General features: G+C 64.1%; 53 protein-coding genes and 1 tRNA gene (1 of these 54 only partly in view). 26 read left to right on the plus strand and 28 right to left on the minus strand.

Annotated features, from left to right (window positions below):
* Positions 1-323 precede the first annotated feature (323 nt).
* Positions 324-992 (plus strand): hypothetical protein, encoded by a 669-nt coding sequence (locus XI03_RS07585; protein WP_271591748.1) that lies wholly within the window; start codon positions 324-326, stop codon positions 990-992.
* A 61-nt stretch (positions 993-1053) separates the two neighbouring features.
* On the opposite strand, the gene XI03_RS07590 is transcribed toward XI03_RS07585, so the two are convergent.
* The 3 genes from XI03_RS07590 to XI03_RS07600 form a co-directional block, all read right to left on the minus strand.
* On the minus strand, positions 1054-1296 hold the full coding sequence (locus tag XI03_RS07590) for a hypothetical protein (protein ID WP_028144537.1): 243 nt from the start codon (positions 1294-1296) through the stop codon (positions 1054-1056).
* Between the two features lie 465 nt (positions 1297-1761).
* Positions 1762-1932, minus strand: coding sequence for a hypothetical protein (locus XI03_RS07595; RefSeq protein WP_271591749.1), 171 nt, complete (start codon positions 1930-1932; stop codon positions 1762-1764).
* A 155-nt stretch (positions 1933-2087) separates the two neighbouring features.
* Entirely contained in the window at positions 2088-2282 is a 195-nt protein-coding gene (locus XI03_RS07600) for a hypothetical protein (protein WP_271591750.1), read from the minus strand.
* A gap of 370 nt (positions 2283-2652) precedes the next feature.
* On the opposite strand from XI03_RS07600, the gene XI03_RS07605 reads away from it, so the two are divergent.
* Positions 2653-2892 (plus strand): hypothetical protein, encoded by a 240-nt coding sequence (locus tag XI03_RS07605; protein ID WP_271591751.1) that lies wholly within the window; start codon positions 2653-2655, stop codon positions 2890-2892.
* 1486 nt (positions 2893-4378) lie between these two features.
* Here the strand turns inward: XI03_RS07605 and XI03_RS07610 are convergent.
* From XI03_RS07610 to XI03_RS07625, 4 genes are all read right to left on the minus strand, one after another.
* Entirely contained in the window at positions 4379-4651 is a 273-nt protein-coding gene (locus XI03_RS07610; RefSeq protein WP_271591785.1) for a hypothetical protein, read from the minus strand.
* A gap of 82 nt (positions 4652-4733) precedes the next feature.
* A tRNA-Lys gene (locus XI03_RS07615) sits at positions 4734-4809 on the minus strand.
* Positions 4810-5267: 458 nt separating this feature from the next.
* On the minus strand, positions 5268-7928 hold the full coding sequence (locus XI03_RS07620; protein WP_271591752.1) for a glycosyltransferase: 2661 nt from the start codon (positions 7926-7928) through the stop codon (positions 5268-5270).
* A 217-nt stretch (positions 7929-8145) separates the two neighbouring features.
* Positions 8146-8736 (minus strand): hypothetical protein, encoded by a 591-nt coding sequence (locus tag XI03_RS07625; RefSeq protein WP_028144541.1) that lies wholly within the window; start codon positions 8734-8736, stop codon positions 8146-8148.
* Between the two features lie 368 nt (positions 8737-9104).
* Between XI03_RS07625 and XI03_RS07630 the strand changes: the two genes are divergently transcribed.
* Complete coding sequence (locus tag XI03_RS07630) at positions 9105-10664, plus strand: glycoside hydrolase family 17 protein (protein ID WP_038949110.1); 1560 nt, start codon at positions 9105-9107, stop codon at positions 10662-10664.
* On the opposite strand, the gene XI03_RS07635 is transcribed toward XI03_RS07630, so the two are convergent.
* The 5 genes from XI03_RS07635 to XI03_RS07655 all read right to left on the minus strand — a co-directional run bounded on the left by XI03_RS07635 (position 10624) and on the right by XI03_RS07655 (position 13809).
* Positions 10624-11004: a hypothetical protein gene (locus tag XI03_RS07635; RefSeq protein WP_028144543.1), complete on the minus strand. Its 381-nt coding sequence runs from the start codon at positions 11002-11004 to the stop codon at positions 10624-10626. The two genes, XI03_RS07630 and XI03_RS07635, sit on opposite strands and share 41 nt — an antisense overlap.
* Positions 11005-11095: 91 nt before the next feature.
* Positions 11096-11251, minus strand: coding sequence for a hypothetical protein (locus XI03_RS07640; protein WP_161966444.1), 156 nt, complete (start codon positions 11249-11251; stop codon positions 11096-11098).
* Between the two features lie 76 nt (positions 11252-11327).
* Positions 11328-11768 (minus strand): MgtC/SapB family protein, encoded by a 441-nt coding sequence (locus XI03_RS07645; protein ID WP_018317958.1) that lies wholly within the window; start codon positions 11766-11768, stop codon positions 11328-11330.
* A 232-nt stretch (positions 11769-12000) separates the two neighbouring features.
* Complete coding sequence (locus XI03_RS07650; RefSeq protein WP_028144544.1) at positions 12001-12258, minus strand: hypothetical protein; 258 nt, start codon at positions 12256-12258, stop codon at positions 12001-12003.
* Positions 12259-12435: 177 nt separating this feature from the next.
* Positions 12436-13809, minus strand: a complete 1374-nt coding sequence (locus tag XI03_RS07655) for a hypothetical protein (protein ID WP_271591753.1) — start codon at positions 13807-13809, stop codon at positions 12436-12438.
* 174 nt (positions 13810-13983) lie between these two features.
* Here XI03_RS07655 and glmU point away from each other — a divergent pair, with 174 nt between their 5' ends.
* Complete coding sequence (gene glmU / locus XI03_RS07660; RefSeq protein WP_271591754.1) at positions 13984-15339, plus strand: bifunctional UDP-N-acetylglucosamine diphosphorylase/glucosamine-1-phosphate N-acetyltransferase GlmU; 1356 nt, start codon at positions 13984-13986, stop codon at positions 15337-15339.
* Between the two features lie 154 nt (positions 15340-15493).
* Here glmU and XI03_RS07665 read toward each other — a convergent pair whose 3' ends face one another.
* Entirely contained in the window at positions 15494-15712 is a 219-nt protein-coding gene (locus XI03_RS07665) for a hypothetical protein (protein WP_028144547.1), read from the minus strand.
* A 221-nt stretch (positions 15713-15933) separates the two neighbouring features.
* Between XI03_RS07665 and glmS the strand changes: the two genes are divergently transcribed.
* The 3 genes from glmS (at position 15934) to XI03_RS07680 (ending at position 19577) form a co-directional block, all read left to right on the plus strand.
* Positions 15934-17760, plus strand: a complete 1827-nt coding sequence (gene glmS, locus XI03_RS07670; RefSeq protein ID WP_028144548.1) for a glutamine--fructose-6-phosphate transaminase (isomerizing) — start codon at positions 15934-15936, stop codon at positions 17758-17760.
* Between the two features lie 84 nt (positions 17761-17844).
* Positions 17845-18615: a DUF502 domain-containing protein gene (locus tag XI03_RS07675; protein WP_028144549.1), complete on the plus strand. Its 771-nt coding sequence runs from the start codon at positions 17845-17847 to the stop codon at positions 18613-18615.
* A 104-nt stretch (positions 18616-18719) separates the two neighbouring features.
* Positions 18720-19577 (plus strand): NAD(P)-dependent oxidoreductase, encoded by an 858-nt coding sequence (locus XI03_RS07680; protein ID WP_271591755.1) that lies wholly within the window; start codon positions 18720-18722, stop codon positions 19575-19577.
* A 97-nt stretch (positions 19578-19674) separates the two neighbouring features.
* Here XI03_RS07680 and recG read toward each other — a convergent pair whose 3' ends face one another.
* Positions 19675-21783, minus strand: coding sequence for an ATP-dependent DNA helicase RecG (recG, locus tag XI03_RS07685; protein WP_152102923.1), 2109 nt, complete (start codon positions 21781-21783; stop codon positions 19675-19677).
* A gap of 184 nt (positions 21784-21967) precedes the next feature.
* Here recG and XI03_RS07690 point away from each other — a divergent pair, with 184 nt between their 5' ends.
* From XI03_RS07690 to XI03_RS07705, 4 genes are all read left to right on the plus strand, one after another.
* On the plus strand, positions 21968-22258 hold the full coding sequence (locus tag XI03_RS07690) for an FAD assembly factor SdhE (protein ID WP_028144552.1): 291 nt from the start codon (positions 21968-21970) through the stop codon (positions 22256-22258).
* Complete coding sequence (gene mfd / locus XI03_RS07695) at positions 22255-25773, plus strand: transcription-repair coupling factor (protein ID WP_271591756.1); 3519 nt, start codon at positions 22255-22257, stop codon at positions 25771-25773. The genes XI03_RS07690 and mfd overlap by 4 nt, the downstream gene beginning before the upstream one ends.
* Before the next feature lie 250 nt (positions 25774-26023).
* The gene (locus tag XI03_RS07700; RefSeq protein ID WP_028144554.1) at positions 26024-26233 is read left to right on the plus strand and encodes a cold-shock protein; all 210 of its coding nucleotides are present in this window, start codon (positions 26024-26026) and stop codon (positions 26231-26233) included.
* A 374-nt stretch (positions 26234-26607) separates the two neighbouring features.
* Positions 26608-26844, plus strand: coding sequence for a hypothetical protein (locus XI03_RS07705; protein WP_271591757.1), 237 nt, complete (start codon positions 26608-26610; stop codon positions 26842-26844).
* 24 nt (positions 26845-26868) lie between these two features.
* On the opposite strand, the gene XI03_RS07710 is transcribed toward XI03_RS07705, so the two are convergent.
* The 3 genes from XI03_RS07710 to XI03_RS07720 form a co-directional block, all read right to left on the minus strand.
* Positions 26869-28092 carry a GGDEF domain-containing protein gene (locus XI03_RS07710; RefSeq protein ID WP_271591758.1) on the minus strand — a complete coding sequence of 408 codons (1224 nt, stop codon included), beginning with the start codon at positions 28090-28092 and terminating at the stop codon, positions 26869-26871.
* 86 nt (positions 28093-28178) lie between these two features.
* Complete coding sequence (locus XI03_RS07715) at positions 28179-29681, minus strand: class I adenylate-forming enzyme family protein (protein WP_271591759.1); 1503 nt, start codon at positions 29679-29681, stop codon at positions 28179-28181.
* A gap of 4 nt (positions 29682-29685) precedes the next feature.
* Positions 29686-31530, minus strand: coding sequence for an extracellular solute-binding protein (locus XI03_RS07720; RefSeq protein WP_271591783.1), 1845 nt, complete (start codon positions 31528-31530; stop codon positions 29686-29688).
* A gap of 261 nt (positions 31531-31791) precedes the next feature.
* Here XI03_RS07720 and XI03_RS07725 point away from each other — a divergent pair, with 261 nt between their 5' ends.
* On the plus strand, positions 31792-32616 hold the full coding sequence (locus tag XI03_RS07725) for an invasion associated locus B family protein (RefSeq protein ID WP_271591760.1): 825 nt from the start codon (positions 31792-31794) through the stop codon (positions 32614-32616).
* An 80-nt stretch (positions 32617-32696) separates the two neighbouring features.
* On the opposite strand, the gene hspQ is transcribed toward XI03_RS07725, so the two are convergent.
* Positions 32697-33029 carry a heat shock protein HspQ gene (hspQ, locus tag XI03_RS07730; protein WP_008564941.1) on the minus strand — a complete coding sequence of 111 codons (333 nt, stop codon included), beginning with the start codon at positions 33027-33029 and terminating at the stop codon, positions 32697-32699.
* Positions 33030-33135: 106 nt separating this feature from the next.
* Between hspQ and XI03_RS07735 the strand changes: the two genes are divergently transcribed.
* On the plus strand, positions 33136-34089 hold the full coding sequence (locus XI03_RS07735) for an AEC family transporter (protein WP_028144560.1): 954 nt from the start codon (positions 33136-33138) through the stop codon (positions 34087-34089).
* A 6-nt stretch (positions 34090-34095) separates the two neighbouring features.
* Here XI03_RS07735 and XI03_RS07740 read toward each other — a convergent pair whose 3' ends face one another.
* Positions 34096-35280: a UbiH/UbiF family hydroxylase gene (locus tag XI03_RS07740; protein ID WP_271591761.1), complete on the minus strand. Its 1185-nt coding sequence runs from the start codon at positions 35278-35280 to the stop codon at positions 34096-34098.
* Between the two features lie 86 nt (positions 35281-35366).
* Here XI03_RS07740 and pcsA point away from each other — a divergent pair, with 86 nt between their 5' ends.
* From pcsA to XI03_RS07755, 3 genes are all read left to right on the plus strand, one after another.
* On the plus strand, positions 35367-36134 hold the full coding sequence (gene pcsA, locus XI03_RS07745) for a phosphatidylcholine synthase (protein WP_028144562.1): 768 nt from the start codon (positions 35367-35369) through the stop codon (positions 36132-36134).
* Positions 36131-36865, plus strand: a complete 735-nt coding sequence (locus tag XI03_RS07750; protein ID WP_271591762.1) for a TerC family protein — start codon at positions 36131-36133, stop codon at positions 36863-36865. Before pcsA ends, XI03_RS07750 begins: the two co-directional genes overlap by 4 nt.
* A gap of 74 nt (positions 36866-36939) precedes the next feature.
* The gene (locus XI03_RS07755; protein ID WP_028144564.1) at positions 36940-37914 is read left to right on the plus strand and encodes a quinone oxidoreductase family protein; all 975 of its coding nucleotides are present in this window, start codon (positions 36940-36942) and stop codon (positions 37912-37914) included.
* Between the two features lie 149 nt (positions 37915-38063).
* Here XI03_RS07755 and XI03_RS07760 read toward each other — a convergent pair whose 3' ends face one another.
* Together XI03_RS07760 and XI03_RS07765 are read right to left on the minus strand one after the other, a co-directional pair.
* Positions 38064-39254: an acetylornithine transaminase gene (locus XI03_RS07760; RefSeq protein WP_271591763.1), complete on the minus strand. Its 1191-nt coding sequence runs from the start codon at positions 39252-39254 to the stop codon at positions 38064-38066.
* A 298-nt stretch (positions 39255-39552) separates the two neighbouring features.
* On the minus strand, positions 39553-40710 hold the full coding sequence (locus tag XI03_RS07765; protein ID WP_271591764.1) for a tetratricopeptide repeat protein: 1158 nt from the start codon (positions 40708-40710) through the stop codon (positions 39553-39555).
* Between the two features lie 125 nt (positions 40711-40835).
* Between XI03_RS07765 and XI03_RS07770 the strand changes: the two genes are divergently transcribed.
* The 3 genes from XI03_RS07770 to XI03_RS07780 all read left to right on the plus strand — a co-directional run bounded on the left by XI03_RS07770 (position 40836) and on the right by XI03_RS07780 (position 42740).
* A complete protein-coding gene (locus tag XI03_RS07770) occupies positions 40836-41783 on the plus strand; it encodes a hypothetical protein (protein WP_271591765.1) in 948 nt (315 codons plus the stop codon).
* A gap of 173 nt (positions 41784-41956) precedes the next feature.
* Positions 41957-42388, plus strand: a complete 432-nt coding sequence (locus tag XI03_RS07775) for a MerR family transcriptional regulator (protein WP_271591766.1) — start codon at positions 41957-41959, stop codon at positions 42386-42388.
* Positions 42321-42740, plus strand: coding sequence for a carboxymuconolactone decarboxylase family protein (locus XI03_RS07780; protein ID WP_271591784.1), 420 nt, complete (start codon positions 42321-42323; stop codon positions 42738-42740). The genes XI03_RS07775 and XI03_RS07780 overlap by 68 nt, the downstream gene beginning before the upstream one ends.
* 138 nt (positions 42741-42878) lie before the next feature.
* Here the strand turns inward: XI03_RS07780 and rimO are convergent, their stop codons facing one another.
* Positions 42879-44204 (minus strand): 30S ribosomal protein S12 methylthiotransferase RimO, encoded by a 1326-nt coding sequence (gene rimO, locus XI03_RS07785; RefSeq protein ID WP_271591767.1) that lies wholly within the window; start codon positions 44202-44204, stop codon positions 42879-42881.
* A gap of 111 nt (positions 44205-44315) precedes the next feature.
* Here rimO and XI03_RS07790 point away from each other — a divergent pair, with 111 nt between their 5' ends.
* From XI03_RS07790 to XI03_RS07805, 4 genes are all read left to right on the plus strand, one after another.
* On the plus strand, positions 44316-44906 hold the full coding sequence (locus XI03_RS07790) for an ANTAR domain-containing response regulator (protein ID WP_027542860.1): 591 nt from the start codon (positions 44316-44318) through the stop codon (positions 44904-44906).
* Positions 44903-46066: a CmpA/NrtA family ABC transporter substrate-binding protein gene (locus XI03_RS07795; RefSeq protein WP_271591768.1), complete on the plus strand. Its 1164-nt coding sequence runs from the start codon at positions 44903-44905 to the stop codon at positions 46064-46066. The genes XI03_RS07790 and XI03_RS07795 overlap by 4 nt, the downstream gene beginning before the upstream one ends.
* A gap of 165 nt (positions 46067-46231) precedes the next feature.
* A complete protein-coding gene (locus tag XI03_RS07800) occupies positions 46232-47380 on the plus strand; it encodes a nucleoside triphosphate pyrophosphohydrolase family protein (RefSeq protein WP_271591769.1) in 1149 nt (382 codons plus the stop codon).
* The gene (locus tag XI03_RS07805) at positions 47377-48084 is read left to right on the plus strand and encodes a uracil-DNA glycosylase (protein ID WP_271591770.1); all 708 of its coding nucleotides are present in this window, start codon (positions 47377-47379) and stop codon (positions 48082-48084) included. Before XI03_RS07800 ends, XI03_RS07805 begins: the two co-directional genes overlap by 4 nt.
* Here the strand turns inward: XI03_RS07805 and XI03_RS07810 are convergent.
* From XI03_RS07810 to XI03_RS07830, 5 genes are read right to left on the minus strand one after another with little or no spacing between them, the layout of a single operon-like run.
* A complete protein-coding gene (locus XI03_RS07810) occupies positions 47997-48827 on the minus strand; it encodes a hypothetical protein (RefSeq protein ID WP_271591771.1) in 831 nt (276 codons plus the stop codon). The genes XI03_RS07805 and XI03_RS07810 overlap by 88 nt on opposite strands.
* A complete protein-coding gene (locus XI03_RS07815; protein ID WP_271591772.1) occupies positions 48799-49485 on the minus strand; it encodes a C1 family peptidase in 687 nt (228 codons plus the stop codon). Before XI03_RS07815 ends, XI03_RS07810 begins: the two co-directional genes overlap by 29 nt.
* A complete protein-coding gene (locus tag XI03_RS07820) occupies positions 49482-50492 on the minus strand; it encodes an ImmA/IrrE family metallo-endopeptidase (protein WP_271591773.1) in 1011 nt (336 codons plus the stop codon). Before XI03_RS07820 ends, XI03_RS07815 begins: the two co-directional genes overlap by 4 nt.
* Positions 50493-50495: 3 nt before the next feature.
* Positions 50496-50870, minus strand: coding sequence for a helix-turn-helix domain-containing protein (locus tag XI03_RS07825; protein ID WP_271591774.1), 375 nt, complete (start codon positions 50868-50870; stop codon positions 50496-50498).
* Positions 50867-51202 (minus strand): hypothetical protein, encoded by a 336-nt coding sequence (locus XI03_RS07830; RefSeq protein ID WP_271591775.1) that lies wholly within the window; start codon positions 51200-51202, stop codon positions 50867-50869. Before XI03_RS07830 ends, XI03_RS07825 begins: the two co-directional genes overlap by 4 nt.
* Positions 51203-51620: 418 nt before the next feature.
* Between XI03_RS07830 and XI03_RS07835 the strand changes: the two genes are divergently transcribed.
* The 3 genes from XI03_RS07835 (at position 51621) to XI03_RS07845 (ending at position 55388) form a co-directional block, all read left to right on the plus strand.
* The gene (locus XI03_RS07835; RefSeq protein ID WP_271591776.1) at positions 51621-53408 is read left to right on the plus strand and encodes a NirA family protein; all 1788 of its coding nucleotides are present in this window, start codon (positions 51621-51623) and stop codon (positions 53406-53408) included.
* Complete coding sequence (locus XI03_RS07840) at positions 53405-55030, plus strand: sulfite reductase subunit alpha (RefSeq protein ID WP_271591777.1); 1626 nt, start codon at positions 53405-53407, stop codon at positions 55028-55030. Before XI03_RS07835 ends, XI03_RS07840 begins: the two co-directional genes overlap by 4 nt.
* A gap of 205 nt (positions 55031-55235) precedes the next feature.
* Positions 55236-55388, plus strand: a complete 153-nt coding sequence (locus XI03_RS07845) for a hypothetical protein (RefSeq protein WP_173015837.1) — start codon at positions 55236-55238, stop codon at positions 55386-55388.
* A gap of 111 nt (positions 55389-55499) precedes the next feature.
* Here the strand turns inward: XI03_RS07845 and XI03_RS07850 are convergent, their stop codons facing one another.
* Positions 55500-55848 carry the 3' portion of a LamB/YcsF family protein gene (locus tag XI03_RS07850; RefSeq protein WP_271591778.1) on the minus strand. Its footprint extends 419 nt past the window's final position, so only the last 349 of its 768 coding nucleotides appear in the window; its start codon lies beyond the right edge, outside the window; the stop codon is at positions 55500-55502.

Below are 55848 nucleotides of genomic sequence, written 5' to 3' on the forward strand. Positions count from 1 at the left end.
CCTCACGGAACCAGGCCATTCTAATCCGGCGCGCTAATACAAGGGTGGGCAAAGGCGCAAAGCGCCGTGCCCACCATGCATCCAAGCCCGGCGATCGAAGCAGTGGGCACGCTTTCGCTTTGCCGACCCTACGGCAATGTCAGCGTAGCGCCTCCTCTTCGCACGGTCCCCCGTAGTCGGCCGGGGGCGGCGTGCTCGGCCGCTAACGTGGAATTAATCGGAAATGCTCACAATTTTAGACAGTTGTGTAAGGGTGCTGCGTACAAGGGGTCGTCGCGAGGACGGTCCAGGGGCGGTTTCCTGTTGCTCGCTCACTGGGGTCAATGCAAATGACCACGACCTTCGAAATGCAAAGCTTCGCCGAGGAACTCGACGCTGCAGCACTTGCAGCCGCCGCAGCAGCGGACGAACCCGAAATCTCCGAAGCTCCAGCCCTGATCAAACGGTCCAGCCGAAAATCGGTCCTGGCCCTGTCGGTCTGTGCCCTGGCCATCAACGGCGCGGCGGCGATCTACACATCGCCTTCCGATTTTAGTTCGCTGAATGTCGGCAGGCTGGCTGAGCTGCTTCCGCGTTTGGAGGCGTCCGAACCAAAGCCGGATCCCGTTATCGCTGCGTTGAAGGACATTCAGGCGGCCCAGCAGCAACACACCGCGTTACTGCAACAGACCAATCAGGCAACGGACCAGAACTCGGTTTTGCTGCAGCAGGATTCGATGGTGCTGCTGTCGCTGCGGCAGAGCATCACGGACGAGCGGGTCGACGTGAGGAAGATCTCCTCGCAGCTGTCCACGTTGATGGCGAAGATCGATGCGCTGCAAAACACGACGACGTCGGACGTCACCTCGTCCATCCGACGAGCGCATGCGCGCTACGGACTGTCCGCCGCGATGCGCAAGCGGATGGTTCGGGAAGCAAAGCCCCTGGGTCCCGTTTCGGTCGGAGGCGCGCCGCTGACTGTGCCGGCTGCGACGGCTGCTCCGGAAAGCTGACGACCACAACTTCCGGATTGACCGATTCGAGCCGGAATTGGCCGTCAGGTCCGACAGTCCGTCACTTCGCGGCGTGGTCGATCTTGTGCTGCAGATGCCCGGTGTCGTGATCGCGACGCAACTGGCTCAGCGACGTCTCGTTCAGCTGGAGCAGGACCTCGCTGAGCTCAGTCGTATCGGGATAGCCGGCCGCAAAACCTCTTCCGTAAATCTTGCGCAACGTGCCGACCAGCGTGTTGCCGTGCTTCTTGCCGATCGCGCCATCCTTGTCGCGGTGGCGGCCATCCAGGCCGTGTTCCTTCATGGTTCGCTCCCTGTGCGGCGTCTTGAGCGCCTCGAGAGAGCCTGCTCCCAAACGAGTTGACTGGCAATGGCATGGCGCGCGGCAGTTGCGAGCTGCTTGCACCAGCGCAGGTGCCCGCGCTTCTCTCCTGCTTGTGAAGCCGCAACCGGTTGTGGCGAGCCGATCGGCGCATCAGATGACAGCGGGCGATTGCCGATTGGGGTTGCTGCAATGCGCGCTCTTCTTGCCGTGGGTCTGTTGCTGGCGCTGTGCACCTCCGCAAACGCCCCGCCGGTGCATCACCCCCGCGCACGCCATCCTGCGGTGGACCGGCCCCGCGCGAATGCAACTCCGCCGGCGCGCTTTGCCGTCCCTGGCTGGAGCGACGATGCAACGCTGCGCTGGCTGAACAACGCCTCGTCAAACGTCGGCCGAGGCGGATAGCCGCGGGAGCGGAGGCTGGTGATGGCTCGAATGGCGGGGCGGCTAGGCGGCCTGCTCTTCAAACGAGGTGTAGACCCGGCCGGCGGGATCAACAACCCGAACGTCCCAGCACCCGTCCTCTGTAAGCTCTTTGGCTTTCTTGAGGGCGGCGGCGAGTGACAGCCGCTTGAGACTGACGACGCCCGCCGTGTCGAAACCGTTGATTTCAAACATGCCGTTCCTCCGGTTTTGGTGAATCCTACACGTTTCCGGCGGGTTGTCAGCGGGTTTTTGGGGGCGGGCTGGGCGAGCGGCAAGCTCAGAAAATCTCGCAGCATCGGCAGGCGCAGCCTTCCGCAGGCGCGTCTTTCAATAAGCGGCGCGCCTTTCTAGGGCCGAGACGGGGCAGTCGCGGTCTTCCGCTCAAGCATGGCCATTTCAACTTGGTCAGCCAGGACCGTGAGGTGGCTTGCAAGCCGGTCGAACACTTCGCGCTTGCCTGGATCGGTTGCCAAATCGCGGATCAGGGCGCATTCGGCCGCATCTTTCCGAAGTTTCTCGATCTGGACGAGATAGTCCTTCATCGGCAATTGCTCCGTTCCCCGCAAATGGAATGGTACAGGCAATGTACGAAAGCGAACAGAAGTGATTGCCGCTTTTTCCTAGTCTACGCTTGCTTCGGCCCTTCCCAAAAGGTCCAGGCACCTCCAGCGGCCCCGGCCTCCACCCCAGAAGCCCCCACAGCCGGGGCCGTCACTGGCAATAGCCCGATCGATCCCCGTGAATCTGACCTTCTGCGCGTTCGCGATAGGGGGCGTTGAGCCTTTTGCAGCGCACGCCCGCGCCTACGGCGCGGCACTTTCAATAGGAACTGTCCCCTCGCCACCGCATTTCCGATTTGCATGGTTTTCCCGGTTGTCTCGGTCGATCTTCGAGTAGCCCAGGGGGCGTACAATGGGCACTGGTGATCACACCGCTGTGCTGAAACAGCGTTTCGACGAGCTTGCTTCCGGGCTTTCCGAGTTAGAAAATTTGCGCTCCCGCGTGATCGCGGCCGAGCAAATGCAACAGATGCGTAGCGCCGACCGCAAACCGGCCGCACCAATCCACCGGACTGCTAAACTCAAATCATCGTCGGCAAAACCCGATCGGCCAAAGAGGCGCCTGGCGCGGCCGCCCAGCGTCGGGCAATGACGTCGACGCCGGGCTTCCGGCAATGCCAATGCCGGCTAGACTTTGGCAACCGTCATCAGCATTCGAGCGTGGCCAAAATACTCAACTAGTGAACTACGCGGAGAAAATAGTAGCCGACGCCGCCGATGACTAGCACCGTAGGGACGGCCCAGAGTATGAATACCGGCATGTCTACCTCCTTCAGTTACCTCCGGTAGCGGGATAACTTGGCAGAGATGGTGCCGTTCCCGCCTTCTAGAGGCGGGGATAATCTTCGCGTTGCACACGCGTGGCACGGCTTGAGCAGGTTGAGCTTCGAGAGATCCGGATTGGCGCGTTACGGGTGTAGCACTTGCGAAACCCATCGCTGGCAAGTCGGTCGGCCACTTCGCTGCCTTTTGAGGATTGCTCCGATAATCGATGGCGGATCGCAGCGGCGCTGATCGCAACGAGTGACGGGTTTTGCAGGAGCTCAAACCGACTTAGGCGCCGAGTGCTATGCCAGCGGAATGGTGTCGACGCGCAGACAGGGGCGGCACTGGAAAGCATGGACTGCAGGCAGATTGAGGATGGCGGGAAGCGTCGCCAAGAACGTCATCGGCCGTCCGCACTTGGAGCAGATCAGAACGGGCGGGCTGTCTTTCGCTGCGCAGACCATCGCCAAAATGCCTGAAGGGGTAGGGCACAATAGGCGGATGCTGCGGGGAGTTCATCTCGGGGCGACTACTGGGGTTTTTATCGGAATCTGGCACGCTCGTTTGCGGCGACGAGCTACCAGAGCTCTATTGCGCATGAACTAGAGCGCGAACCATGCTCGGCGTCGAAATCGCGACCGGCCGTCGTCGAATTGTACATTCCTCGGTCCGGAGACGTCGATTGCGTTTTTAGCCTCACGCCGCGCTACCTTCCGAAGTTCGCGCGCGACGAGGTCGCAGGGGGAGGTGCTTCTCAGCTCTGCTCAAGCGCAATTGGCAGGTCAGAAGTCCCCGGTCGGGTGCGCTTCTACAGCGGCAAGTACGGACCAGCGACAGAAAAGTGCGATTTTTTGAAACCCGCTGTCGCTAGACGTCAGCGCATGTCGAGATGGAACGACACTCCGCTCGGAGACCGTGTTCTCGGGCTTGTGGGACTGACGCGCCAAAGCGCCCTCCGGAAGGGGATGCGGACTTTTCGCGTAGGCCTAGTGCAACACGCGGGCGGCCTCGGCGAGCCGAACCCTTTCTCTCAGCTCCTCGAGCTCCCGAAGCATTTTCAGGAGATCGGGCAGGACGTTTGCCCGCTTCAAAATTCGGGTCGTTTGTCCCATCGCTATACGCCTCCATAGCCTCCTGACGGCGAGCCACATCAAGGCGCACACAGGCAAATTTTCCCCTGCAAGGGAATGAACAATCTTAACCAGATCAAGGTGGGATGATCGCGGAGCCTGGACAACGCGAAGCGATCCTATGCCGGGGATTGCGCGTCATCCGCGATAGGCGGACCATCGGCCTTGCCGGGCCTCATCGGCTCAGCGGTTGCCACAGCCAGCGTAGACAAAGCGCGGCTCGATATCAGACAGGCGGACATCATCAGGCCAGCGATCGGCGCTCAGCGCTACGTGATGGCCGCAGTGGCGGTAGACCACGACGCCCTGCAAGCCCATCTCGCGCATCTTGCCGAACATGATCTTCACCGGTCGGCCGTCCGCGTGCCTCCGTGATGATTGCGCCCACGCGTCGAGATAACGCGCAACCGTCGCGGGTATGTCCTTAAACTCCGCAGGAATGTTCTTCATGTTCACGCGCAATCGGTTCGCCAACACGGGGCCCACACAGAGCTTTCGGTTCGGTTGGTCTTGTCGGCTAAGCTGTCGATCCGGCTTTTGGTGAGCGCGCTGGGGCTCGAACCCAGGACCCCGTGATTAAAAGTCACGTGCTCTACCGGCTGAGCTACGCGCTCCCATGGCCGCTGATGGCTTAAAGAGATCGCCATCGTGGTCGGACATTCGAGAAGCATGTCTTGCCGCTGCGCTTAAGCTGGCGTCGCGGGGAAAAACCGGCTGTTTCCGGATCATGCTTTCGGCCCGCGCTGTGTAGGGGGATGGGGCGCTGAGGTCAATAGCGAGGGTGGTTGCCGAAAGTCGCGGCAGGGGCGGGGATTTGCTTGCTAACTCCGCTGGTTAGGCGGGGAGTTTCAACCTGAATGGCGGCCGTCATCCACGCTGAAGTGCGGGAGGTCGCCGGAAGAGTTCGGCCCGCATGGTTCGCCCGGCGATGCGGAGCATCGTCCGGAGACGCCCGCTTTGGCGGACTCCTCGCATGAGGGTTCGGCAATCTCGCCGCGGGCTCGACCTCATCCTGAGGGTGCCCGCCGGAGGCAGGCGTCTCGAAGGAGGGCTGCAAGCGAACCTCAGCCCGTCACTGGGTTTCCCGCCGCACCTCGTTCGGCACCGGCTGCGGCGTGCCGGGGGCCGGCAGCGCGACCGGACGCAGGCCGATCAGCTCGGCGGTACGGATCGCGCTGTCGCGCCAGAACTGGAACGAGTTGATGCGGCTGAGCTCGAGGATGGCGATGGCGACCGCGGCCAGGAACGGCAGGCTTTGCAGCACCAGCACGCCGGCGAAGATGTAGATTTCGGTGATCTGGCGGTAGCTGTTGGTGGCGATCAGCACGCCCGCGCCGATCAGGAGCAGGGTGCCGATCACGGCCTCCCAGAACGCCTGGAACTCGATCGACATCCGGGACAGGCCGCCCTTGGAGGTGCGGGCGAAGGCGATGTGCTCGGTGATGAGGCCCTGCGCCACCGCGCGCGACACCGTCCACTGCACGCTCATCGCCGCGATCATGGCGCCCAGCATCTGGCCGGGCTTGATGGCGACGCGGGCGCGGTACATCGACAGGAAGTGCGCCAGCGAGACGATGAAGGCGCCGATGATCGGCAGCGTCAGGATCTTGTCGGGAATGGCGATGTCGGCGAAGGCGACGATCGGCACCCAGACGAGGTTGAGCAGCGCCACGACCACGCCGAGGCTTTCCGCGCCGAGCCAGTTCAGCCAGCCCAGGCCATATTCGCGCTTCTGGTCGGGCGTCAGCCGGCTCTTGCCGGGCAGGAAATAGCGCCAGTGCTTCTTGACGATCTGGAGGCCGCCATAGGCCCAGCGGTGACGCTGCTTCTTGAAGGCCTCGTAGGTGTCGGGGAGGAGGCCCTGGCCGTAGCGGTGGTTGGTGTAGTGGGTGGTCCAGCCGAGCTCCTGGATCGCAAGGCCGAGATCTGAATCCTCGCAGATCGTGTCGGACGACCAGCCGCCGGCCATGTCCATCGCCGCGCGACGGATCAGGCACATCGTGCCGTGCACGATGATGGCGTTGGCCTCGTTGCGCTGGACCATGCCGATGTCGAAGAAGCCGGCATACTCGCCGTTCATGATGTAGTGCATGATCGACAGATCGCCGTCGCGATGCTCCTGCGGCGCCTGCACGAGGCCGACACGCGCATCGGCGAAGGCAGGCACGAGGTCCTTCAGCCAGTCGGGATCGACGGCATAGTCGGCGTCGAGGATGCCGATGATCTCGGCATCGGCGGCGGTGCGCTCCATCGCAATCCGAAGAGCGCCGGCCTTGAAGCCCTGCACCTTCTCGGCGTTGATGAACTTGAAGCGTTCACCGAGCGCGCGGCAATGGTCCTGGATCGGCTGCCAGAACGCGGGATCCGGCGTGTTGTTGATGATGACCACGCATTCGTAGTTCGGATAGTTCAGCCGCGACAGCGCATCCAGCGTCTGCTTGAGCATCTCGACCGGCTCGAAATAAGCGGGGATGTGGATCGAGACCTTTGGGCAGTAATTCTCGGGAACGTTCTCGACCGGCTTGCCCTTGCTGAGCAGCCGCTGCGGCGACCGGCCGAAGGCGACGGCTGCGATCTCGTCGATGCGCGCCATCGCAATGAGGACGAGGGGCACAAGCAGGATCATGCCGAGCGTGAGCGCGAAGGCCGAGCCGAAGAGGAAGTAGTGGCTGTTCCAGAAGGCGAACACTGTGGCGACCCAGGCGCCGACGCCGTTGGCCGTCGCCGACAGCAGGAAGGCCTGCTTCGCGGTTGGCTTTTCGATCCGCAGGATCGGCAGCGACAGCAGGATGCCGACCAGGAGGGCGATCGCCATCAGCTTCCAATAATCGGGATTCTCGACCGGACCGGTCCAGGCGAATTTCGGCTCGCGGCTGGCGTTGAGGATGCCCCAGTACGGACCGACGCCGCCCTCGTTGAACTTCCAAGGCTGATCGATGGCTTCGACGATGTTGTAGTCCATGCCCATCGCTTCGGCGCGGCTGACGAAGCTGCGCAGGGTCAGGGCTTGCTTGAATGGACCGGGGTCGGCGCTACGCAGGTTGTAGCCCGCGCTCGGCCAGCCGAACTCGGCGATCACGATGCGCTTGCCGGGAAACAACTTGCGCAAGAGTTCGTAACGATCAACCGCTTGATCCACCGCCTGGTCGGAGCGGAAGTTTTCCCAATAAGGCAGCACGTGCGCGGCGATGAAATCGACGCTGGAGGCAAGGTCCGGAAAATCGCGCCAGATGTTCCAGATCTCGCCCGTCGTGACGGGAACGCGGACCGCGCCCTTGACCTTCTTGATCTTGTCGATGAGGTCCTCGACCTTCTGCTCGCCGCGGAAGATCACCTCGTTGCCGACCACGATGCCGATCACGTTGCTGTTCTTGCGGGCGAGCTCGATGGCGGCCTTGATTTCCCGCCCGTTGCGATCCTCGTCCTTGTCGATCCAGGCGCCGACCGTGACCTTGAGGCCGAACTCGGCGGCGATCGGCGGCACTAGTTCGTTGCCTTCCGTCGCGGAGTAGGACCGGATCGCTCGCGTGAAAGTCGAGAGCTTCTTCATGTCCGCGCGAATCTTGTCGGGGTCGACGTTGATGTCGACGACATGCCCCGGTTCGAACGGCGTATAGGACAGGCTCGGGATCAGCCCCTTGAAATCCGGCGCGGGTTCCTTGTCGCGCAAGACTCCCCATAGCCCTGCGTGAAGCGCAGACACGAGCAACAAAACGGCGGCGACAACGCGCATCGCGGCTAAACCAAAAGGGGCTGAGGGGGCAGGGAAGCGGATCCGACCCCGAGATCCGACCAAGTCCGCGGCAAAGGGAGCATATCTCTGCCGCGCGGTTTCTCAACTGTCATGGCCTCATGTCCTTATGAGGGCATGGCCTTTTTCGAACGACGCGCGGCGGTGCCAACCGCGTCTATGGCCGATCGTTCCTGAACGACAGCTGAAACGATCGCGGCTATTTCTGGGGCGCCGGCGTCGGGCTTGCCGCGGGCGATGGGCTGGCGGCCGGCTGCGGCTGCGCATTGTTGGCCGCGGGAGCGGCCGGCTGTGCCGCTGCGGCCGCCGCCTGCTGCGGCTGGGCTGCCGGGTTGATCCAGCAGGCATGCACGCGGCTGTCAAGGGTCTCGGCGACCTTGGGATCGATCTGGCCGCCGAACCGGGTCAGGCAGCGGAAGGCCGCCTGGATGTGGCCGCCGGGGCAGCCGAAGCGGTCATAGAGGTCGAGATGGCGGAACGCGGTATCGAGGTCATCCCGCCACATCAGCCGCACCACGCGCCGGCCGAGCCAGACGCATTCGGGATTGCCGGCCGGGCCGCTGATGACCTGGGCCGCTTCGGCGAATTCGTCGGTGCGGCGCTGGTTCTGGGCCGCATCCTTGGCGGCGTCGGCGGGCTGGGCGGCGGCCTTGCCCTGGTCCGGCGCGGGCGTGCCGCTCTGGGCGGAAGCGCCACCGAGACCGGCGAGAACGAGAAGGCAGGAGACGGCCAAGGTGGCGGCGAACTGCCGCAGGACCGCATTTCGTGACTCGAACACCCGTTGCCGCATGAATTCCCCAATGTATCCGCTGGCCGTCCGCGTCAGGATCCCGCGGACGCGCCGGTGATGGCGTCCAAATGGGTCTCCAATGCGGCGGAAAAGTCTTTCCGAGTCCATGACCTGTATTTGGAATTTTGTCCAGCAAAGTCACGATGCTAGGCCCCGGTCGAACAGCCGCAGCCCCATTCCTTTGGGGCAGGCGCGGATCCTTGAGAGTGGATCGGCATTTGGACACCCGCTTGGACACCCTCTTTGGACACCCCCTTGGCAGACGGCGTGCAAGCAGGTAATCGACGGACCCTTCGCGGAGGACGGAACCGATTTCACTTCGTACGCCACTGGCGCTTCTGCTCGTTTCACTGGGTGCGATTGCTGCCGTGTGGTGGTGGTTGGCGACGCCGATCACGCTCGCGCGCGCCCCGATCGATCCCGCCGAGAAGGTCCAATGCGTCTCCTACGCGCCGTTCCGCGGCGAGCAGACGCCGCTGAACGCGTGGACCCATATCGAGGCCGAGCAGATCGAGCAGGACCTGCGCCAGCTCAAGGAGATCACCGACTGCGTCCGCACCTATTCGTTGGAGAACGGGCTCGACCAGGTGCCGGCGATCGCCGCCAAGGTCGGCGGGCTGAAAGTGCTGCAGGGCATCTGGCTCTCCAGCAACCGAGCCAAGAATTTTGAGCAGGCCGCGCTCGCCATTCGTCTCACCAAGGAATTCCCCGCGATCATCACCGCCGTCATCGTCGGCAACGAGGTGCTGCTGCGCGGCGAGATGACGACGGCGGACCTCGTCTCGATCATCCGCCTGGTGAAGACGCAGGTCAGCGTGCCCGTCACCTATGCCGACGTCTGGGAATTCTGGCTGAAGAACCGCGAGGTCTATGACGCCGTCGACTTCGTCACCATCCACATCCTGCCCTATTGGGAGGATATGCCGGTGAAGGCGAAGTTCGCCGCCGCCCATGTCGAGGCGATCCGCGAGCGCATGGCGGTGGCGTTTCCGGGCAAGGAAATCCTGATCGGCGAGACCGGCTGGCCGAGCGAGGGGCGCATGCGCGACGGCGCGCTGCCCTCACGCACCAACCAGGCGCGGGTGGTCTCGGAAATCCTGGCTCTGGCGAAGGCGAACAAGTTTCGCGTCAATCTGATCGAGTCCTACGACCAGCCCTGGAAGCGAAAGCTGGAGGGCACCGTCGGCGGCTATTGGGGCCTGTACGACTCGGTGCGCCGCAGCTTGAAATATCCGCCGGGCGAGCCGATCAGCAATTTCCCGTACTGGAAATGGTACATGGGCGCCGGCATGGGCCTTTCCGTGCTGGTGTTCGCGGTCGCGCTCATCACGCTGCGCCGGCGGCCGTGGACGCCGCGCTTCTCGGCCTGGCTCGGCGTCGCCATTTCGGCGACGACGGCGGGCAGCCTGCTCGGGATCGGCGCCGACAAGCTGTATTATGAGAGCTACGGCGTCGGCGGCTGGCTGCTCTGGGGCGCGCTGCTCGCGGCCGGTATCCTGTCGCCGATCTTCTGCGCGCAGGCGATGGTGATCGGCCGCAGCCTTCCGACCTTTCTCGATCTGCTCGGTCCGCGCGAGGGCCGAAAATGGTCGAAGCTCACCGCGGTGCTCGGCCTGACGCTCGCGGTGACGGCCGTGATCGCGGCCGCGACTGCGCTCGGTTTCGTTTTCGACCCGCGCTACAAGGATTTTCCCTACGCCGCTCTGACGATGGCGGTCGTGCCGTTCGCGCTGTTGATGCTGAACCGGCCGCAGATCGGCCAGCGTCCGATCGCGGAATCGGTGTTCGCGGGCGTGCTGGCGCTGTCGGCGGTGTTCGTGCTCTTCAACGAAGGCCGCGACAATTGGCAGTCGCTGTGGACCTGCACGATCTATCTGTTGTTCGCGCTCACGCTGTGGCGGGCGCGGGCCGAGCAAACCCAAGAATGAACAGGCCGATCGCCAGGCCCGACAGCACGACATTGTAGAGCACGATGCCGAGGCCGGCGGCGATGATGCCGACGGTGAGCAGCACGATCGACGGCCGCATCAGGTTCAGCGTCGCAACCACCAGCGCGACGATGCCGAACACCGAATTCTTGAACAGCACCGTCGAGACCGACCGCGCCTTGCAGATCATCGTCTGAAGCCCGGCGTCGCAGGTGAGAGCGACCTGCGACAGCTCGATCGCAAGGTAGCGCAGATAGAGCGCATAGCCGACGGACGCGAAACCGACGACGATCAGGAACTGCACCTGGTAGGGCGAGAGGCGGAAGGGCTTTTTTGTCATGGCGGCAATATGGTCGTGATGGCGCGGGCAGGCAACAGGGCAGGGGATGTTTCTGTTGATCCGGCTCGCCCACGACGTGCGCGAGGGGCCGTCAAAGCCGGCTTTGCGTCGCCCGATTCTGGTCCGCGAGCCGTCGCTCGTATTTCTCAGCCAATGCAAGCAGGCGTTTTCTGATGTAGGGGTCCGCCTGCTCGGCCAGCTCGCGGATCAACGCGAGTTGCTCCCGCAGAAACTTCGCGTCCGTCATCTCCGCTCCGAATCAAAATCCGTCGCGGATACTGCCGCCTTACGCGGACCTCTTCCCTATCATTTGGTATGTTTGCCTATTTCAATCCCAGCCGGCGCTCGACCCAGCCAAGAACGAACAGCACGAGCAGCGTGACGGCGATCGCTGCGGCGACCAGCAGCCAGGCTCCGAGCGCGCAGGCAATCCCGAGGCCCGCCGCAATCCAGACGGTTGCCGCGGTCGTGAGGCCGTGCACGGTCTTCGCCTTGGCGTCGTGCAGGATGACGCCCGCGCCGATGAAGCCGACACCGGTCAGCACGCCGGCAACGACGCCCTGAATGACCCGGGAGATCGCATCGGGGTGGTCACGCAGATTCTGGAACTCGATCACGGAGATCGAGACCAGCGCGGAGCCCAGAGCGACAAGCGCCAGGGTGCGCATTCCGACCGGCTTGTCGTTCATGTCGCGGTCGATGCCGATCAGCAGCCCTGTTCCCGCCGCGACGAGAAGCCTCAGCACATCATCCAGTTCGTTCATCGAAGCTCGTGCGTTTCGGGAGACGGACGCTTGGCGTGCGCCCGGCAGATCGGGACTAAACGCCAACTTGGTGAGAAAGAGCCGCTGAGATCCAAGCGTCCGATGGTCGCATGCCCGCGCAACTCTGAGCGATCATCGGCGATCAGGCAGCGCGAGCCGCCGTTCGACAAGGCGATGGCGCCGACCAGCCTGGTCGACGCCATCTGCCAGAGTAGAACGCGACCGCGCACCATCACTTCTTGCTGGTGTTCGAGCCCGTGGTGGTCTGCATCTTCTGTCCCGGCGCGCTCTCCGAGTGGCCCGGTCCCTTGGTGGTATTGGTCTGGTGACCAGGGGCGTATTCGGACGCGCCGGGTCCTGTCGAAGGCTTCTTTGTGTTGTGCATTTGCTGACCCGGCGCGTTGCTCGAGGCGCCCGGCGATTTCGTCGTTTGCGCAAGCGCCGGAGATGCCGCCAGAAGCGCGGCCGTTGCGATGATCAATGTCTTCACGTGGGTTTCTCCCGAGGTCATGGAGGCGGGCGCGCGTGATTTCTCACATCGGCCGCTCCGGTTCACGACCGGGACAACTTGGCAATTGACGGGTGGTTTCTCTTCTCGGACCGAAATTTAGGTTCATCGGCGCGCGCAAAAACACGCCGGCATTCACCGCCCGTTCAGGCGCAATGTTTATCGCCTGAAGAACGACGACAGCGTCGATCCCGCGGACGCAGACGCGGTCTCCGGCTTCGCCGGCGCGGGCTGCGCCGCAGGCGGGGGCGCGGGCTCTTCGCGCTTCGACGAGCGCTTGGAGGAGTAGCTGCGGCGGCGCTGCGGCTTCTCGGGCTTTGCACTCGGCGCGGGCGCGGTTTCGGCTTGCGGGACCGCGTCCTGGTTCTTCTCGGAGTTCTTCTCTTGAACTCTGTCCTGGGACTTCTCTTGTCCCTTCTCCGATCCGCCGCGCATCGAGAGGCGCTGGCCGTCGAAGACGGTGGTCTCGCAGTGACGATCGTTCTCCGCGAGGCTCGCGCAGAATTTTGCGGCGGCGGCGGCGTTGACCAGCGGACCGGCACCCAGGCGAAGCTGCATGCCGAGGCCGGTGTTGCCTTCCTTGATCATGATGATCGGTCGCAGTGCTGCGATTTCCGGATTGGTTTTGCTCAGGCCGCGCCAGAGCGCGCGCAGGCCGTCGATCGAATTGGCGCCGCCGAGGTCGATCGCGAAACGCGTCTGCTGGACCGCGATGGCGGGGGATTCGTTCTCGGCTGCCTCAGGTGCCTTGGCGGCTGTCGCGACTACTTCGGTCGGGGCGGGCGCCGGCTCGACTTTCTTCTCGGCGGCCTTCTCGTTTGTCTCGGGCTGAATCAATTTCGACGCGGCTGGATCGGGCGGCGCCATGATCGACTTGGACGGCACCAGCGGTATGGTCGGCAGCGCCGAAGTCGCTGCCAGCGGCTGCTGCACGAGCGAGGCGGCGGCGGCAGTCTGCGGTGGCAGGCTCGACGGCTCCTTTGCAACTTCCTTGAGCGTATCCTTGACCGTATCCTTGGGCGTGTCCTTGGCGGCCTCGGTGCGGGGCTTGTCGCCGGCGGAGGCGGGGGTCGAAGCGACCGGCGCGACGCTGGGCGCCGTCGGCGTGGCATCCTGCGGCTTGCCGGGCTGCGGTGGTGCGGTGGGTTGCTTGGCGATGGCGCCGGTGACGGAATCGAGCCCTTGCTCGACCACGGTGACACGGGAATAGAGCCGGTCGCGATCCGTGTTCAGCGTCTCGATGGCGGCCGCGAGCCGGCGGGCCTCGTTCTGGCTCTCCTTGGCCAGCGCCTGGAGCCGCTCTGCTTGGCGCGCGAGATCGGCGGACGCAACCTGGTCGCGCCGCCAGCCGAGCTGGGCCTGGTTGGCCATCACCGCGATGACGACGGCGCCTACGGCTGCCACACCCCAGGAGCCCAGCCGCCACATCATGCGGCGGTCGAACGCGCTTTCCTCGGCCACAAGTCCGGAGAACAGCCCGCCGGTCTCCTTGGTGCCGAAGGCATCCGCCAGTGGGTCGGAATCCTTTGCCATGAACGTTAAGTGCCCAGCCCTGTCCGGCTTCCCCGAATCAATCAGGGAACATTAACAGGAAAAGCGTGTCGCACTTGAATTCCGGGCGTTTGCGGGGGTAGCAAGGCAAGAGCTTTTGCGGGTGGCTGCCCGCCCGTCGCGCCAATTGATTCGGCCGTATCTGACAGGATTTCGATGACCGCCCGTTCCAGCCTCACGATCGTGCTCGCCGCCGGCGAAGGCACGCGCATGCGATCGAGCCTGCCGAAAGTGCTGCATCCGGTAGCCCACCAGACCTTGCTCGCCCACGTGCTCGCCGCGGCACCCAAGGGAACCGGCACCTCGCTCGCGGTCGTGATTGGCCCCGATCACCAGGCCGTCGCGGATGAGGCAAAGCGCATCCGCCCCGACGCGCTCACCTTCGTGCAGGCCGAGCGGCTCGGCACCGCGCATGCGGTGCTGGCGGCGCGCGAGGCGATCGGGCGCGGCGTGGACGATCTCCTTGTTGCCTTCGGCGATACGCCGCTGATCTCGGCCGAGACCTTTGCACGGCTGCGCGCGCCGCTCGCCAGCGGCGCCGCGATCGCCGCGCTCGGCTTTCGCGCCGCCGATCCCACCGGCTATGGCCGCTTCATCGTCGAGGGCGAACGTCTGGTCGCGATCCGCGAGCAGGCCGATGCCAGCGCAGAGGAGCGCAAGATCGATCTGTGCAATGCCGGCGTGATGGCGATCGACGGTCGCCGGGCGCTCGAAATCCTCGGGCAAATCGGCAATGCGAATTCAAAGGGCGAGTATTATCTGACCGACGCGGTCGAAATCGTCCGCAAGCAGGGATGGGAGTCCGTGGTGATCGAGACCAGCGAGGATGAAGTGCGCGGCATCAACACCAAGGCGCAGCTTGCGGAAGCCGAAGCCGTGATGCAGGCGCGCTTGCGGAAAGCGGCGATGGAGGCCGGCGTCACGCTGATCGCGCCCGAGACCGTTTATCTGTCCGCCGACACATTGTTCGGCAAGGACGTGACGATCGAGCCTTTCGTGGTGATCGGCCCCGGCGTGTCAATTGCCGACGGCACCGTGATCCACTCGTTCTCGCACATCGTGCAGACCACGCTCGGCAAGAACGTTTCGATCGGCCCCTATGCGCGCTTGAGGCCCGGCACCTCGCTCGGCGACGGCGCGCGCATCGGCAATTTCGTGGAGACCAAGGCGGCGACGCTGGAGGCCGGCGTCAAGGTCAATCATCTCTCCTACATCGGTGACGCCACCGTCGGCGCCAATTCCAACATCGGCGCCGGCACCATCACCTGCAACTACGATGGCTTCAAGAAACACAAGACAATCATCGGGCAGGGCGCCTTCGTCGGCACCAATTCCTCGCTGGTCGCCCCGGTCAAAATCGGCAATGGCGCCTATATCGGCTCGGGCTCGGTGATCACCCGCGACGTGCCTAACGATGCGATGGCACTGGAGCGCAACCAGCAGACCATCCGCGAAGGCGGCGCTGCGCGCTATCGCGAGCTGAAGACGGGCGGCAAGAAACCGGAGAAATAGGCACTATTCTGTTGTGTCGCAGCACACGCCGCCCTCATCCTGAGGGCCCGCTGGAAGCGGGCGTCTCGAAGGAGGGCCGCGGGCGAGATGCGGGGGCTTCATGGCTCGAGACGCGCTTTGCGCTCCTCACCATGAGGGTCTTCGTCCGCAGGCGTTATTCGTCGTCGGCGAATTCGGAGAAGATCGCGCGGGTCAGGCGCCAGCCGCGCGGCTTGGCGCGTTTGGCCGGCTCGCCCTCCGGATGCTTCAGGAAGACCGGCTTGCTTTCCTTGCCGCGCTGGGGCGGCGGCCAATGCGCCAAATGCGTGCCCGTGGTCTCGCTGGCACGCAAGTACATCGATGACAGACCTTTGCGGTCGGACGAGCCTTTCATGGCTTTGCTCTCCTGCACCGGAATCGTTGGTCAAACATATTGACAACAAGTTAACGTGCGCTGTCTAAGGCCGGCCAATTCGACGCAGGCGAAGCTCAGGTTGCGGTCCATGCTGTCTCAATCCGCAATAATTATTGAGTATATGGTTCCCTGGGATTTTCGCTAAAAACCGGGCGCGTCGTTTAGGCGATTTTTCGACGATTTGGGGGATAGTGATCCGCATGTGCGGGATTGTCGGCATTCTCGGGCGCGAGCCGGTTGCAGAGCAGCTGGTGGATTCGCTCAAACGTCTTGAATATCGCGGCTATGACTCGGCGGGCGTCGCCACGCTCGAAGGCAAGCACCTCGAGCGCCGTCGCGCCGAGGGCAAGCTGAAGAACCTGGAGAAGCGGCTGGAAGCCGAGCCGCTCCAGGGCACCACCGGCATCGGCCATACCCGCTGGGCCACCCACGGCAAGCCCACCGTCAACAACGCCCATCCGCACGCGACCGAGCGCGTCGCCGTGGTCCACAACGGCATCATCGAGAATTTCCGCGAGCTGCGCGAGGAGCTCGAGAAGAAGGGCACGGTGTTCCACACCGAGACCGACACCGAGATCGTGCTGCACCTGGTCGACGATTTGCTCACGCGCGGCAACAAGCCGGTCGAAGCCGTCAAGCTGGCGCTGGGGCGACTCCGCGGCGCCTTCGCGCTCGGCTTCATCTTCGCCGGCGACGGCGACCTGATGATCGGCGCCCGCAACGGGCCGCCCCTGGCGATCGGCTATGGCGACGGCGAGATGTATCTCGGCTCGGACGCTATCGCGCTCGGCCCGTTCACCGACACGATCAGCTATCTCGAAGATGGCGACTGGGTCGTGTTGACGCGCAAGAGCGCGTCGATTTTCGACAAGGACGGCAATGCCGTCCAGCGCGACAAGATCAAGCATGCCGCCTCGACTTCGCTCGTCGACAAGGCGAACTATCGCCACTTCATGGCGAAGGAGATCCACGAGCAGCCGGAAGTGGTCGGCCACACGCTGGCGCGATACGTCGACATGGCAACCGAGCGTGTCGCGCTGCCGGTCAAGCTGCCGTTCGACTTCAAGAACATTCAGCGCATCAACATTACGGCGTGCGGCACCGCGAGCTATGCCGGCTACGTCGCAAAATACTGGTTCGAGCGCTTTGCGCGCGTGCCGGTCGAGGTCGATGTCGCCTCCGAATTCCGCTACCGCGAGGCGCCCTTGCGCAAGGGCGATCTCGCCATCTTCATCTCGCAGTCCGGCGAGACCGCCGACACCCTGGCGGCACTGCGCTATGCCAAGGCCGAGGGCGTGCACACGGTCGCCGTCGTCAACGTGCCGACCTCGACGATCGCGCGCGAGAGCGAGACCGTGCTGCAGACGCTCGCGGGCCCCGAGATCGGCGTCGCCTCGACCAAGGCCTTCACCTGTCAGCTCATGGTGCTCGCAAACCTCGCGATCGCGGCCGGCAAGGCGCGCGGCGAATTGTCCGACGAGGATGAGACCAAGCTGGTCCATGGCCTCGTCGAGGTCCCGCGCCTGATGGCGGATGCGCTCACCACCGAGCTGCAGATCGAAAAGCTCGCGCACAGGATCGCCAAGTCGCGCGACGTGCTCTATCTCGGCCGCGGCACCAGCTTCCCGCTTGCGCTCGAAGGCGCGCTGAAGCTGAAGGAGATCTCCTACATCCACGCCGAGGGGTATGCTGCCGGCGAGCTCAAGCACGGGCCGATCGCGCTGATCGACGAGACGATGCCTGTCGTCGTCATCGCGCCTTACGACCGGGTGTTCGAAAAGACGGTCTCCAACATGCAGGAGGTCGCTGCGCGCGGCGGCAACATCATCCTGATGACGGACGCGAAGGGTGCGGAAGAGGCGACCGTGGAGTCCCTCGTCACCATCGTCATGCCCGACATGGCGGCGGCCTTCACCCCGATGGTCTATGCCGTTCCCGTGCAGCTGCTCGCCTATCACACGGCTGTCGTCATGGGGACCGACGTCGACCAGCCTCGCAACCTCGCGAAATCGGTGACCGTGGAATAGGCAGAAGGGATATCAGTCGGTCGCGGTCTTCCAAAACCTGCTAGAAGACCCTAGCTTGTGTGCTGCGACCGACCTGGAACCCGAATGACCCCCCGCGACGACGCGCCTGCGCCTCTTGATCCCCTCCCGGAACCGCATACCGGCCTGATGGGCCGCTTCCGCAACTATTTTCTGACTGGCCTCGTGGTGACGGGCCCAATCGCCATCACCCTGTATCTGGTCTGGTGGTTCGTGACCTGGGTCGACGGCGTGGTGCGGCCGTTCGTGCCGCTGGCCTACCGGCCCGAAACCTATTTGCCGTACGTCATTCCCGGCTGGGGATTGGTCGTCGCATTTTTCACGCTGACGCTGGTCGGATTCCTCGCCGCCAACCTGATCGGCCGGACGCTGGTCGATGTCGGCGAGACCTTCCTCGGCCGGATCCCGGCCGTGCGCGCCATCTATCGCGGCCTGAAGCAGGTGTTCGAGACGCTGTTCTCGGGCAAGGGCTCGAGCTTCCGCAAAGTCGGGCTGGTCGAGTTTCCCTCGCCAGGCATGTGGTCGATCGTGCTGATCTCGCAATCGCCGAATGAAGAGGTCGCGCGCAGCCTGCCGGGGCAGGAGGAGCATGTCTCCGTGTTCCTGCCGTGCTCGCCGAACCCGACCACCGGATTCTTCTTCTACGTGCCCAAGAGCAAGATCGTCGAAGTCGACATGAGCACCGAAGACGCCGCGACCTTGATCATGTCGGCCGGCGTGGTGCAGCCGGGCTCGGCACCCGATCCGAAAAAGGCCGCCGCGCTCGCGGGCATGGCGAATGCCGCGCGCATCGCCAACGCCTCGGCGCTTCGGCCCGAGCCTGCGAAGGTGGAGTAGGGCCATTCCCTCGCGGGATGGCCGCAGTCACGCGCGCGTTCGCATCCTCTGATATCCTCCGGTTCACCTGAGCGCCTCGCTCGGAATTCGATCTGGAGTACATGATGTCCAAGACCATTGCGATCCTCGCGCCCGGCGCCATGGGCAGCGCCGTCGCCCGCCGCCTCAGTGAGCACGGCGCGCGCGTGCTGACGTCTTTGGACGGGCGGAGCGAGGCGACGCGGAAACGCGCGGCAGATGCCGGCATGGTCGGCGCCGATGACAATCAAATTGCGAGCGCCGACATCATCCTCTCGATCGTGCCGCCGGGCGAAGCCGTTGCGCTGGCTGAGCGGCTGGCCGCGCTGATCGTCAGGCGCGAGAAGAAGCCAATCGTGGTCGATTGTAACGCCGTCAACGTCGATACCGTGCAGAGAATTGAGGAGATCATCGGCTCGGCGCAGGCGCCGTTCGTCGATGGCGGCATCATCGGCTTTCCGCCGCAGCCCGGCGGCAAGAGCCCGGCCTTCTACATGTCCGGCGCATACGCCAAGGACGTCGCGGCGCTGAAGGAGTTCGGCCTGGACGTGCGCATTGTGGAGGGGCCTGTCGGCGCGGCGTCCGCCCTGAAAATGTCCTACGCCGGCATCGTCAAGGGTCTCGCCGGCATCGGCTCGGCCATGGTGATCGCGGCAACGAAAGCGGGCGCTGCGGACGCGTTGCGTGACGAACTGGCGCTGAGCCAGGCCGCGATCCTGGCGCGGCTCGAGGTCGCGCTGCCTGACATGATCCCGAAAGCGTATCGCTGGGTCGCGGAGATGCGGGAGATTTCCGGATTCCTCGGCCCGGATCATCCGGCCAGCCAGATCTATGAGGGCTTTGCGAGATGGTTCGAGCATCTCGCCGAGGATGCAAATGGTGAGGCGGCGGATGCCGCGCTGATGAAGGCGTTCGCTGCGGGGATCGCGCAGAAGAAAGCCTAGTCGCTCCCGCGAGCCGGTTTGCTTCAGATGTAAAGGTCTCTCTCCACACGAGGGGGAGTCTCCGCGAGTCCCTTTGCGACGATCTTTGCGGAAGCCCTCAGCCCGCGCCGATCAGCGGGATCGCCTCGTCGCGCTCATACAGATACAGCAGGCACCGCAGCGCCTCGCCGCGCTCGCCCTTCAGCTTTGGATCGTCCTTGAGGATGCGAAGCGCCTCGTCGCGCGCCTGGGTGATGAGCTGGCCGTGGACCTCCGAGCGCGCGATGCGGTAGCCGGGCAGGCCGCTCTGGCGCACGCCAAGCACGTCGCCTTCGCCGCGCAGCTTCAAATCCTCCTCGGCGATACGAAAACCGTCGGTGGTCTCCCGGATCACCTTCAGCCGCGCCTTCGACATCTCGCCGAGCGGCTCGGAGTAGAGCAGCAGGCAGGTCGAGGCCTCCGAGCCGCGTCCGATCCGGCCGCGCAGCTGGTGCAGCTGGGCGAGGCCAAAACGCTCGGCATTCTCGATCACCATGATGGTCGCCGCCGGCACATCGACGCCGACCTCGACCACGGTGGTCGCGACCAGCAGGCCGATCTCGTGGGCGGCGAACTGGCCCATCACGCGGTCCTTCTCGGTGCCCTTCATCTGGCCGTGCACGAGCCCGACGCGCTCGCCGAACCGCTTCTGCAGGCTCTCGAAACGCTTCGTCGCGTTGGTGAGGTGCTCGGTGCCTTCGGCCTCGGATTCCTCGACCAGCGGGCAGATCCAGTAAACCAGCTTGCCCGCCTGCAGCGCGCGGCCGATGCTGTCTGTGACTTCGGCGAGGCGGCTGATCGATATGGTGCGGGTTTCGATCGGCTGGCGGCCGGCGGGCTTTTCGCGCAGCTCGGAAATGTCCATGTCGCCGAAATAGGTCAGCACCAGCGTGCGCGGGATCGGCGTCGCGCTCAGCACCAGCACGTCGACGGCCTCGCCCTTGGACGTCAGCGCGAGCCGTTCGCGCACGCCAAAGCGGTGCTGCTCGTCGACGATCGCGAGGGCAAGATCGTGGAAGATCACATCGTCCTGGATCAGCGCATGGGTGCCGACCAGGAGGTCGATCTCGCCGGCTTCGAGCTGCGCGATGATCTCACGCCGCTCCTTGCCCTTTTCGCGGCCGGTGAGGATCGCAACCCGCATGCCGGCGCGCTCGGCGAGCGGGGCGATGGTCTTGATGTGCTGGCGCGCCAGGATTTCGGTCGGTGCCATCAGCGCGGCCTGCTTGCCGACCTCCGTGACGGCCGCGGCCGCGAGCAGCGCGACCACGGTCTTGCCGGAGCCGACGTCGCCCTGGAGCAGGCGCAACATGCGCACGGGCTGTTGCAGATCGCTGGCGATCGCCGCGGCCGCGTCACGCTGGGACAGCGTCAATGCATAGGGCAGGGCGTCGATGATCTTGTTGCGCAAGTGCCCGTCACCGGAATTGCGCACGCCGGCGGGCCGGCGCAATTGCGCGCGGATCAAGGCGAGCGCGAGCTGGCCGGCCAGGAGCTCGTCAAAGGCGAGTCGCGACCAGAACGGCTGATCGGGCAGGATGTCCGTGAGCTCGACCGGCTGGTGCACACGGTTGAGCGCCTCGGTGATCGCAGGAAGATTGCAGCGGCGCATCACCTCCGGGCTGATCCACTCCGGCAAAGCCGGCAGCTTCTGCAGCGCCTGCGCGATCGCGCGGCGGAGTGAGCCGAGCGCGAGGCCCTCCGTCAGCGGATAGACCGGGTCGATGCCGGAGAGCTTTGCGATCGCCTCCTCGTCCAGCACGCGGTCGGGATGCACCATTTGCGGGATGCCGTCGTACATCTGCAGCGTGCCGGAGACGTAGCGCTTCTCCCCCATTGGCAGCAGTTTTTCGACATAGCCGGGCTTGGCGCGGAAGAAGGTCAGCACGACGTCGCCGGTGTCGTCGCTGGCATAGACGAGATAGGGTGCGCGCGCGTTGCGCGGTGGAGGCGGGCGGTGGCGGTCGACGGTGACCTCCAGCGTCACCATGGTTCCGACCGCGGCGTCGCGGATCTTCGGCCGGGCGCGGCGGTCGATGACCTGGCTCGGCAGATGCAGCAGCAGGTCGACCAGCCGCGGCGTCTCGCTGCGGCTGAGCAAATATTGCAGCAGCTTGTCCTGCTTCGGACCGACGCCGGGCAGGCTGGTCACGGGAGCAAACAGCGGATTGAGCAGGCTGGGGCGCATGGATGCGAATCTAGGATCGTTTCGGCCCGTCATGCCCGGCTTTATGCCGGGCATCCACGGCTTTTTTCGCGGCCGCACCCGGGCGGCAGGCTTGCCAAATCGAGGGCTGACACGGCCACCCCGAATGGCTATATCAGCCCCGCCCGGCACGTCCGGGCTTTCTGCGTTTGACTGGATTTGAGACATGACGGGAACGACACGATCGAGCAGCGGGCTGGACGACCGCCGCAAGCGGCTTTTGTTCCGCTGCTGGCACCGCGGCACGCGCGAGATGGACCTGATCCTCGGCCGCTTTGCGGATGCCGAGATCGGCAATCTGTCGGACGCCGAGCTGACCGAGCTCGAGACCTTGCTCGAGGTCAACGATCCCGATCTCTATGCCGCCATCACCGGCGACAAGGTGCTGCCGGCTGATGTCACCGGCGCGCTGTTTGCCCGCATCAAGGCCTATCCGATCGCGGACCGCGACGCATGAAGCAGGGAATGAAATCTCCGGCCGAGCTGCTTGCGCCCGGCCGTGTGCTGACGCTTGCCAATGTCGCGGAAGGCGCCGAAGGCCTGGTCGTCTCCGATCTCGCCCGCGCCATCGCGGCGCGGCCGAAGAAGCCGGCCGTCAGCCTTGCCGTGGTCTGCCGCGACGGTCCGCGCATGCAGCAGCTCGAACGCGCGCTGCAGTTCTTCGCGCCCGATCTGCCGGTGCTCCAGTTCCCGGCCTGGGACTGCCAGCCCTATGACCGCGTCTCGCCGCATGGCGGCATTTTGGCACAACGCCTGACCACGCTGGCGCGGCTGGCCTCGCTCACCGGCAGCGACAAGCCGCTGATCGTGCTGACCACGGTGAATGCGATCGTGCAGCGCGTGCCGGCGCGTGAACTCGTCGCGGCGCAGGCGCTGTCGGTGGCACCCGGCAACGTCGTGCCGATGGACACCATCGTCGCCTGGCTCGAGCACAACGGTTACAACCGTTCCTCGACCGTGCGTGAGCCCGGTGAATATGCCGTGCGCGGCGGCATCCTCGATCTGTTTCCGGCCGGCCTCGAGCAGCCGGTGCGCTTCGACTTCTTCGGCGACAGCCTGGAATCGATCCGCTCCTTCGACGCCGAGACCCAGCGCACGCTGCTCGACATGCGCTCGCTCGACCTCGTGCCGATCTCGGAATTCCAGCTCGTCACCGACACCATCCGCCGTTTCCGCATGGGCTATGTCGCCGAGTTCGGCGCGCCCGAGCGCGACGATGCGCTGTATGAAGCCGTCAGCGAAGGCCGCCGCCATCCCGGCATGGAGCACTGGCTGCCGCTGTTCCAGGACCGGATGGACACGCTGTTCGATTATCTGCAGGGCGCGCCCATCGCGATCGAGCCGCAGGCCGAGGACGCCGTCCGCGAGCGATTCAAGCAGATCCAGGACTATTACGAGGCCCGCCGCGATGCCATGGAGCATCCCGCCGGCGGCGCCATCTACAAGCCGCTGCCGCCGGACCGGCTCTATCTGACCAGCGAGGAATGGACCAGGCGCGAGAGCGACATGCCGCTGCTGCGGTTGACGCAGTTCTCGGTTCCTGCCGACGGGACCAGTGTCATCGACGCCGGTGCCCGCAAGGGCCGCGATTTCGCGCCGGAGCGCAACGACAACACGGTCAACGTGTTCGAGTCCGTCGTCAGCCACGTCATGGCGCTGCACGCCCAGCGCAAGAAGGTCGTGATCGCGCTCTGGAGCGAGGGCTCACGCGACCGCATGAATTCGATGCTGCGCGACCACAAGCTGGCCCACACCACCAGCGTCAACAGCTGGCGGACGGTGCAGGCCACCCCGCGCAACGAGACCATGCTGGCCGTGCTCGGCCTCGAAAGCGGTTTCGAGACCGATGAGATCGCGCTCATCAGCGAGCAGGACATCCTTGGCGATCGCCTGGTGCGGCCGCGCAAGGCCAGCCGCAAGCTCGACAATTTCATCTCGGAGGTGACGAGCCTTGCCGCGGGGGACATCGTCGTCCACGTCGACCACGGCATCGGCCGCTTCATCGGCCTCCAGACCCTCGATGTCGCCGGCGCGCCGCATGACTGTCTCGAGCTGCACTATGCCGCCGAGACAAAACTGTTCCTGCCGGTCGAGAACATCGAGCTGCTGTCGCGCTACGGCTCGGACCAGACCACGGTCGAGCTCGATCGCCTCGGCGGCGGCGGCTGGCAGACCCGCAAGGCAAAACTCAAGAACCGCATCCGCGAGATCGCGGGCGAGCTGATCAAGATCGCCGCCGCGCGTCATCTGCACGAGGCGCCCAAGCTGCCGGTGCAGCAGGGCCTGTACGACGAGTTCTGCGCGCGCTTCCCGTATGACGAGACTGAGGACCAGCTAGGGGCGATCGAATCCACGCTGAAGGATCTCGAACTCGGCCGTCCCATGGACCGGCTGATCTGCGGCGACGTCGGCTTCGGCAAGACCGAGGTGGCGTTGCGCGCGGCCTTTGCCGTCGCGCTCGAAGGCAAGCAGGTCGCCGTGGTGGTGCCGACCACGCTGCTCGCACGCCAGCACGCGAAGACCTTCACCGAGCGCTTCAAGGGCTTTCCGGTCAACGTGGCGCAGGCCTCGCGCCTGGTCGCGACCAAGGAGCTCAATCTGGTCAAGAAAGGCATCGCCGACGGTTCGGTCGACATCGTCGTCGGCACCCACGCGCTGCTCGGCAAGGCCATCAAGTTCCGCGACCTCGGCCTCGTCATCGTCGACGAGGAGCAGCATTTTGGCGTCACTCACAAGGAGCGGCTGAAGGCGCTGCGCTCCGAGGTGCACGTACTGACGCTGTCGGCAACCCCGATTCCGCGCACGCTGCAGCTGGCGCTGACCGGGGTTCGCGAGCTCTCGATCATCGCATCGCCCCCGGTTGATCGCCTCGCGGTGCGCACCTTCGTCGCTCCGCATGATCCGCTGATGATCCGCGAGGCGCTGCTGCGCGAGCGCTACCGCGGCGGCCAGGCGTTCTACGTGGTGCCGCGCATCGACGACCTCGCCGAGGTCAAGGATTTCCTCGACAAGAACGTGCCGGAGATGAAGGTCGCGGTCGCGCACGGCCAGATGCCGCCCGCCGTGATCGAGGACATCATGACCGCTTTCTACGACGGCAAGTTCGACATCCTGCTGTCCACCACGATCGTCGAGTCCGGCCTCGACATCCCCAACGCCAACACGCTGATCGTGCACCGCGCCGACATGTTCGGCCTCGCCCAGCTCTACCAGCTGCGCGGCCGCGTCGGCCGCTCCAAGCTGCGTGCGTATGCGCTGTTCACGCTGCCGGCGCAGCAGAAGATCACAGCGCAGGCCGAGCGCCGGCTCACCGTGCTGCAATCGCTGGAGACGCTGGGCGCGGGCTTCCAGCTCGCCTCGCACGACCTCGACATCCGCGGCGCCGGCAATCTGCTCGGCGAGGAGCAGTCCGGCCACATCAAGGAGGTCGGCTTCGAGCTCTATCAGTCGATGCTGGAGGAGGCGATCGTCAACCTCAAGGCCGGCGTCTCCGAGCCCGCCGCCGACCGCTGGTCGCCGTCAATCACCATCGGCATGCCCGTGCTCATTCCGGAGGATTATGTCGGCGATCTCTCGGTGCGGCTGTCGCTGTACCGGCGGCTCGCCGATCTCGACACCGAGGAGGAGATCGAGAATTTTGGCGCCGAGATGCGCGATCGCTTCGGCGTGCTGCCGGACGAGGTGCGCTACCTCTTCAAGGTCGCCGCGATCAAGGCGTTCTGCCGCCGCGCCAATGTCGGGAAGATCGATGCCGGCCCGAAGGGCGCCGTCATCGACTTCCGCGACAATTCCTTCGCCCATCCCGATCGTCTGGTGAGCTTCATCCGCAGCTACGGCCAGGCCGCCAAGGTTCGGCCCGATATGAAGGTGGTGTTCCTGCAGGATTGGGAGACGCCGGAAGAGCGTCTCGTTGGGACGACGGAGATCATGCGCCAGCTGGCGCAGCTCGCGGAAAGCAAGAAGGCGGCGTGAGGCGCTGTGATATCTGCAGAGGCGATGCGGCTTGAATCGTTGCGCGGCCTCTGGATCTGAAGACAATGACGTATGGTCACTTGCGGAATGACCGAGCAGTATCTATATCCAAATCATCGAGTTTCGGCCGAACGACTTGGCCTCGCCGCTTTCAAGCGCGCCTGACTGACGACCCTCCCTCCAGATCTCGACGACATCGACCGCGCTTTTGAGCGTGGCCAAACGCTTATCTATCGTAAAGGACGACCCCATGACGACGGGAACTGTGAAGTGGTTTAACAGCCAAAAGGGTTTCGGATTCATTCAGCCCGACCAGGGCAGCCAGGATGTGTTCGTTCATATCAGCGCCGTTGAACGCGCCGGCATGAATACCCTCAACGAAGGGCAGAAGGTTTCATTCGAAATCGTTGCAGACCGCCGGACCGGCAAGTCTGCTGCTGAAGATCTGCGCGCCGCATAGGCTGTCGCAATCGACATGACGTTGCTTTGACCACGGATGTACTGGCAGAGCTTCGGATCTCTTGACCCGCGACCGTTCACCGGCCGCGGGTTTTTTGCACCGGTTACCGCCTGATCGCGAATGCGAATGGTGGCGTTTCGCGCGAAAATTCCCATATAGACTTCATGACCAATTGGCAGAAGTCGACCACGCGACAAGCACCCAAGACCAAGGCAGAGCTCCGCCTGATGCTGACCGAAGCGGTCCGCAATACGCAACCGAGCCTCGAGTCAGAGCGAAGATTGAAAGCCAGGAAGATCGCGGCCGGGACGGCTCGCGCCGATCCAGCCTCCGGGGTCGCCTTACCGGTTCGCTAAGCCGCGAGAAGGAGCAGCATGCGCAAGGTTCCCCAGCCCACCGAGCAAGAGATTCGGGAGGGCCCTCAGGCGGTGTCCTTCCAGATCGCGAACGGGAACACGCGGCAGAGCTGTATTCTTCAAACAAATTTCCCGACCAAGGCGCAGGCGCAGAGATACCTTCTGGCGAACTGGCCGGCCGTCGAGAAGATGGCGCGCGACGCTCTCGCGATGGGGACCGTCGAGGACGGCCAGATCAAGCTCATGATGGTTTGAGCGATCGAGCCGTGCCGGCGGATGCTACGATGCCGCCCGCGACGCATCCGCCGACAGCCGCCCCAGCAGCGACCTTGCCGTATCCGACGGCGACAGCGAGTCCACGCTGACGACGGGCTCGCTGCGCATCTCGTGCTTGCCGTTGGAGGTGTGCCGCATCACCGCCGAGAGGCGGCGGGCGATCATGTGGGCGGTGCGGAAGTCGGTTTCCGCGAACACGACGATGACCGAGCCGTCCTTCTGCGCCGCGCCGAAATCCATCTGACGCATCAGGCGGCTGAGGATGCGCGCGGCACCGAGCTGGGCGCGGGAATTGCCGGGGTCGAAGGCGAACCGCGCGACCGACAAACCACCGCCGCGGGCGAGCGTCTGCTCGACCGCCTTGGCAAAATCGCGGGCGAAGGCTTCAACCGTGAGCAGGCCGCTGCGCGGATCGAGCCAGCCGCCGGCATCGATCGAGCGGAGCGTGCGGCTCAATTGTGCTTCCATCGCATGCTGGCGGATCAGGGGCAGCGCATTGGCCGCGACGTTCGCCGGCTCGCCCGGGATCAGCTCGAGATTGGGCAGATCGTAGATCTGTGTCAGCTGGTGCGCGGTGACGACGACGGGCAGGCTGCGGAAGCGGGAGTCCTCGGCGAGCACCGTTAGAAAGGCGTCGGTGACGCGCGCGGTAAAACCTTCGGCGAGCACGACGCCGTCGAGGTCACGGGTGTTGAGATGTTTCGCGGCGGCCTCGATCGAGAGCGCGCCGACGACGCCGGCACGTTCGCCGAGCGCGACGGAGAGCGCGGGATAGGCCGAGCCGCGGCCGATCAGGAGCACGGTGGCATCGCGGGCGGGATCGCCTTGCGGCAGCGCGACCTTCACTTCCGGCAGCCGGCGCAGCACCGTGGCATGCAGGGTGCGCACGCGCAGAGCGGCGCGAAGGCGCGCGATCAGGCGGTCGGAATTGCCGCCGCGCGAGGAGAACGGCAGGGCGTTGTGGGGCAGCGTGCCTGCAGCATCGAGGGCCACGAAAGGAAGGTAGAGCGACTGGTCGGCGATCTTCTTGGCGAGCGGCGCAATATGCGGCTCATGACCGCCGGACATCTGGGCGAGAACCGCGGCCGGCTGGACCTGCTCGACGGCGCGCGCTGCGCTGGCCCAGTCGGTGTCGACGACGGGAAAGAGCCGGGCCTCGTCCAGCGCCGCAATGAAGGGCGGCCGCTCGGCATTGGACACAAACAGGATCGGGCCCGCCTGGGACATTCGCAAAACTCTGATCACGCGACAGATGCCCCGCAATCTAGTTTGGCCGCCTTAATGCAGCGTCAACGTACCAGGCGAAACCGCGCCTAGCCGGGGCCGGAACGGTCGCGAAAAGCTTCGACCATCAGGGGGTTAAGCCCGAGCTCGCTGAGCGCCTCGCGGGCCCGGGTATTGTCCTGCGCGCGTCCGGCCAGCCGGTGGCCGGAAAGCCGGTCGGGCAGCGCGGTGAGCAGGGCGCCCTGGCCGAGCCGGCGAGCCCATTCCTGAAGGTCGTTGGAGAGGAAGCGGTAGCCGCCGACGGCCATGATGCCGGAGGGGGGCGCGGTGATGCAGATCGCGCCGCTCGGACGGTCGAGCCGGGCGGCATAGCCGGTGTCGACATAATCGCGCGGCGGCTGCGCGGTCAGCGTGTCTCCGACCGGCTGCGGCGGGGCATAGGCCGCGATCGGCACCATCGCGCCTCGCAGGCCGAGCGTGCCCTTCGGCGTCAGCAGGATCTCGCCCGCAATGGACGAGCCGGATTGCTCGCGCGGGGCGCCGTGCGGCCCGGGCATCACCGCAACGGGCATACCGTCCTCGCCGCGGCGGGCGCCGAACAGCCCGGCCTCGCCGAACAGGTAGACGTCGGTCAGCGGGGCATGGGGCGCGATCCAGGCATCGCTCGCCGCCACCTGCTCGGGCGCGCGCCACAGGCCGATGACATTGCGCAAGGTCGGCATCCGCGCCGCCAGGTCGGCATCGCCAAGACGCAGCGCGAGCTGCGCCGGCGCGATCAGCACCTCGCATTCATGCTCGTTGATCTGCTGCTCCAGCACCTCGTTCTCGAACGGATGATGCAGCGCCAGCGCGCCGCCGGAGAGCAGCCACACCGCGAGCGAGGAGGCGAGCCCTGCGAACGACATCGGCGTGAACGCCGCCATCACGGTCGCGCCCTGCCTGATGTCGGCTTCCAGCGACATCGCAAGCCCGCCGGCGATCAGGCTGAAATGCGGCCGCGGCACCGGGCGAAAGCCTTCGGCCGTGACGTCGAAGGAGATCATCGCCGCCTTGCGGCCGTCCTGAATCACGGCGCGCGTGGTGCCGGGCGGGCGGGCCAGCACCTCGTCGAGCGAAGCCATGCCTTCCGGTAGATCGGTGCCGAAGCCGCAGACGTGACGGATCGAGAAGGCTTCCGCGGCCGCATGCATCGCCAGATCGGCATAGCTGACGCCGTCGACCGTGCTCATGGTGACGATGGCGCGCGCCGCGGTGCGGTTCAGCGCGGCGGTCAGTTCCGCGTGCCGCCAGAGCAGCGGCAGCACCGCGACGACGAGGCCGGCGCGATGGGCGGCGAGCACGGTGAGCACGAACTCGACCGTGGCAGGCAATTGGATCGCGATGACGGAATTGGCCGGCAGGCCTGATTCGACGAAATAAGCCGACAGCGCCTCGATGGCCGTGTCGGCTTCGGCATAGGTCATCCGCCGCGGCTGGTGCCCGGTCACGCGGGCCTTGTTGAGGGGATCAAGCAGGGCGGGCGCGTGCGGCTGCCGGATCAGCGTGCGCTGAAACAACGTGTCGAGCGTCGGCGATACGGCTGGCTGGTTCACGGCGTCACTTTGCTTGATGAGCTTGCGGCTGCCCCTTCGACCACCAGGTCTCCGGCAAATAGCCTGAGAGCGAGGTGGCCTTGGGCCGTTCTATCCGATTCCAGCGCGCGATCCATTGCTCGGATACGTTAAACAGGGGGATTGTGTAGAAGCCCGCGATCAGAGCGCGGTCGAGCGCCCGCACCGACGAGACGAAATCCGTATGTTCCCGGGCCTCGAGCAGGGCGGCGATCATGGCATCGATCGCCGGATCCCTGGCGCCCATGTAGTTGCGGGTCCCCGGATTGTCCGCGCCAGCGCTGCCCCAGTAGAAATATTGCTCGTTGCCGGGTGACAGCGACTGGTCCCAGCGGTTCTGGATCATGTCGAATTCGTAAGCGAGCCGGCGTTGATCGAACTGCACGGGGTCGACCGTTCGCACGCTCGGCTCGATGCCGGCGCGCTTGAGGTCGCGCTGGAAGGCGAGCGCGATGCGTTCCTGGTCGCGGGTCGTGACCAGGATCTCGAAGTTGAGGGGCGCCTTGGTCTTGCGATTGCGCAGCACGGTGCCGTCGAGCTCATAGCCGGCGTCCGACAACAGCTTCAGCGCGGCGCGCAGCGTGGTGCGGTCGCGTCCCGATCCGTCAGTCACCGGCAGACGGTAGCTGCCGTCCATGACATCGGGCCGAATTTGCGCGGCGAAGGGTTTGAGCAGCTCGCGCTCGCGCGCGTCCGCGGGCCGGCCATAGGCCGACAGGTCGGAGCCGGCGAAATAGCCGGCAACGCGCGAATAAAGCCCGAAAAAGTAATTGCGGTTGACCAGCTCGAAATCGAACAGAAGCGTCAGCGCCTGGCGGACGCGGATGTCGGCGAAGATTGGACGGCGGGTGTTGAACACCAGGAATTCGGAGGGTTGCGGCAGGCCCGGCTTGACGCTGTCGCGGATCACCTCGCCGCTTTTGGCGGCTGGAAAATCGTAGCCGTCGTGCCAGCGCAGCGGCTCGTGCTCGACGCGGAAATCATAGAGGCCGCGCTTGAAGGCTTCGAAGTGGCCGTTGGCCTCGCGAAAATAGTCGAGCCGGATCTCGTCGAAATTGTAGAGCCCGCGGTTGATGGGCAGGTCGCGGCCCCAATAATCGGGATTGCGGGTGAGCGTCACGCTGGCCCCGGGCTTCACCGCCGTGACGCGATAGGGGCCTGAGCCAATCGGGCTCGTCAGCGTCGTCTCCTCGAAGGTCGCGACGTCGACGGCTTGCTTCGACAGGATCGGCATCAGGCCGAGGATCAGCGGCAGCTCGCGGTCGTTGGCGCCCGCGAGGTCGAAGCGGACGGTGAGGGGATCGGGCGCCTCGGCCTTGGCAACCTTGGCATAGTATTGCCGAAGGTTCGGACGACCGCGGTCGCGCAGGAGCTGCCAGGAGAACAGCACGTCTTCGGCCATGACCTGCTTGCCGTCGGAAAAACGGGCGCGCGGATCGAGACGGAACGTGACGAAGCTCCGCTCGTCGTCGGTTTCGACGCTCCTGGCGAGCAGGCCATAGAGCGTGAATGCCTCGTCATTGCCGCGCGCGAGCAGGCTCTCGACCACGTAGCCCCGCATCTGCTGCACAGCTAATCCCCTCACGATGAAGGGATTGAGGCTGTCGAAGGTGCCCAGAACACCCCAGGTCAAGCGGCCGCCCTTGGGGGCATCGGGATTGGCGTAGGGCATGTGGGTGAAATCGGCCGGCATGGCCGGCTTGCCGTGCATGGCGATGGCGTGGGCTTCCTCGCCCCGCGCGCTGCCAGCGCACAGCCCACCCGCGAGCATAGAGGCAAGGACGCAAAGGCGGAGACCGGGGCCCTCGAAAAGGCGCTGGAACTTGAACATCGGCACACGTTGATTCGAGGACCGGCTAGCCTCGAATCCTATCACAGGGAATTTCACCGGGCGCAGCCGCGGATGTGGCCAAAGACGGTTGTCGGCATTGATCTTTTCGTCGGCCACGTTAAGAAGGCGGGCAATCGCGCAAGAGCGCCGAGCCCGTCACTTATCTGCCTCAATTGACGGGAAGAGAGCCGCGCCCAAGGCGGCTTGGTTCGGCGCTTCGGAGCGGTTCGGGCGCTTCCCGTTCAGAAAGGGTTTTCCGCAATGAATTTCCGTTACTTGGCCGCGTCCGTCCGGCCGCGTGGGCGACTTCTCGCCCTGTTGACGGCGACGGCGTTGGCCGTTCCGTTTGCCGCCGAGGCCCAGACCCCGGCGCCGGCCCCGGCCCCGGGTGCGCCCAAGGTGGCTCCGGCCCCGAAAGCGGCTCCCAAGACCGCCCCGAAGGCTCCGGCACCGGCCGCTCAGGCCCCCGCGCAGCAGGCTCCCGCTGCAGGCGCTCCGGCGCAGCAGGGCGCGGCCCAGCCGGCCGATCAGCAGATCCAGCTGATCTACGCCCCCTGGACCAAGTTCTGCCTGAAGGGCCAGGACGCCAACGCCAAGCAGGTCTGCTTCACCGGCAAGGACGGCCGCATCGAATCGGGCCAGCCGGTCATCGCCGCCGTCATCATCGAGCCGGAAGGCGAGCCCAAGAAGATCCTGCGCGTGACGCTGCCGCTCGGCATGCAGCTCGTGCACGGCACCCGCATCATCGTGGACAGCAACGCGCCGCTGCAGCAGCCCTATGTGATCTGCTTCCAGAACGGCTGCATGTCCGATTACGAGGCGACGCCCGAGCTCATCAACAGCATGAAGAAGGGCCAGAATCTCGTTGTCCAGGCGATCAACGCCAACGGCGCGCCGCTGACCCTGCCGCTGCCGCTCGCCGGCGAATTCCAGAAGGCCTATGACGGTCCGCCGACCGATCCGAAGGTGTTCGAGGAAAATCAGAAGAAGCTCCAGGAAGAGCTTCAGAAGAAGGCTGATGAGCAGCGCAAGAAGCTCGAGCAGAGCGGTGCTGCTCCGGGTGCGGCTCCGACCGGCCAGAAGTAATCGGGCGTCAGACGTCCAGACATGAAGAAGGCGCTCATCTCGAGCGCCTTTTTTGCTGGCTGGGTGCTGGTGGTGAAAACCTAGTTCAGCGACGGGTTGCGCGGGCGATAGCCGCCGGCCTTGTCCTTGATGAAGATCTCGGCGACCTGGGAATGCCGGACCGGCTCGCCGGAATCGTCGGGCAGAAGGTTCTGCTCCGAGACATAGGCGACGTATTCCGATTCCGCGTTCTCAGCGAGCAGGTGGTAGAACGGCTGGTCCTTGTGGGGCCGCACCTCCTCGGGGATCGACAGCCACCACTCCTCGGTGTTGTTGAATTCCGGATCGATGTCGAAGATCACGCCCCGGAACGAGAAGATCCGGTGGCGCACGACCTGTCCGATCTGGAATTTGGCGGTCCGCGCTTTAATCATTCCCCGTCGATAGACCAGGATTGTGGCCGATGCTAGTGGCCTCATCTGGAATTAACGTTCACTTTGGGGGCAGATAGCCCCCAAGTCTTCAGAAAACACTTGATCAATGGTCGATATCCTCAATCTGGCGCTACCTTATTTCGGCTTGATCTTCGTCGGTTTTGCCTGCGGCAAGGTCAAGTCCCTGCCGGAATCGGGTCTCGCCTGGATGAACTTCTTCCTGCTCTACGTGTCGTTGCCGGCGCTGCTGTTTGCGATCATGTCGAAGACGCCGTTTGCGGAATTGAACAACCCGCCGTTCCTGATAGCGACCACGCTCTCCACCGTCGCCGCGTTCACACTGGCGCTGGTCGTAGGCAAGGTTTTGGGACGGCTGACATTGCGCGAGGCGACGCTCGCAGGCCTCTCCGGCGGCTACGGCAATATCGGCTATATGGGGCCCGGCCTGGCGCTCGCCGTGCTCGGGACCAAGGCGGCGGCGCCGACCGCGCTGATCTTCTGCTGCGACAGCATCTTCCTGTTCACGATCGTGCCGCTCTTGATCGAGCTGTCCGACCGCGACCATCCCTCGATCGTGCACGCCTTCGGCGTCGTGCTGAAGCAGATCGTGCTCAACCCGCTGATCATGTCGGCCTGCTTTGGCGCCGCGGTCGCGGCGCTACATATCGAGATGCCGGTCGCGCTCGACCGCACCATCACCTTCCTCCAGAACGCCGCCGCGCCAACCGCGCTGTTCGTGCTCGGCGTGACCGTGGCGCTGCGTCCGTTCGACCGGGTGCCGTGGGAAGTGCCGGGTGTGATCGCGGTCAAGCTCCTGATCCATCCGCTGGCGGCGTTCGGCCTGATGCTGGCGTTCGGCCCCTTCGCGCAGCCCTGGGCTGCGACCGCCGTGCTGATGGCCTCGCTGCCGCCGGCGCTGAACGTGTTCGTGATCGCCCGGCAGAACGATGCCTGGATCGAATCGGCGTCCGTCGCGGTGCTGCTCGGCACCTTCGCGTCCGTGGTCACGCTGACCAGCGTGATGTGGCTGCTTCAGAGCGGACGGCTGGTGTTTCCGTGAGAGAAGTTACCGCCGCCAGGTCGGCGTCAGGCCTTCGCGCATCGCAAAACGCCGGAGCGGGCCGATGGCGCCGAGCAGGTGCATGCCGACGGCACGGACCGGCTGAAGCGGAAGGAAATCGTTGAGCAGCGAGCGGTTGGCGATGTCGATCGCAAAGGTGCGGCTCAAAACGTCCGGACGCCGCGCGCGGTCGTAGCGTTTGAGCACGTCGGGCGCGCCGGGATCCTGGCCGGCTGCGATTGCCTCGCCCGCGAGCCTAGCAACATCGGCGGCATCGCGCAGGCCGAGATTGAGGCCCTGGGCGCCGATCGGCGGAACCACATGGGCGGCTTCGCCAACCAGCGCGATGCGGTCGCGGCCGAAGGATTTCGGACGTTCGATCGCGAGCGGAAACAGGTTGCGGCCGGGCTCGACCGTCATGCGTCCCAGGATCGAATGCGACTGTTTCTCGATCGCGGCCGACAGCTCGGCATCGCTGAGGCCGCGGAGCCGCTCCGCCTCCGCAGGCGCCGAGACCCAGACGATGCTGGAGCGGTCGCCGGGCAGGGGCACGAACACGCAGGGTCCATGCGGTGTGTGGAACTCGGTCGAGACGTTGCGATGCGGCCGCGTGTGACCGACGTTGAAGGTCAGCGCGGTCTGCGTCAGCTCGCGCCGCGTCACCGCGATGCCGGCAGCTTCGCGGCACAGCGAATGTCGGCCGTCGGCGCCGACCACCAGGCGGGCCGAGAGAAACTGCGCGGAGGCGGTGCGGACCGCGACGTCGTCGGCTTCGATGACGATGGTTTCGGCCTCGTCGTCGAAACGGACGAGATTGGGCAGCTCAGCCGCACGCTCTTCCAGAGCCAGCATCAGCGACCGGTTGTCGATGTTGTAGCCGAAGGCGTCGAGCGCGATTTCGTGACAGGAGAACCGGACCTCCGGCGCGCGGAACAGCCTGCCGGTGTCGTCGACGAGGCGCATGACCTCGAGCGCGGCGGCCTTGTCCTTGCAGCGGGACCAGACGTCAAGCGTCTCCAGCAGCTCGACGGAGGCGCCGAGCAGCGCGGTGGTGCGATTGTCGGCATAGGGAACGCGCCGCGCCACCAGCGCGGTCCGCGCACCCGCCTGCGCCAGTGCGATGGCCGCCGCAAGTCCGGCCGGTCCGCCGCCGATCACGGCGGCGTCATGGAGTGTCGATGCGTCTGTCATGGAGCGACAAATGACACGCTCCGCGGCAAATTCAAGCCCGCTGATTGTGCCTGATTTTATGACAGATTGTGCGACCGGGCGTCGCAATGGCGGATGTGCAAACCGGCCTCATTCTGATAGCAGAAGCCATGGATACCCAGCAGGATTCCCTGAAGCCGAAACCGGCGATCCGCGCCGCGGCCTTCTCGGTGCACATCTTCACCGCGTTCGGCGCGGCGATCGCGCTATTGGCGATGCTGGAGGCCGTGCGCGAGCACTGGGCGGCGATGTTTCAGTGGCTGGGCGTCGCCCTGATCATCGACGCGATCGACGGGCCGATCGCGCGTCGCCTCGACGTCAAGAACGTGCAGCCGAACTGGTCTGGCGACGTGCTCGATCTCGTGGTCGACTTCGTCACCTATGTCTTCGTGCCGGCCTACGCGATCGTCGCCAGCGGCCTGCTGCTGCCGGTCGCAGCTCCCTTGCTCGGCGTCGCCATCATCGTCACCAGCGCACTATATTTCGCCGATCTGCGCATGAAGGCGGACGACAATCATTTCCGCGGCTTCCCGGCACTGTGGAATGCGGCTGCGTTCTATCTGTTCCTGCTGCATTGGCCGCCGCTGTGGTCGACGCTGCTGGTGGCCGCGCTCGTCGTGCTGACCTTCGTGCCGTTCCACGTGCTGCATCCGGTCCGCGTCGTGCGGCTGCGCTGGCTGACGATGTCGCTGATCGCGATCTGGGCGCTGCTTGGCCTCTACGTGCTGGAGATGGATTTCCGCGTCGGCGCCGGCGTCACCATCGCACTCTGCGCGATCGCGCTCTGGATCAGCTTCAGCGATGCGCTGATACGTCTGGTAAGATCGTTCGCATGATGCATCTGTTGACCAGTCCCGAAGCCTGGGCCGCGCTGCTCACCCTGACCGCGCTCGAGATCGTGCTCGGCATCGACAACGTCATCTTCCTGTCGGTGATCGTCTCGCGCATCCCCCAGCAGCAGGCGGACCGCGCCCGCAAGATCGGGCTCGCTCTCGCGCTGATCTTCCGCATCATCCTGCTCAGCGTCCTGGTCTGGCTGATCGGCCTGACCGCGCCGGTTTTTTCATTCAAGGGCGCGGACTTCTCCTGGCGCGACCTCATCCTGATCGGCGGCGGCCTGTTCCTGATCGCGAAGGCGACGCACGAGATCCACGCCGAGGTCGAGGCCGATGACGGCGAGGCCGATCAGAAATCCGGCGGCGGCGCCTTCTTCTGGGTGATCATCCAGATCATCGTCATCGACATCGTGTTCTCGCTGGATTCGATCATCACCGCGATCGGCATGGCCCAGGATATCGAGATCATGATCGCGGCGGTCGTGATCGCCTGCCTGATCATGTACATTTCGTCGGGCCCGGTGTCGCGCTTCGTCGCGGAGCATCCGACCACGAAAATGCTGGCACTGGCGTTCCTGGTGCTGATCGGCGTCGCGCTGGTCGCGGACGGATTCCAATTCCACATTCCGCGCGGCTACATCTATTTTGCCATTGCGTTCTCGGCGGCCGTCGAATTCTTCAACGTGCTGGCCAAGCGCAACCGCAGGAAGATCAGCAAGCCGTCGGTTTAGGCGTTCCAGCTACATCGAGTTGACAAGGCGGGCGCGATGTCTTTCGCTGGCCTTTGAGAAGAGGAGGTCAGGTGATGACCAAAGCGGTCCGTGTGCACAAGGTCGGAGGCCCCGAAGCCCTGGTCTATGAGAGCGTCGATGTGCCGGCGCCCGGGCCCGGCGAGGTGCGCATCCGCCAGCATGCGGTCGGCCTGAACTTCATCGACGTCTATTACCGCACCGGTCTCTACAAGGCGCCGGGGCTGCCCTTCATTGCCGGCAACGAGGCCTCGGGCGAGGTCGTCGCCGTCGGGCCCGGCGTGACGCATTTCCATCCCGGCGATCGCGTCGCCTACTACCACAATCTCGGAGCCTATACCGGCGAGCGCAACCTTCCCTGGGAGAAGCTGGTCAAGCTGCCCGATCACATCACCCACGAGCAGGGCGCCGTGCTGATGCTCAAGGGCCTGACGGTCTGGTATCTCCTGCACAAGACCTTCAAGGTCGAGCCGCATCATCGCGTGCTGATCCACGCCGCGGCCGGCGGCATCGGCCTCTTGGCCTGCCAATGGGCGAGGGCGCTCGGGGCCCACGTCATCGGCACGGTCGGCTCGCGCGAGAAGGCCGAGCTCGCCGAGGCCAATGGCTGCGATCACGTCATCCTCTACAACGAGGAGGACTTCGTCGCGCGCGTCAAGCAGATCAGCCGCAACGAAGGCTGCGACGTCGTCTATGACGGCGTCGGCAAGGCGACCTTCCCGGGCTCGCTGTCCTGCCTGAAGCCGCGCGGCATGTTCGTCTCCTTCGGCAACGCCTCCGGCCCGGTGCCGCCGTTCTCGATCGCCGAGCTCAACAATCACGGCTCGCTGTTTGCGACGCGGCCGAAGCTCAACGACTACGTCGGCACGCGCAAGGAGCTGCTCGAAGGCGCCGACACGCTGTTCGCCGCCGTCATCAACGGCAAGCTGCACGTGCCGATCAACCACGCCTACGCGCTGAAGGATGCCGCCAAGGCGCATATCGATCTCGAAAGCCGCAAGACCACGGGCGCGTCGATCTTGAAGCCGTAGTTTCTCGTGTCCCGGACCAGCCGCAACGCCTGAAGCGTTGCGGCGCAGAGCCGGGACCCAGATGCAACACGCACTGCGGAGAGATGGGCCCCGGCTCAGCAGCGCAACGTCGAAGAGACGCTGCGCTGCGTCCGGGGCACGAGACGGTGCTACGCCACCCGCCGTGCTGCGCCGGCCTTGGTCAAGATCCCGTCGAGACAATCGATCATCTCGGCGATCTCTGCCCTCGCGACGTTCAGCGCCGGCATGAAGCGCAGCGTGTCGAGCTGCGGGGCGTTGAGGAGCACGCCGGCTTCGAACGCTTGCGCGACGATGCCGGGCGCGATCGGCAGCTTGAGGTCGAGCGCGAGCAGCAGCCCGCGTCCCCGCACGCCGCCGAGCCCATGCCGCGCCGAGACCTTCTGCAGCTCGCTTTCGAGCAGCAGGCCGGTCTCGGTGACCTGTTTCAGGAAGTCCGGATTGCCGACCTCCTCGAGCACCGCGAGCCCCGCCGCGCACATGATCGGGTTGCCGTTGAACGTGCCGCCTTGGTCGCCGTGCTCGAAGCAGGAGGCATGCTCGGTGGCAAGCAGGGCGGCGAGCGGCACGCCGCCGCCGATGCCCTTGCCGAGCGTCATGATGTCGGGCGCGATCCCGGCATGCTCGTAGTGGAAGAGTTTTCCGGTCCGGCCCATGCCGGTCTGGATCTCGTCGAAAATGAGCAGCAAGCCGTGGGCTTTGGTCAGCGCGCGCAGCTGTTGCAGGAACTGATCGGTCGCTGGCCAAACGCCTGATTCACCCTGGATCGGTTCGAGCATCACCGCGACGGTGTTGTCATTGATCAAGCTCTCGACCGAGGCGATGTCGTTGAGCTTCGCCTTCTTGAAGCCTGCGACCTTCGGCTCGAACAGCGGTTCGAACGCCTTCTTGCCCGAGGCCGACATGGTCGCCAGCGTCCGGCCGTGAAAGCCGCCTTCGAAGCTGATGATCTCGAACGCGCCGCCTTTGTGCAGGGTGCCATATTTGCGCGCGAGCTTGATCGCACCCTCGTTGGCTTCCGCGCCGGAATTGGCAAAGAACACCTGGTCGAAGGCGCTGTTCGCGACCAGCGCTTGCGCCAGCTTCAGGCTCGGCTCGTTGTAGAAAGCCGGGCTCGGCGTCAGCAGCCGCTTGGCTTGCGCACTCAGTGCGTCGGCGATCGCAGGCGGGGAGTGGCCGAGGCAGTTCACGGCCCAGCCCTGTACGAAATCGAGATAGCGCTTGCGGTCGTCGTCCCAGAGGTAGGAGCCCGCGCCGCGGACGAACACGGCCTTGGGCCGTGCGGTGATGTCCATCAGCGCGTCGTACGGATGCGTGGTCATGTCGAACTCCTCTGGAGGCGGGTGGAAAACGGGCGCAAAAAGCAGAAAGGCCGCACCTTGCGGGTGCGGCCTTCTCGAAAACTTCAGCTGAATTCAGTGGTTCAGCGGCGTCGTCGGACATGGCGCACCCTCTCATCGTCGCGGGAGCGACGACGGAGCATTTCGGTGCGCAGGTGGGTCCGGGAATTGATCATGGGGCGGGTCCCTACAGCCGAATGGCAGGGCTTGTCAAGCGGTCGTTTTGCAAAACACCCGCCTGGCGTGCATCGATCAGGTCCATCTTCGTTGCCCAAGAGGCTTACTCGACGCCGTAATGGGCGAACTCGTCGACGATCCCAGCGTTGATCGCTTTCGCTGCCGCGATGTCGCGCTCGGCGCCTTCGTTGTCGCCCTTCTTCCGCTTTGCGAGCCCACGGCCGTAGAGCGAGCTGTCGTACGCGGGCTTGGTGCTCAGTGCCGCGTCGTAGTCCGCAATCGCCGCGTCGAGATTGCCGAGCTTGAGGTAGGTGAGGGCGCGGCTGTCCAGGGTGTAGGGATCGTTCGGGGCCATCTTCAGCGACTGATCGCAATCGGCCAGCGCCTCCTGCAGACGGCCGAGGATCGCGCGCGTCATGCAGCGCGAATTGAATGCGCCGGGATAGCTCGCATTGGCCTTGATCGATCGATCGTAATCCTCCAGCGCCAGCGCATAATCGTGCGCATCGAAATACATGCTCGCGCGCGCATAGAAATCGCGGTCGTTGTTCGGGCTGAGCTGCAGCGACTTGGCGAAGTCAGCCAGCGCGCGGACCCGGTCGCCGCGATCGCGGTAGAGGCGTGCGCGGTTGCCGTAAGCCGGGCCGTAGGTCGGGTCGAACTTGATCGACAGATCGAAATCCGCAAGCCCGCGCTCGTCCTCGCCGTTGTTGCGATAAGCGGTGCCGCGGTTGAAATAGGCCAGCGCGAATTTCGGGTCGAGCCTGATGGCCTGATCGTAGTCGGCGATTGCGCGCTCGTAGTCGTTCTTGTCGATGAGGGAGTTGCCGCGGTTGTTGTAGTAGAGCGGGTCGCGGGCGTTGAGCCGGATCGCGCGTGTGTAATCGGCAATGGCGTGATCTTTCTCGCCGAGATCGTCATGGGCAATCCCCCTGTTGTACCAGAGGTCGGAATGTCCAGGATTGAGCTCGATCGCACGGTTGAAGTCCACCAGCGCACGCGCGGCGTCGCCCCTTCGCCGGAGCATTTCGCCGCGATTGGCGAGCGCATGCACATCGTTGGGATTGGCCTTGAGCACCGCCGAGCAGCCCTCGACGCGCTGCTCCTCGCGGCTCCCGTCGTCGTCCGCGTAGCACCATTGGCGCAGCTGTGCGGCTGAGGGGGATCGCGCCGCAGCGGGGGCGGATAGCGCGAGCAGGGCCATCGTGAGGCCGATGGCCGACAGCTTGAACCAAATTGCGGATGTTTCGTCGTATTCCATTTGCGTACCGCGTCGAAACCATTGCGCCTCTAGCGCGTTTGTGATCGAAGGACGCGACTTGGTTCGAACCGGACGCAACTCGGGCGAGACCAAGAGGGACGGGACCAACCAGACAGTTTTCAGCCTTGTCCGATACGCCTTATCCCATCGACCTCGACAGCATTCGCGGCGCATTTCCGCCGGGTATCGAAGCGCCGCCGCTGCTTGTCGACTTTGCCACCTGGCTCAAGGGGCGTCCCTGGGGCAGCGTCGGCTGCTTCTCGCTGCAGGGCCAGTTCTCGGATCACGCGCCGATCACCGACGGCAGTCCCCTGCGGGACAGGTTTTCGCTGTTCATGCGGCTGCCGGACGGCTCGGCCGTCGGCGGCTGGTACGGCGCCGGTCTCGACCGCGACAATCCGCCGATCGTGGGACTGGGCTCGGAGGGCGACTACGAGCTGCTGGCGCCGAGCCTCGACGGCCTGCTCGCCAAACTGACGTCGCAACAATTCGACAATGCCTGGAGCGATCTCAAGCCGCATGACGAGGTCGAGCCGCAGACGGTCGAGCTCGCGCAATGGCTGGCCGGACGGCCGCTCGGCGAGCCGGCGACGCCCGACGACAATTCGTCGGAACTGCCCGATTTCCGCGGCTTCATGGAAAAATGGAGCCGGGATCGCGAAGATTACTGGGCCAATCACCGCCTGATGGCCGAGCTCGGCTGGCGGCTGGCCGCCCATCTGCCCAAGGGCAAGAAGCCCTGGGACCGGACGAGATTCGAGATCGCGATCGTCGGCAAGCAATACCAGGCGCGCGTGCTTTCGCACGGACCACAGCCGTTCGAGGAAGCCGCCTCGGTCGAATCCCTGCTGCGCGACCTGCGCGAGGAGATGCGCCGCGCCCAGCCCGAGCTTGGCCTGTGGTACACGATGAATTTTGGGCTCTATGCCGACGGCCGCGTCATGCCGAATTTCGAGTACGATCTACGCCCGACCATTGACGGTGATCCGGCGCTGCTCTCCGAGGCGAAAGCCGATCTCGCCCGCGCACCCCGGCCTGAGCGCTGGGTGCCGAAATGGCTGACGGAAGCCTGAAGTCGCGGAATTCCGCGACGCTGCCGTGCAGTCGGCACGCCGAGACCTTCTCGCACCATCAGTGCGTTGTAACTCTTGCTTGACCTCGCGGGGACGGGCACCTTCGATCCCTCTTGACTTAGAGCGCGCTCGAAGGGGTATCTGTACGTGCGTCAGTACGAGAACGGGCACACATGAAGATCGGCGACCTCGCAAGACGAACCGGCTTGTCGACCCACACGCTGCGCTACTATGAGCGCATCGGGCTGCTGCCATACGCTGACCGGGATCGCTCCGGTCAACGTGACTTTGATGCATCGATCCTCACATGGATCACATTCATCGGTCGGCTCAAGACCACGGGAATGCCGATCCGGGACATGTTGCGTTATGCGGCGCTTCGTGACGACGGCGACGCCACCGGGCCAGCCCGGCGGCAGATGCTGGAAATCCATCGCGAACAGGTTCGCACGCAGATTGCCGAACTCCAGGAATGCCTGCTCGTCCTTGATACCAAGATCGCCGGCTATGCCGGCGACGAACAGAGGACGAAGGAAAATGACGCACGCCCCGACACACGCCGAAAGCCGCTTCGATCGCGGCCAGCGGGCCCTGTCACGCATTGACGGCAAGGCCGGCGAAAAGGTCGTCGCCTCACTCGCCGACATCGCTCCGGATTTCGCACGCTACGTGATCGAGTTTCCCTTCGGCGACATTTACTGCCGCCCGGATCTCGGCCTGCGCGATCGAGAGATCGCGACGATCGCCGCGCTGACGGCGCTCGGAAATGCCGCGCCTCAGCTCAAAGTGCATATCGAGGCGGGGCTGAACGTCGGGCTGTCTCGCGACGAGATCGTGGAGATCAACATGCAGATGGCCGTCTATGCGGGCTTCCCGGCGGCAGTGAACGGGCTGTTCGCAGCCAAGGAAGTGTTCGCCGCGCAGGAGGGACAGCAGGCGTCGGGCAACGCGACCTGACGAATGTCGGCGCGGTGTATCGTGCATCGCCGTAGTTCAGTGCGCGCAGCCTGAACGCGGGCTAGTTGAATGGCTGGGCGCGCGCCGGTCTCGCCCGCGAGCGTTGGGGACCGCAATGGCTGTCGGCGCCTTGGAACCTCAGAACCCCGCGACGCTGCCGTGCAGGTCGTACTGGTCGGCGCGCTCGATCTTCGCGGTGACGATCTCGCCGACGCGCAAGGGGCGGCGGCTCGTCAGATAAACCGCGCCGTCGATCTCCGGCGCATCGGCCTTGGAGCGGCCCTTGGCGACGGTCGGGCCGACTTCGTCGATGATGACCTGCTGGCGCGTGCCGACCTTGCGCTTCAGCCTGCGCGCGGAGATCTTCTGCTGCCAGGCCATCAGCGCGTTGTAGCGCTCCTGCTTGACCTCTTCCGGCACCGGGTTGTCGATCGCGTTCGATGTCGCGCCGGCAACCGGCTCGTATTTGAAGCAGCCGAGGCGATCGATCTCGGCCTCGTCGAGCCAGTCGAGCAGATAGGCGAAATCGGCATCGGTCTCGCCGGGGAAGCCGACGATGAAAGTCGAGCGCAAAGCGAGATCGGGACACTCTTCGCGCCAGCGCTTGATCCGCGCCAGCGTCTTGTCCTGCGCCGCCGGGCGCTTCATCGCCTTCAGCACCTCCGGGCTCGCATGCTGGAACGGGATGTCGAGATAGGGCAGCACCTTGCCCTCGTTCATCAGTGCGATGACCTCGTCGACATGCGGGTAGGGGTAGACATATTGCAGCCGGACCCATGCGCCGAGCTCGCCGAGCTCGCGCGCGAGGTCGAGGAATTTGGCGCGGACCTGGCGGTCCTTCCACGGGCTCTCGGCATATTTGAGATCGACGCCATAGGCCGAGGTGTCCTGCGAGATCACCAGCAATTCCTTGACGCCGGCGCCGACCAGGCGCTCGGCCTCGCGCAGCACGTCATTGGCCGGGCGCGAGACGAGGTCGCCACGCAGCTTCGGGATGATGCAGAAGGTGCAGCGGTTGTTGCAGCCCTCGGAGATCTTCAAATAGGCGTAGTGGCGCGGCGTCAGCTTGATGCCCTGCGGCGGTACCAGGTCCACATGCGGGTTGTGAGCGGGCGGCAGCGCGCGGTGCACGGCGTCGAGCACGCTCTCGTATTGCTGCGGGCCGGTGATGGAGAGCACGCCGGGATAGGCCTGCTCGATCTGCTCGGGTTCCGCGCCCATGCAGCCGGTCACGATCACCTTGCCGTTCTCGGCCATGGCCTCGCCGATCGCCGAGAGCGATTCCTGCTTGGCGCTGTCGAGGAAGCCGCAGGTGTTGACGATGACGATGTCGGCCCCGTCATGCTTGCGGGCGAGCTCGTAGCCCTCCGCGCGCAAGCGCGTGATGATGCGCTCGGAATCCACCAATGCCTTGGGACACCCGAGCGACACAAAGCTGACCTTGGGCGCAGCCGCCTGATCCATATCCAAATCTGCCTGATTGACCGGCCTGAGCTAGTCCCAATTGCCCACAATTACAACCCTTTGCAGGGCGTTCCGGCGTGCTATGGATGAATCACCTGCCGTGAGTGAGCCATGAGCGCCGAACAGTCACCCAAAATCGTGATCGTCGACGAAAGCCCGATCCGGGCTGCGATCCTGGAGGAGGGATTGCGGGAGGCCGGATTCACGCAAGTGGCCCACATCCGCGAGATGCAGAGCCTGCTCGCCCGTATTTATGCGGTGGACCCCGACATCATCCTGATCGATCTGGAGAACCCCAGCCGCGACGTGCTGGAGGCGATGTTCCAGGTCAGCCGCGCCGTGAAGCGGCCGATCGCGATGTTCGTCGACCAGAGCGATTCAGCCTCGATCCAGGCCTCGGTCGAGGCGGGGGTATCCGCCTACATCGTCGACGGGCTGAAGAAGGAGCGCATCAAGCCGATCCTCGACCTCTGCGTGTCGCGCTTCAACGCCTTCGCCAAGCTGCAGGAGGAGCTGGAGCGCACCAAGTCGCAGCTCGAGGACCGCAAGATCATCGAGCGCGCCAAGGGCATCCTGATGAAGGTGAAGGGCCTCACCGAGGACGAGGCCTACGTGCTGCTGCGCTCCACCGCGATGCGCGAGAAGAAGAAAATCGGCGAGATCGCGCAGTCGATCATCACCGCGTCGGAGATGCTGAAATGACTGCTCCCCTCCGCATCGGGTTCATCCCGCTGGTCGATGCCGCAGCCCTGATCGTCGCCGTCGACAAGGGATTTGCCGCCGCCGAAGGGCTCGAGGTCGAGCTCGTGCGCGAGGTCTCCTGGTCCAATGTCCGCGACAAGCTCAATATCGGCCTGTTCGACGCCGCGCATCTGCTCGCGCCCGTGGCGATCGCGTCCTCGCTCGGGCTCGGCCACGTCAAGGTGCCGATCGCAGCCCCCTTCAATCTCGGCATCAATGGCAATGCCATCACGGTGTCGCCGGCGCTTCATGCGGCGCTGATGGAGGAGGTCGACGGCGATCGCTTCGACCCGATGGTTACGGCGAAAGCGCTGGCGAAAGTGGTGGCCAAGCGGCGCAAGGCCGGGGCAGAGCCGCTGACCTTCGGCATGACCTTCCCGTTCTCGACCCACAATTATCAGCTGCGGTTCTGGATGGCGGCGGCCGGCGTCGATCCCGACGAGGACGTGCGCCTCGTGGTGCTGCCGCCGCCCTACATGGTCGACAGCCTCAAGAGCGGCCATGTCGATGCATTCTGCGTCGGCGCGCCCTGGAATTCGGTCGCGGTCGATCTCGGCATCGGCCACATCCTGCATTTCGTCTCCGACATCCTGGTGCGCGCCGCCGAAAAGGTGCTGGCGGTCCGTCAGGTCTGGGCCGACAAGAATCCGGACGTGGTCGCTAGCCTGGTGCGCGCGGCGGTGAAGGCCGCCGAGTTCATCGAGAGCCCTGCGAACCTGGCCGAGGCAGCGCAGATCCTGGCGCGGCCCGAGCGGATCGGCGTCGATGCCGAGGTGATCCAGCGCTCGCTCGTCGGCCGCCTGAAGATCTCGCCCGAGGGTGAGGTGCGCGAAAGCGGCCGCTACCTCCTCGTGGGGCGGGAGGAGGCAGGGCGCCCCGATCCGGTCCAGGCTGCCTGGCTCTATGCGCAGATGGTGCGTTGGGGGCAGACGGCGCTCACTCCGGAGGGCGTCAAGACGGCGATGGCCGTGTTCAGGCCCGACCTCTACGATGCGGCCGTTGGCCGCCGCCCGCCCGAGCAGGCTCCGACCGCGTTCGGGGCATTCGCCGGCCCGGTTTTTGATCCTGACAACATCCGGGGGCATCTTGAGGCCTTCGAGGTCGGGCGCTGGAAGGCCTAGAACACGTGCCGTACGTGTGCCGGGTATCCGCCTAGCACAGGAGCCCCCACGCTCGGTCCAGCTCGCAGTCTCGGCTTGGGGCTCGCGGCAAATAGTCTAGCTACCAGCAGTCGTTCCCTTGCTATAGTACAGCTTTTAAGCGGTAGAAAAAGCGGGGGATACTCAGTGAAGGACGACTTTGCTCCTCTCAGCATCATGGGTTACGCGGAACAGGCCCTGACTACGGACCAGCGGAGCGACGCTGGGTCGCTGACATTTCCGCTGCTAGGGCTCTTCGGCGAAACCGGTAGCCTTCTCAGCGAGGTCAAAAAGAAGCATCGCAACCGAGCCTCCTACATCGGCTATGCGGGCGCTGTGGTCGATGAACTTGGAGACGTCCTTTGGTATTTGACGGCGGTCGCGGCCAGGGGTGGCCTCACCCTTCAGGAAATCATCTCGAAAAGCTTCGGTCAGGAGGTTACATCGTTCGCGGCATTACAGCCTCCGATTATACCCCAGACCGGTTCACCCAGCCCAACGTTCGAACAGACCTTGCTTCAACTGGCCGGCGAGGTTGGATTGCTGATCATTGACCAAGAGGCGGGGCGGCTGAGAGATAACCAGTCCGCGCTGGCTGGCCGCCTTATTCCGATCACTCGCACCTTGATCAAGGCGGCGACCGAGGCAGGCGTTACACTGGAAGCTGCAGCTATCAAAAACCTGTCAAAAATCTTCGACCGATGGCCCAAGGAACGCATCTATCCCGCAGCTCTCGATGCCGAGGCAGTGGAGCAAGAACAGCTACCCCGCACATTGTCGGTCGAAGTTTTCGAGCGAGAAGTCGGAGGCAAGACGTACGTCTTTCAGCGGTGCAATGGTATCAACATCGGCGATCGCTTGACAGATAACGCAATGACTCCGGACGACTACCGCTTTCATGACGTGTTCCACTACGCCTATGTCGCGGTCCTGAGCTGGTCACCGGTGGTTCGAGGGCTCTTCCGGCTCAAAAGAAAAAGCGATCCTAAAATTGATGAAGCCCAGGACGGCGCGCGAGCTATGCTCATCGAAGAGGGAGTGACGACCTGGATATTTGGGCAAGCCGTAAACCTCAATCTTTTCGTAGGCCTGGCTGCCGGTGACTTACCGTTCGATCTATTGAAGCACGTTCGTCAGTTTGTTTCCGGTTATGAAGTCGAGAGCAGGCCATTGTGGGTCTGGGAAGAGGCCATCCTAACGGGGTATGCTGCTTTCCGATTCTTGAGAGAACACCGTCGCGGCCTCGTCAAGATCGACATGAATCGCCACACGCTCACGGTCGAGAAATTGCCTTGAACACACCCAAGCTATTCACTGAAACCTTGGCTCAGGTGCGTCTTCCTTCAGTGTTCAACCCTTACGTCGAATGCTGTGAGCTTCATGATCGACGTGATGGACCAAGGGTTCGAAAGAGGAATCTGATACGCTTCCTTGAAGCCGCTATAGATGCTCGTGTTGATACTCTCTGGATTGCCCGCGACCTGGGATACCGTGGTGGTCGTCGAACAGGCATCCCTCTCACCGACGAAGTGCATCTTGGCCGAGCTGCTGCGATGCTTGGTGGCATATCGCTGGATCGTGCAACGTCGGGACCTCCCGTCGCGGAACGTACTGCGGCGATTATCTGGACCGTCTTGACGCGAATTAATCAGCCGGCGATGTTGTGGAACGTATTCCCCTTCCATCCGTACGAAGGTGCGAACCCGCTCTCCAATCGCTGCCACACTCGCCAAGAACGAGAGACGACTTGGCCGCTCTTGCTTGCGCTCATTTCTATGCTCAAGCCGCGCCGTCTCATTGCAATCGGACGTGACGCAAGCATTGCGCTGAACAGCCTGAACATACCGATCGAAACCGTTCGCCATCCGAGTTATGGAGGGCAAGCTGAGTTCATCGCAGGCATCAACGCCATTTATGGGCTATCAGCTATCGTCGAGCCGAAAGTGCTGGAGTTGCCGTTCGATGATGATTGTGTAGCTCCCAAGGCTAAACATTCCTGATCGAAGCGTGTCAGTAATCCGTTAATGGCCGGGCGCTTACATTTGCCGGGCTGATCGATCTCGGCGTGCGTAGAGACGACAGTGAGATTTCCTACGGAGACGCCGCCTTCCTTCGCCACGAACTCCATCAAACGACCGAGCCCGATCAGGTTGCCAAGCAATTTCTCGATATAGAAGTGATTGCGGTACACTGCCGTCAGCGCCAATGTCTTTGTTGCCCCTGGCAACAGCTTGAAGCTCATATAGCTGAGGCATTGTCCGCCGTAGGGAGAATCATCAACGTCACGCGCAGGGTCAAAGACGGTTAGTTCGAATTTGTTGAGCGCCCGCACGTTGTTGTCACGGATGCGCTCCACTATGTCCCAAAGCTGATTGATCGGCTGCTCAGGCGGATTCGGTACTCGAGTCATTCTCTCGAAATAGTATCCCGACCATCGGTTGTTTCTCTGCACCTTTGGTAGCACCTTCTGATGAAATACATCGAAGAATGCTGGTGCGCCGTACCGGCGGTAAAGTCCGGCGGGCATAATAGTGTTCGCAACGGTCTCAACCGACTTGTCAAAAGCGTTCAAGAAATCGTCAACCGCCGCGATCCGAGGATCTAGCCGCGTGGTACTCGCGAGCGGATCAACGACGTCAATTATGACGTTGTATGCTGAGTGCCCGGATCGAGCATCGACCTGACGAACCGCCTCGCGCCAAGCGCTTGCACAATCATGCTGTTGGGGAATTGGCAGGTACATTCAAATTCTCCGTCAACATCGCAACGGCAAACAGCCGCGGCCTTAAAAAGTCTTCCGTCAACCAGGCGTAGCCATGGTGACCCCAGCCGGTCCCCCAACTGTTCCGAACCAAAATGGCGCGATGCCCGTCGGCGATACCGTGGCCGACTCCGATCACTGCATGACGACGTTCCGGCTCGGGGGCCTCAGCTGGCTCAGGATGAACGATGCCCTCCGATGAAGGTCGGAAGAAAGAGCGAGACAGCATAGTGAGAAGGATAACGGGATGGTCGTTTGTGATCTCGCCGACGATAGCTTCGAAGGCAGGGCCAGAAGTTGTCCCATTTCGCCGGTACAACGCACCCACCTCCGTAGGTGGCATCCATGATCCCGGGTCAGTTGGCGTTGCGCTCAGGTATGGCCACCTATTTTCTTCGGGTTGACCGTCAAGGCGGATCGCTTCGAGCATTTTAGAGAGAATCGCACCAACACTCGGTAAGCGGCTTGCACGGCGCTGAGCGTGGAAGAAGATGTACTCGCAAGACAAGGGAGACCATCCCGACATCATCGCAGCGTGCGCATCGCTTGCCGCAAACGCGAGGCAGGTTGGCCGCGCCAGCTGGTTTCGTGCGGGACCAAACATCGAGCGTAGGTCTTTAGCCGGCACAATCTTGCTCATGCCGCCTCAAGTAGAACTCTTCTTTCGGCCCGCGACAGCCCTTCCTCTTCCGGACCAGTGAGGTCGAAATCCACATTCAATATCGCTAGTGGTTGATCAGTTTCCCAGGGGCGACGCTCCTCTAGCGACATCCTACCGCGACGACTTTCGGTTGGAGCTGCGGTTACCCGCCTAATGACATGACCGCCAACACCGTCATCGTCGTGGGACTCAAGCGCGTCGCGAACCACCGCGAAACCGCTCGCCTTCAACTGATCGATATCCCAAAGGTAGCCACCCCCGCTGTGCTCTTCGAGCCGAAGAACGAAGAGATCGTTTCGGCTTCCGTCGATCCGAGTACCGGCGTCGCGTTCGGTCAACAGCCACACATCACCGCGATAGTTCTGAGGTTTATAGCCCTCCAGCAGGCCGACCTTCAGTTCGCGTGGCTGCGTTTGAAGTAGCTCTTGGACCTGGTTAGGCTTGATCAATTGATTTTGAGATAGAGTCCAACACATAGCCTCGTAGCTGGCTCCCATTCGAAGCGATAATTGATAAATCGTGCTGGGACGGCGGAATGCGTCGACTGTCCAACCTTGGCGCTGTGAATGCCAAGCGATCAGCCATCGCGGTAGCATGAAAGCGACAGCAAACGCATTCGCCTCTAGTTCTTGAAAATTCTCGTCCTTGCCTACCTTCAACGGCATGCGCCTGAGCATGCTGTCGTCGTCAAGACTTGGGTCATGGCCCAATGCGAAATGACCCAACTCATGAGCGGCCGTAAAGCGTTGGATGCTCATCGGCCGTTCGGTAGTTATGAGGACACCCGGAGCCGGCTGGCTGAGATAAGCCCCGAGCAATCCCTTGAGAGGGCGGACCAGCAAGGGCAGGTCTAGCGCCTGAATGGCGGCGAAGACATCAACGTTTCCGCCGAACTGGGTGATCTTGTCCTGCAAACCGAGTTGGCGGTGCACCCTAGCTGCTGCCAGGGTCCCAGCCCGGACGGCGCCTGCGTAGCTGGTCGCCATGCCTTACTGCCTCCCTGCGAGGGACCGAGCCCTTAGGTATTCCGCAAATCGGCTCAATTCGTCGCGGTCTTGTTGTGACAGGTTGGCGGCACGCCTCGCCAGATGTGCGACATCAACAGGAAGGTTGGCAGCAGCGTCCTCCTCGCCAGTGAAATATCCCATCGGCTGGCGATACAGCCTCGCGAGACGAGCAAGTTCGATAGCCTCGACACGACGCTGACCATTTTCAATGTCCGTCAGCGCAGTCCGAGGAATCTTCAAGTAGGCGGCAACTTCCTCCTGCTTCAGTCCCAAATATTTCCTAGCTTCCCGGAGCTTGTCACCGAGGCGCCGACGCTCCTGTTCGTCGGTCTCGTCCTGCTGGGCTGGGTTTTTCATAATTGGCCTCCGTTCTTCTTTTTCCATTGCGCCTCAATGCGGGGCAGCAGATGTCCGAGCGCGCTTTCGATTGAACTGTATCCGCCTGTCCGCACCAAATGGTCCGGAAGTTCGAACCCCACGATCGGCTCGACGGCAGAAAGGATTGAGACAGCGACGAGGGAGTCGATGGAGACCGAGGCCTTCGCAAGATCGGCAGGCAACGAAGGTAAGGTTAGGCCCTTGAGGCTTGCTTCGACTTTCACCGCCTCGGCCAGTTCGTCGTGCAGACACGCCGCGACTGCGGTCGCCGGAAAAGCGACGACAAGAGGCGTAGTGAGGAGGACCGTCATACCTGCGCTCATGTGTTTTTTTGTGACGACGGAACTAGTATATGTCTGATTTTCAGACTTACAAGGAACTTCAACGAGCAAACTCTCCTTGCCGTGCTTTTGGGCACCCCACGTCACCGTCTATTTTTTGTGCCGACTGCTCGAATTTCGGGAGAGTTCCAACACCCGATTTTTGCCGTCCCTTCCATAATCAACTCAAATCGCTGCTGTTTTGAGTTCGGTAAAGCTGGCACGCAACTTGAATGTTGCAGTGCGGCCAGCTTGTCACAGGTGCCTGCTGAGCCGAGTCCCGCAGCAACGAAGCTGATCGGACCGTCGGGTAACGAAGCCGGCTCTTAAGGGCCAGCCCAGTTCCTCACGGGTCGCGCCAATGTCCGTCGATGCCACCCAGGTGGCCGCAGGAGCTTCGTTACCGACCATGAAAATCGATACGCTCGCAGTCGACTTTACCGACGAGCAGAAACGCTATCTCGAAGGTTTTACGACCGGTCTGCAGATCAGCCGGGTCGGTCGTGGTCTCGGCGGTGGAGGCGGCGCCGGCAAGGCGAACGCCGAGCCCGTTGGCCCCGATGCCGTGCACATCAAGGCGCAGGACAAGGTGATCGCGTCGGGCAAGAAGCTCGCCGATCAGGAGAAGTTCAAGCGCGACGAGCATCCCTTCGATGCTTATCCGCGGCTTCGCCAGCAGGCGCACGACAACACGCCGCCGAGCCCGGCGGACAATTTCCGCTGGCGCTATTACGGCATCTTCTATGTCGCGCCGACGCAGGACTCCTACATGAGCCGCCTGCGGATTCCGAACGGCATCATGAAGCATTGGCAGATGTCGGGTCTTGCCGATCTCGCCGATGAGCTCTGCGGTCCCTACAGCCACGTCACGACGCGCGCCAATCTCCAGCTTCGCGAGATTCCGCCGAAGAACGCCGTGAAGCTGATCGAGGGTATCCAGGACCTCGGCCTGTGCTCGCGCGGCTCCGGCGCCGACAACATCCGCAACGTGACGGGAACGCCGACGGCCGGCATCGATCCGCAGGAAATCATCGACACGCGACCCTATGCGCGCGAATGGCACTACCACATCCTCAACGACCGCTCACTCTACGGCTTGCCACGCAAGTTCAACGTCGCCTTCGACGGTGCCGGCAGGATCGCGGTGCTCGAGGAGACCAACGACATCGCCTTCACGGCGTATGAGGTGAAGGACGGCTTCGGCATCAAGCCCGGCGTCTGGTTCCGCCTCGGCCTCGGCGGCATCACCGGCCACAAGGACTTTGCGAAATATTCCGGCATCATCGTCAAGCCGGAGCAGGCGACGGCCGTCGCCGATGCCATCGTGCGCGTGTTCATCGACCATGGCGACCGCACCAACCGCAACAAGGCGCGGCTGAAATATGTGCTCGACGCCATGGGTCATGACGGCTTTCTCAAGCTCGTCGAGGAACGATTGAAGACACCGTTCACGCGCGTGCCGGAGGAGGCGTTCCAGCCGCGCCCTGCCGCGGACCGCATGGCGCATGTCGGCGTACACAAGCAGAAACAGGACGGCCTCAACTGGATCGGCGTTTCTCTGCCGCTCGGCAAGCTTACCTGCGACCAGATGCGCGGTCTTGCCAAGGTCTCGCGCGACCTCGGCGACGGCGAGATCCGCCTGACCGTCTGGCAGAACCTTTTGATCTCGGGCGTGCGCGACGAGAATGTCGCGCTCGCCGTTGCGGCGATCAAGCAGATCGGGCTTGCGGTCGAGGTCTCGCACATCCGTGCCGGCCTGATCGCCTGCACCGGCAATGCCGGCTGCCGTTTCGCGGCGTCCAACACCAAGCGCAGCGCAGCCGAGATCGGTGATTGGTGCGAGCCGCGCGTCGCCATGGACAAGCCGGTCAACATCCACGTCACCGGCTGCCACCATTCCTGCGCGCAGCATTACATCAGCGACATCGGCCTGATCGGTGCGCGCGTGCCGGTGAACGAGGACGACACGGTCGAGGGCTACCACCTCTTCACTGGTGGCGGGTTCGGCCCCGACGCGGACGTCGGGCAGGAGGTCTATCACGACCTCAAGGCCGAGGACGCGCCGAAGACGGTCGAGGGACTGCTCAAGGCCTATATCGCCCATCGCTCGTCGCCCGACGAAACCTTCCTCTCCTTTGCGCGCCGCCATGACGGCGAGACGCTGCGCAAGCTTGCCGATGCACAGGTGTCCGCATGAACCAGATCACGCCTCCGCCGAAACTCGATATCATTCCCGCCAGCGCACCGTTCTCCGATGCGCAGCGCTCTTGGCTGAACGGCTTCTTTGCCGGGCTGCTGTCGCCTGATGTCGCCGCGCCGCTGTCGGCGGAGCAGGGCGCCGCCGTCATGCAAGGCGCAGCCGGCGACGGTGACGACGGCGAGGCGCCCTGGCACGACCAGACCATGCCGATCGCCGACCGGATGAAGCTTGCGGAGGGCCGTCCCGTCCGCCGCAAGATGATGGCGGCGATGGCGCAGCAGGATTGCGGCCAGTGCGGCTACAATTGCCACGACTATTCGGAAGCGATCGCGGGCCGCAGCGAGGCGCGGCTCAATCTCTGCGTCCCCGGCGGCAAGGAAACCGCGCGGATGCTGAAGTCGCTGTACGAGGAGCTGGACAAGGCCCCGGCGGCCAAGACGGGTGACAAGGCAGCTGACAAGACGGATGCGGTGACCGCGCCGGCCGTGACCGTGACGATCGCAGAGCCGGGCCGCTCACGCGACAACCCCGTGACCGCGACGTTCCTGTCGCGCCGTCTGCTCAACAAGGGCAAGTCGGAGAAGGAAACCTATCACGTCGAGTTCGATCTCTCCGAGAGCAAGCTCGACTACGTCGTCGGCGATAGCTTTGGCGTGTTCGCGCGCAACGAGGTCGGCCTCGTCGACCAGATCATCGCACTGCTCGGCGCCTCCCACACCACCAAGGTCAACGGCAAGACGTTGCGCGAGGTGCTGATCGACGACGTCTCGCTGTCGCCGGCACCCGACACGTTGTTCGAATTGATCTCCTTCATCACCGGCGGCGCGCAGCGCGAGAAGGCGCGGGCACTGGCGCAGGGCGAGGATCCCGACGGCGATGCCGCCACGCTCGACGTCATGGCGGCGCTGCAGAAGTTCTCGGGCACGCGGCCGCATCCGGAGGCTTTCGTTGAGGCGCTCGAGCCGCTGCAGCCACGGCTCTATTCGATCTCGTCCTCGCACAATGCGACGCCCGGAAAGCTGTCGCTGACGGTCGATTCCGTGCGCTACGTCGTCGGCAAGCGCAAGCGCCTCGGCGTCGCCTCGACCTTCCTCGGCGAGCGCATCACAGAAGGCGAGAATCTCAAGGTCTATGTGCAGAAGGCGCACGGTTTCGGCCTGCCGCAGGACCCGAAGACGCCCGTGATCATGATCGGTCCCGGCACCGGCATTGCGCCGTTCCGCGCTTTCCTGCTCGACCGCAAGGCGACCGGCGCGCCCGGCAAGAACTGGCTGTTCTTCGGCCATCAGCGCAGCGATTGCGACTTCTTCTACCAGGAGGAGCTCAATGCGATGAAGACCTCGGGTCTGCTGACGCGCATGTCGCTGGCCTGGTCGCGCGACGGCGAGAAGAAGTTCTATGTGCAGGACCGCATGCGCGAGGTCGGCCGCGAGGTGTGGACGTGGCTCGCCGAAGGCGCGCATCTCTACATCTGCGGCGATGCCAAGCGCATGGCCAAAGACGTCGAGCGCGCGCTGGTCGACATCGTCGCCCAGTTCGGGGCGCGCTCGACCGACGAAGCCGTCAGTTTTGTCGCCGAACTCAAGAAGACTGGCCGCTTCCAGGCCGACGTCTACTAAAGCGATCGTCAGGCTGCCGTCATCCGGGCCGGTTCCAAACGGCTCGGATTTGAACGAATAAGATTCTCGGAACCTGCGCCTGGAGAGAATTTACGTCTGCAATGCGGCCGCTTCGGAGGAGGCGCATCGCTATTTCCTCCGGCATCTTGCCTCCCGCCCTGGTTGATCCCTCATAATCCCGCAAATGGGGCGTTGGAGATCGACCATGCGCGAACTATCGGCGGAAGCCAGGCTGCACTTCTACGCGCGCTCGCTCTCGCGGCGGACCGGGGCGAGCATGCATCATTTCGCGCTCTACAGTGCGTTTGCCGTGATCGCGGCGATCGTGTTCGGCACGTTGTCGGTACATCCGTTCTAAAGCTCTCGTAGGGTGGGCAAAGCGAAGCGTGCCCACCGCCTGTGTCAATCATGCAGAGATCGTGGGCACGGCGCTTTGCGCCTTTGCCCACCCTACGGCACCTGTTTTGCTTCACCCGCGCTTGAACGGCGCGACCTCGATCCCCGCATCCTTCAAGGCCTGACGCAAGGTCCGCGCGATCTCGACGGCGCCGTGCGTGTCGCCGTGGATGCACACCGTGTCCGTGCGCATCTTGATCACCTTGCCCGTCACCGAAACCACCGCGCCGTCCTGCACCATGCGCACCACGCGGTCGGCGATGGCCTTGGCATCATGGAGCACCGCGCCGGGCTTTTTGCGCGAGACGAGGTTGCCGTCGTCCTCATAGGCGCGGTCGGCGAACACCTCGTGCACCATCGGCAGATTGGCGTCCTCGCCGGCCTTCACCAGCTTCGAATTGGCGAGCACGACGAAAATCAGG

The sequence above is a fragment of the Bradyrhizobium sp. CCBAU 65884 genome, from assembly GCF_028128835.1.
Lineage (GTDB): Bacteria > Pseudomonadota > Alphaproteobacteria > Rhizobiales > Xanthobacteraceae > Bradyrhizobium > Bradyrhizobium ottawaense.

Bases quoted from the DNA above. Each gene is read 5' to 3' on its own strand.
- XI03_RS07585 (WP_271591748.1), top strand. From the start codon at position 324: ATGCAAATGACCACGACCTTCGAAATGCAAAGCTTCGCCGAGGAACTC.
- XI03_RS07590 (WP_028144537.1), bottom strand. From the start codon at position 1,296: ATGAAGGAACACGGCCTGGATGGCCGCCACCGCGACAAGGATGGCGCG.
- XI03_RS07595 (WP_271591749.1), bottom strand. From the start codon at position 1,932: ATGTTTGAAATCAACGGTTTCGACACGGCGGGCGTCGTCAGTCTCAAG.
- XI03_RS07600 (WP_271591750.1), bottom strand. From the start codon at position 2,282: ATGAAGGACTATCTCGTCCAGATCGAGAAACTTCGGAAAGATGCGGCC.
- XI03_RS07605 (WP_271591751.1), top strand. From the start codon at position 2,653: ATGGGCACTGGTGATCACACCGCTGTGCTGAAACAGCGTTTCGACGAG.
- XI03_RS07620 (WP_271591752.1), bottom strand. From the start codon at position 7,928: ATGCGCGTTGTCGCCGCCGTTTTGTTGCTCGTGTCTGCGCTTCACGCA.
- XI03_RS07625 (WP_028144541.1), bottom strand. From the start codon at position 8,736: ATGCGGCAACGGGTGTTCGAGTCACGAAATGCGGTCCTGCGGCAGTTC.
- XI03_RS07635 (WP_028144543.1), bottom strand. From the start codon at position 11,004: ATGACAAAAAAGCCCTTCCGCCTCTCGCCCTACCAGGTGCAGTTCCTG.
- XI03_RS07640 (WP_161966444.1), bottom strand. From the start codon at position 11,251: ATGACGGACGCGAAGTTTCTGCGGGAGCAACTCGCGTTGATCCGCGAG.
- XI03_RS07645 (WP_018317958.1), bottom strand. From the start codon at position 11,768: ATGAACGAACTGGATGATGTGCTGAGGCTTCTCGTCGCGGCGGGAACA.
- XI03_RS07655 (WP_271591753.1), bottom strand. From the start codon at position 13,809: ATGGCAAAGGATTCCGACCCACTGGCGGATGCCTTCGGCACCAAGGAG.
- glmU (WP_271591754.1), top strand. From the start codon at position 13,984: ATGACCGCCCGTTCCAGCCTCACGATCGTGCTCGCCGCCGGCGAAGGC.
- XI03_RS07665 (WP_028144547.1), bottom strand. From the start codon at position 15,712: ATGAAAGGCTCGTCCGACCGCAAAGGTCTGTCATCGATGTACTTGCGT.
- glmS (WP_028144548.1), top strand. From the start codon at position 15,934: ATGTGCGGGATTGTCGGCATTCTCGGGCGCGAGCCGGTTGCAGAGCAG.
- XI03_RS07675 (WP_028144549.1), top strand. From the start codon at position 17,845: ATGACCCCCCGCGACGACGCGCCTGCGCCTCTTGATCCCCTCCCGGAA.
- XI03_RS07680 (WP_271591755.1), top strand. From the start codon at position 18,720: ATGTCCAAGACCATTGCGATCCTCGCGCCCGGCGCCATGGGCAGCGCC.
- recG (WP_152102923.1), bottom strand. From the start codon at position 21,783: ATGCGCCCCAGCCTGCTCAATCCGCTGTTTGCTCCCGTGACCAGCCTG.
- XI03_RS07690 (WP_028144552.1), top strand. From the start codon at position 21,968: ATGACGGGAACGACACGATCGAGCAGCGGGCTGGACGACCGCCGCAAG.
- mfd (WP_271591756.1), top strand. From the start codon at position 22,255: ATGAAGCAGGGAATGAAATCTCCGGCCGAGCTGCTTGCGCCCGGCCGT.
- XI03_RS07700 (WP_028144554.1), top strand. From the start codon at position 26,024: ATGACGACGGGAACTGTGAAGTGGTTTAACAGCCAAAAGGGTTTCGGA.
- XI03_RS07705 (WP_271591757.1), top strand. From the start codon at position 26,608: ATGCGCAAGGTTCCCCAGCCCACCGAGCAAGAGATTCGGGAGGGCCCT.
- XI03_RS07710 (WP_271591758.1), bottom strand. From the start codon at position 28,092: ATGTCCCAGGCGGGCCCGATCCTGTTTGTGTCCAATGCCGAGCGGCCG.
- XI03_RS07720 (WP_271591783.1), bottom strand. From the start codon at position 31,530: ATGTTCAAGTTCCAGCGCCTTTTCGAGGGCCCCGGTCTCCGCCTTTGC.
- XI03_RS07725 (WP_271591760.1), top strand. From the start codon at position 31,792: ATGAATTTCCGTTACTTGGCCGCGTCCGTCCGGCCGCGTGGGCGACTT.
- hspQ (WP_008564941.1), bottom strand. From the start codon at position 33,029: ATGATTAAAGCGCGGACCGCCAAATTCCAGATCGGACAGGTCGTGCGC.
- XI03_RS07735 (WP_028144560.1), top strand. From the start codon at position 33,136: ATGGTCGATATCCTCAATCTGGCGCTACCTTATTTCGGCTTGATCTTC.
- XI03_RS07740 (WP_271591761.1), bottom strand. From the start codon at position 35,280: ATGACAGACGCATCGACACTCCATGACGCCGCCGTGATCGGCGGCGGA.
- pcsA (WP_028144562.1), top strand. From the start codon at position 35,367: ATGGCGGATGTGCAAACCGGCCTCATTCTGATAGCAGAAGCCATGGAT.
- XI03_RS07750 (WP_271591762.1), top strand. From the start codon at position 36,131: ATGATGCATCTGTTGACCAGTCCCGAAGCCTGGGCCGCGCTGCTCACC.
- XI03_RS07755 (WP_028144564.1), top strand. From the start codon at position 36,940: ATGACCAAAGCGGTCCGTGTGCACAAGGTCGGAGGCCCCGAAGCCCTG.
- XI03_RS07760 (WP_271591763.1), bottom strand. From the start codon at position 39,254: ATGACCACGCATCCGTACGACGCGCTGATGGACATCACCGCACGGCCC.
- XI03_RS07765 (WP_271591764.1), bottom strand. From the start codon at position 40,710: ATGGAATACGACGAAACATCCGCAATTTGGTTCAAGCTGTCGGCCATC.
- XI03_RS07775 (WP_271591766.1), top strand. From the start codon at position 41,957: ATGAAGATCGGCGACCTCGCAAGACGAACCGGCTTGTCGACCCACACG.
- XI03_RS07780 (WP_271591784.1), top strand. From the start codon at position 42,321: ATGACGCACGCCCCGACACACGCCGAAAGCCGCTTCGATCGCGGCCAG.
- rimO (WP_271591767.1), bottom strand. From the start codon at position 44,204: ATGGATCAGGCGGCTGCGCCCAAGGTCAGCTTTGTGTCGCTCGGGTGT.
- XI03_RS07790 (WP_027542860.1), top strand. From the start codon at position 44,316: ATGAGCGCCGAACAGTCACCCAAAATCGTGATCGTCGACGAAAGCCCG.
- XI03_RS07795 (WP_271591768.1), top strand. From the start codon at position 44,903: ATGACTGCTCCCCTCCGCATCGGGTTCATCCCGCTGGTCGATGCCGCA.
- XI03_RS07810 (WP_271591771.1), bottom strand. From the start codon at position 48,827: ATGTACCTGCCAATTCCCCAACAGCATGATTGTGCAAGCGCTTGGCGC.
- XI03_RS07815 (WP_271591772.1), bottom strand. From the start codon at position 49,485: ATGAGCAAGATTGTGCCGGCTAAAGACCTACGCTCGATGTTTGGTCCC.
- XI03_RS07820 (WP_271591773.1), bottom strand. From the start codon at position 50,492: ATGGCGACCAGCTACGCAGGCGCCGTCCGGGCTGGGACCCTGGCAGCA.
- XI03_RS07825 (WP_271591774.1), bottom strand. From the start codon at position 50,870: ATGAAAAACCCAGCCCAGCAGGACGAGACCGACGAACAGGAGCGTCGG.
- XI03_RS07830 (WP_271591775.1), bottom strand. From the start codon at position 51,202: ATGACGGTCCTCCTCACTACGCCTCTTGTCGTCGCTTTTCCGGCGACC.
- XI03_RS07835 (WP_271591776.1), top strand. From the start codon at position 51,621: ATGAAAATCGATACGCTCGCAGTCGACTTTACCGACGAGCAGAAACGC.
- XI03_RS07840 (WP_271591777.1), top strand. From the start codon at position 53,405: ATGAACCAGATCACGCCTCCGCCGAAACTCGATATCATTCCCGCCAGC.
- XI03_RS07845 (WP_173015837.1), top strand. From the start codon at position 55,236: ATGCGCGAACTATCGGCGGAAGCCAGGCTGCACTTCTACGCGCGCTCG.